Source organism: Variovorax sp. 10N432 (assembly GCF_056394465.1).
The window spans coordinates 1-55,637 of sequence record NZ_JBFTHX010000007.1; the positions used below are offsets into that span (position 1 = coordinate 1).

Sequence of the window (55,637 nt, forward strand, 5' to 3'; positions counted from 1 at the left end):
CGCAGGCACCGCGGCTGCCGTGCGCCTTGCCGCGGCCGCGGCTTCGGCGGCGGGCGTGCGCCGCGGCCGCGGCGGCACATCCTCGGCCGCGACCGGAGCCCGTGGCGGCGGCGGGCTGCTGCGACGCGGGGCGGGCGGCGGGCTGATGCCCTCCGGCCCGGACACGCCGCCATCGCCGGCGGTGCTGCGGGGCACAGCCCGCGCCACGGGCCGCGGCAGCGGCGCGGACTCGGGGAACTGGCGCATCGGCGCCGCCGCCACCGCAGGCAAGGCGGCATCGACCGGCACATCGGCCAGCAGCACGTAGTTGCGCGTGGACTTCAGATCGCAGCCGGCACGCACGTTCAGCGTCACCACCGGCTCCTCGATCGGCACGGTGGAGCGCACGCGCATGCGGGTGCCCCCGGCGCCTTGCTCGAACGATACTGTCACTCGCCGGTCGGGCATCGGGCTGTCGCCCTGCAGCACTTCGGCCTCGAGGCAGAGCGACCCGCCCGCCTCGGCGCCATCGAGTGACAGCGGGATCGCCACGTCCATCGGCTTGCCGATCCAGACAGCCCCTTGGGGCCGACCGATCGTCAAGGCGTAAGAATCAAGGGCAAAGCCGACAATGAGCAGGCTCGCCGCGAGGCGTGGGAATTGCAAAATGGGCAGCAAATAGCAATCGAAAGTTGACACATTCTGACACGAGGGTCAGGACCGATGAACCAGAGAGAGACAATTATCAAATGACCGTGAACTTTTCCAACGTCGGCGTCATCGGCGCCGGCGCCATGGGCCGAGGCATCGCCCAGATCGCGGCGCAAGCCGGAAGCCAGGTGCTTCTGCTCGACAGTTTCGACGGCGCGGCGGCGCGCGGCCGGGAGGCCCTCCTCGCCCAGTGGCAGAAGCTACACGAAAAAGGCAAGCTCGACGCGGCCGAGCGCGACGCCCTGGGCGCCCGCGTGCAGGCGGTCGATTCGGTCCAGGCGCTGGCGGGCTGCGACCTGGTGATCGAAGCCATCGTCGAGGACCTGGAAGTCAAGCGCCAGCTGTTCCGCGAACTCGAGGCGGCGGTCTCCGCATCGGCGACGCTCGCCACCAATACCTCGTCGCTGTCGGTGACCGCGATCGCCACCGTGCTGAAGCAGCCGGGACGGATGGCCGGCTTCCACTTCTTCAACCCGGTCCCGCTGATGAAGGTGGTCGAAGTCGTGGCCGGCTTCAAGACCGAGCCCGAGGTCTGCACCCGGTTGGCCGGCTATGCGGCGCAGATGGGCCACAGCGCGGTCCAGGCCAATGACACGCCCGGCTTCATCGTCAACCATGCCGGTCGCGGCTACGGCACCGAGGCGCTGCGCATCGCCAGCGAGGGCGTGGCCGACTTCGCGACCATCGACCGCATCCTCAAGGACCAGGCCGGCTTCAGGCTCGGCCCCTTCGAACTGCTCGACCTGACCGGGCTCGACGTCTCGCACCCGGTGATGGAATCGATCTACCGCCAGTACTACGAGGAGCCGCGCTACCGGCCGAGCCCGATCGCCGCGCAGCGGGTGGCTGCAGGCGCCCTGGGACGCAAGACGGGCGCCGGCTTCTACCGCTATCCGGAAGGCAACCAGGAGCCGGTGCCAGAGCCGCCGTCGCCGAAGGTCGACGCCCTGCCGCCGGTCTGGGTGTCGCCGCGCGCGGCCCGCCGTCCCGAACTGCTGCGCCTGGTGCATGCGTTGGGCGCGCAGCTCGAGAGCGGCGCCGCACCCTCCGCCGCGGCGCTGATCCTGGTCGCGCCGCTCGGCTTCGACGTCACCACGGTGGCCGCGGTCGAACGGCTCGACGCCACCCGCACCATCGGCATCGACCTCATGGTGGACGATGCCGCCACCAAGCGCCGCGTGCTGGCGACGAACCCGGCGACCCGGCGCGACATGCGCGACGCCGCCCATGCGCTGTTCGCGAGCGACGGCAAGGCCGTCAGCGTGATCCGCGACAGCGGCGGCTTCGTCACCCAGCGCGTGGTGGCGACCATCGTCAACATCGCCTCCGACATGTGCCAGCAGGGCGTCTGCTCGCCGGCCGATCTCGACCTGGCGGTGCGCCTCGGCCTCGGCTATCCGCAGGGCCCGCTGGCGATGGGCGACCTGTACGGCCCGACCAACATGCTCGAAGTCCTGTTCAACCTGCAGACCGTCTACGGCGATCCGCGCTACCGCCCGAGCCCCTGGCTGCGCCGCCGCGGCGCCCTCGGCCTGAGCCTCACCCATCCCGAAGAGTAAACACACCGCCATGACCGCAGAACTGAAGAGCACCAGCGAAGGGGGCACCATGGTGCTGACCCTCTCCAACCCCTCGATGCGCAACGCACTGGGCCCCGAGATGTACGCCGCCGGCGTCGAGGCGCTGAACGGCGCCGAAAGCAGCCAGGAGATCAAGAGCGTCGTGATCGTCGGCGAAGGCAAGTGGTTCTGCGCCGGCGGCTCGCTGCAGCGTCTGTCGGCCAACCGCGAGCGCGAGCCCTCGGTGCAGGCCGAGAGCATCGAGGCCCTGCATGCCTGGATCGACACGATCCGCACCTTCCCGAAGCCGGTCATCGCGGCGGTCGAGGGCGCGGCGGCCGGCGCCGGCTTTTCGTTGGCAATGGCCTGCGACTTCGTGGTGTCGGCGCGCGATGCGGTGTTCGCCGCGTCGTACAGCAACGTCGGCCTGTCACCGGACGGCGGCCTGAGCTGGCACCTGGCCCGGGCGCTGCCGCGCCAGCTGGCGAGCGAATGGCTGATGCAGGGCGAGCGGCTGGAACCGGCGCGCCTGCATGAACTCGGGCTGGTCAACCAGCTGACCGAGAACGGCCAGGCGCTCGCTGCCGCGTTGGCGCTGGCCGCCAAGCTCAATGCGCGGGCGCCGAACGTGCTCGCCAGCATCAAGGAACTGCTCAGCGACGCGCGCGGCGCGACCTTGGTGTCGCAGCTGGCCCAGGAACGCGATCACTTCGTGCGCAACCTGCACCATGCCAACGCCGGCATCGGCATCGCCGCCTTCCTCGCCAAGGAAACGCCGCGCTACCAATGAGCGCCGGTCGCTCGCGCGACAACCCCTTGCCTTTCAGTCACCGACAGGACAGTCCATGGACGACCCCATTCTTACCATCGAAGAACGCGAGGCGATCAACAGTGGTCGCTGGTTCTCATCCCTCTCACCTTCTCTTCGCCACGACATCCTCCGATGTGCTTTCGTCAAACGCTACAAGGACGGCGAGCTGATCGCCGCTCGCGGCGATCCGCCCGAACAGTGGATCGCCTGCGCGAAGGGCGCGGTGCGCGTGAGCTCGACGGCGGTGTCCGGCAAACAGGTCACGCTGACCTATGTCGAGCCGGGCATCTGGTTCGGCGACGTGGCGATCTTCGACGGCGACCGGCGCACCCACGATGCCTATGCGCACGGCGACTCGACCATCCTGTGCGTGGCGCGAGCCGACTTCCAGAAGATCCTGTCGAACCACGTCGAACTCTACGAAGCGCTGATGCGGCTGCAGGCGAGGCGCATCCGGCAGCTGTTCGGACTGGTCGAGGATCTCAACACCCTGCCCCTGCGGGCGCGGCTGGCCAAGCAGCTGATTCACCTGGTGCGCAGCTACGGGGTGCCCAACCTGGCGGACGGCAGCCAGATGCGCATCGGCCTGCACCTGGCACAGGAAGAACTCGCCCAGCTGCTCGGCGCCTCGCGCCAGCGCGTCAACCAGGAACTGAAGGCGATGGAGCGCGAGGAAGCGATCCGCATCGAATCGGGCGGCCTGGTGGTGCTCGACCGCGCCGCACTCATGCGGATCTCCGAAGCCGACGACCAGTGAACAAAGAAGAGACATGACCCAGGACTTCGACAATTTCGTCGGCACGCGTGCCGTCTCGCAACAGCATCAGGTCGACATCGGCGCCCTGACCGCCTGGCTCGAAAAGAACCTCGACGGCTTCAAGGGCCCGCTGACGGTCGAAATGTTCAAGGGCGGGCAATCGAACCCGACCTACAAGCTGGTCACGCCGGCGCAAAGCTACGTGATGCGCGCCAAGCCCGGCCCGGTGGCGAAGCTGCTGCCTTCGGCCCACGCGGTCGAGCGCGAGTTCAAGGTCATGAGCGGGCTGGCCGGTACCGACGTGCCGGTGCCGCGGATGTACTGCCTGTGCGAGGACGAGTCCATCATCGGGCGCGCCTTCTACGTGATGGAGTTCATGGCCGGCCGGGTGCTCTGGGACCAGTCGCTGCCCGGCATGGACAACGCGACCCGTTCTGCCATCTACGACGAAATGAACCGGGTCATCGCGGCCCTGCACACGGTCAGGTTCGCCGATCGCGGACTGGCCGACTATGGCAAGCCCGGCAACTATTTCGAGCGCCAGATCGGCCGCTGGAGCAAGCAGTACGTGGCCTCGGTGACGCAGCCGATCCCCGAGATGGACCGCCTGATGGAATGGCTGCCGGCCCACATTCCGGCCAGCGCCCGCGACGAATCGATGACGTCGATCGTGCACGGCGACTTCCGCCTCGACAACCTGATGTTTCATGCCACCGAGCCGCGCGCCATCGCCGTGCTCGACTGGGAACTGTCGACGCTGGGCCATCCGCTCGCCGACTTCAGCTACCACTGCATGGCCTGGCACATCCCGCACGCGATGTCGCGCGGGGTCGGCGGCCTCGACCTGCAAAGCCTCGGCATCCCGACCGAAAGCGAATACATCCGCCGCTACTGCGACCGCACCGGGGTCACGACGCCCGAGGCACTGGCGCCGGACTGGAACTTCTACCTCGCCTACAACATGTTCCGCATCGCCGCGATCCTGCAAGGGATCGCCAAGCGGGTCGAGGCCGGCACCGCATCGAGCGAACAAGCCGTGGCCTCGGGCCGCGGCGCCCGGCCGATGGCCGAGATGGCCTGGCAGTTCGCCAAGAAAGCATGACCGGCGCGGCAGCGGCCGCCTGAACGATTACCCACCTGGAGACGACATGGACTTCGAATACTCGGCCAAGACCAAAGAGCTGCAAGAGCGCGTGAGCGCTTTCATGGATGCGCACATCTATCCCGCCGAGGCCGCGTACTCGGCCGAGTTGGCCGCCAACACCGCGGCCGGCAAGCGCTGGAGCGCGCTCGAAACCGTCGAGAAGGTCAAGGCCAAGGCCAAGGCCCAGGGTCTCTGGAATCTGTTCCTGCCGGTCGACAGCGCCGCTGCCTCGGGCTACTCCGGCGCCGGCCTGACCAACCAGGAATACGCGCCGCTGGCCGAGATCATGGGGCGGGTGCCATGGGCCAGCGAAGCCTTCAACTGCTCGGCACCCGACACCGGCAACATGGAAACCATCGCCCGCTACGGCTCCGAAGAGATCAAGGCGCGCTGGCTCAAGCCGCTGCTCGAGGGCGAGATCCGCTCGGCCTTCGCGATGACCGAACCCGACGTGGCGTCCAGCGACGCCACCAACATCTCGACCCGCATCGAGCGCCAGGGCGACGAGTACGTCATCAACGGCCGCAAGTGGTGGATCTCCGGCGCCGCCGACCCGCGCTGCAAGGTCTTCATCACCATGGGCAAGTCGGAACCCGATGCGCCCAGGCATTCGCAGCAGAGCATGGTGATCGTGCCGGCCGACGCCAAGGGCATCAAGATCATCCGCCCGCTCAACGTGATGGGCTATGACGACGCACCGCACGGCCACGTCGAGATGGTGTTCGAGAACGTSCGCGTGCCGGTCGGCAACATYCTGCTCGGCGARGGCCGCGGCTTCGAGATCGCCCAGGGCCGCCTSGGCCCRGGACGCATCCACCAYTGCATGCGCCTGATCGGCCTGGCCGAGCGCGCGCTCGAGCTGATGTGCAAGCGCGCCACCTCGCGCGTGGCCTTCGGCAAGACCGTCGCCTCGCAGACCGTGACGCAGGAACGAATCGCCGAGGCGCGCTGCAAGATCGACATGGCGCGCCTGCTGACGCTCAAGGCCGCCTGGCTGATGGACGTCGCCGGCAACAAGGTCGCGAAGACCGAGATCGCGATGATCAAGGTGGTGGCGCCGAACATGGCCTGCCAGGTGATCGACTGGGCCATGCAGGTGCACGGCGGCGGCGGCATGTGCGACGACTTCCCGCTGGCCTACGCCTACGCAGGCGCCCGCACCCTGCGCTTCGCCGACGGCCCGGACGAAGTGCACCGCAACGCGATCGCCAAGTGGGAACTGGGCAAGTACGCGCCGGCCAAGCCGGGCGACGATGCGATGCCCGTGACCCGCTTCTGATCGCTTCTAGCCGAATCGAGCCGCCGCGCGCCCTGGGGTGCCGGCGGCTTTTTTACAGTTTCTTCTGGAGGAAGAGCGCGCTCCCGTAGGCGGGATCGAGCTGGTAGCTGCCGAAGCCCTCGCGCTCGTAGGCGCGCAGCGCGCTGCGGTTGCCCGACAGCACCTCGAGCGTGAGCTTGCAGGCGCCGCGCGCCACCGCCTCGGCCTCGACCAGCGCCAGCATGCGCTGCGCCAGCCGTTGGCCGCGATGGCTGGCCAGCACGACCACGTCGTGCACATTGACCAGCGGCCGGCAGGCGAAGGTCGAGAAGCCTTCGATGCAATTGATCAGGCCGACCGGCTGCTCACCGGCCCAGGCGAGCACGCTGAAGGCCTGCGGCCTCGCCGCCAGCGCCGCCGGCAGCCCGGCGAGCACCTCCGCGGCCAGCGGCGTGCCTCCACCCGCGGGATCGCGCGCGTAGGCGTCCAGCAGCGACACGAGTGCCTGCGCATGTGCAGGATCCCGATAGTCGGCCATGGCAACTTCGATCACAGCGGTGGCACTCATGGCACTGCGTCAGGCGAGGCTCAGCGTCTCGGCGATGCTGCGCGCGCAGCGCTCGGCCTGCGCCGCATCGCGCGCTTCGACCATCACGCGCAGCAGCGGCTCGGTGCCGCTGGCACGGATCAGCACCCGCCCGCTGTCGCCGAGCTCCCGCTCGACACGTTCGCTCTCGGCCGCCAGCGCCGCATTCGACTTCCAGTCCTGCCCTTCCGCCAGCCGCACATTGACGAGGGTCTGCGGGAACAAGCTCACGCCGGCCAGCAATTCGCCCACGCTACGGCCGCTGCGCACGCAGGCCTGCAGCACCTGGAGCGCGCTCACGATGCCGTCGCCGGTGGTGTGGCGGTCGAGCGCCAGCAAGTGGCCCGAGCCCTCGCCGCCGAGCAGCCAGCGGCGCTTTTCGAGCTCTTCGAGCACATAGCGGTCGCCGACCTTGGCCCGCACGAATTCGATGCCCTGCCGCTTCAGCGCCACCTCGACCGCCTTGTTGGTCATCAACGTCCCGACCACGCCGGCCGGCTTGTCGCCGCGCGCGATGCGCTCCATGACCATCAGGTAGAGCAGTTCGTCGCCGTTGAAGAGGCGCCCGTCGGCATCCACCAGCTGCAGCCGGTCGGCATCGCCGTCGAGCGCGATGCCGTAGTGCGCGCCCTGCGCCCGAACGGCATCGATCAGGGCCTGCGGATGGGTGGCGCCGAAACCCTTGTTGATGTTGAGGCCGTCGGGCGCGCAGCCAATGCTGATGACGTCCGCACCGAGTTCGTGGAAGACCTGCGGCGCCACCTGGTAGGCGGCCCCGTGCGCGGCATCGACCACCAGCTTCATGCCGCGCAAGGTCAGGTCGTTGGCGAAGGTGCTCTTGCAGAATTCGGTGTAGCGGCCCGGTGCATCGTTGAGGCGGCGCGCCTTGCCGAGCTGGGCCGAATCCGCCCACACCGGCGCTTCTTCGAGCGCCGCTTCGACCGCCAGCTCCCATTCGTCGCTGAGCTTGGTCCCCTGGGCGCTGAAGAACTTGATGCCGTTGTCGGGAAAGGCGTTGTGGCTGGCGCTGATCACCACGCCCAGGCTGGCGCGCTGGGCACGCGTCAGGTAGGCCACGCCGGGCGTCGGCAGCGGGCCGAGCAGGACGACGTCGACACCGGCCGAATTGAAGCCGGATTCGAGCGCGGATTCGAGCATGTAGCCCGAGATGCGGGTGTCCTTGCCGATCAGCACGGTCGGCCGCGACTCGGTCTTCTTGAGCACCCGGCCGACCGCATGGGCGAGCCGCAACACGAAGTCGGGGGTGATCGGGGGCTGGCCGACCGTGCCGCGAATGCCGTCGGTGCCGAAGTATTGTCTTGTCATGGGTTCGTTTCCTGTTCTTGTTCTTGCTCGGCCATCGCCCGCCACACGGCGAGTGCGGCCACGGTCTCGCGCACATCATGCACGCGCACGATCGCCGCGCCGCGATCGACCGCCAGCACGGCCGCGGCCACGCTCGGGACCGTGCGCTCGCCGGCCTCCGCGATGCCGGTGACGCTGCCGATCGAGGACTTGCGCGACCAGCCGGCCAGCAGCGGCCAGCCCGCCGCGAGCAGTTCGCGCTGGCGCGCCAGCAGCGAGAAGTTCTGCGCCACGGTCTTGCCGAAGCCGATGCCCGGGTCGAGCACGATGCGCGACGCCTCGACCCCCAGCCCGGCCAGCGCCCGTGCCTGCCGCTCGAGAAAGCCGCGCACCTCGGGCACCACGTCGCCGTCCATCGGCGCCGCCTGCATCGTCTGGGGATCGCGGTGCATGTGCATCAGGCAAATCCCGCAAGCCGGGTGCGCCGCCACCGCCTGCATCGCCCCAGGCTGTCGCAGCGCCCAGATGTCGTTCACGATGTCGGCGCCCAGGTCCAGCACGGCGCGCATCACCTCGGGCTTGTAGGTGTCGACGGACACCGGCACCTGCAGTTTCACGGCCTCCCGCACCACCGGAAGCACCCGCGCGAGTTCGACCTCCAGCGGCACCGCCGGGCTGCCGGGGCGAGTGGATTCGCCGCCGATGTCCAGGATGTCGGCGCCCTCCTCGATCAGCTGGACGCAATGCCGCAGCGCGGCTTCGCTCGATGCGTGCGCGCCGCCATCGGAAAACGAGTCGGGCGTGACGTTGACGATGCCCATGACCTGGGGACGCGCCAGGTCGATGGCGAAGCGCGTCGTGCGCCAGACCGTCGTCATGCGCGCAAGGACCCAAAGAAAAACGGGGCCCGAGGCCCCGTGATCTGCGAAAGCGTCATGCTCAGGCGGCGGTCGGTGCCGGGTCGGGATTGACCGCCGGGGTGCCGCCGCTGCCGCCGCCGCTGTTCGACGGCGGGATGCGCGGCGTCCAGTCCTTGGGCGGGCGCGGCGCGCGGCCGGCCATGATGTCGTCGAGCTGCTCGGTGTCGATGGTTTCCCATTCGAGCAGGGCCTTGGCCATGGCGTGCATCTTGTCGCTGTTCTCCTCGATCAGGCGGCGCGCCAGGGCGTACTGCTCGTCGATGATGCGGCGCACTTCGGCGTCGACCTTCTGCATGGTCGACTCGCTCATGTTGGTGGTCTTGGTGACCGAACGGCCCAGGAACACCTCGCCCTCGTTCTCGGCGTAGACCATCGGTCCCAGCGATTCGGTCATGCCGTAGCGCATCACCATGTCGCGGGCGATCTGGGTCGCGCGCTCGAAGTCGTTGCTGGCGCCGGTGGTCATCTGGTGCATGAACACTTCTTCGGCGATACGGCCGCCGAACAGCATGCTGATCTGGTTCAGCATGTACTCGCGGTCGTAGCTGTAGCGGTCTTGCGCCGGCAGGCTCATGGTCACGCCGAGCGCGCGGCCGCGCGGAATGATCGTGACCTTGTGGACCGGGTCGCACTTGGGCAGCAGCTTGCCGATCAGCGCGTGGCCGGACTCGTGGTAGGCCGTGTTGCGGCGCTCTTCCTCGGGCATCACCATGCTCTTGCGCTCGGGGCCCATGAAGATCTTGTCCTTGGCCTTCTCGAAGTCCTGCATCTCGACCACGCGCGCATTGCGGCGAGCGGCCATCAATGCGGCCTCGTTGCACAGGTTGGCCAGGTCGGCGCCCGACATGCCGGGCGTACCGCGGGCGATGATGCTCGGGTTGACGTCCTGGCCCAGCGGCACCTTGCGCATGTGGACGTTGAGGATCTGCTCCCGGCCGCGGATGTCCGGCAGCGTGACATAGACCTGGCGGTCGAAACGGCCCGGACGCAGCAAGGCGGCATCGAGGATGTCGGGACGGTTGGTCGCCGCCACCACGATCACGCCGAGGTTGGTCTCGAAGCCGTCCATCTCGACCAGCATCTGGTTCAGGGTCTGTTCGCGCTCGTCGTTGCCGCCACCCAGGCCGGCACCGCGCTGGCGGCCGACGGCGTCGATTTCGTCGATGAAGATGATGCAGGGCGCGTTCTTCTTGGCGTTCTCGAACATGTCGCGCACGCGGGCCGCGCCCACGCCGACGAACATCTCGACGAAGTCGGAACCCGAGATCGAGAAGAACGGAACCTTGGCCTCGCCGGCGATGCTCTTGGCCAGCAGGGTCTTGCCGGTGCCCGGAGGGCCGACCAGCAGCAGGCCGCGCGGAATGCGGCCGCCGAGCTTCTGGAAGCGGGCCGGGTCCTTCAGGAAGTCGACCACTTCCTTGACTTCTTCCTTGGCCTCGTCGCAGCCCGCGACGTCGGCGAATGTGACCTGGTTGGTGTTCTCGTCGAGCATGCGGGCCTTGCTCTTGCCGAAGCTGAAGGCGCCGCCCTTGCCGCCGCCCTGCATCTGTCGCATGAAGTAGACCCAGACGCCGATCAGCAGCAGCATCGGGCCCCAGCTGACCAGCAGGGTCATGAGCAGCGAGCCCTCTTCGCGCGGCTTGACGTCGAACTTGACGTTGTTGGCGATCAGGTCGCCGACCAGGCCGCGGTCGAGGTAGGTGGCGGTGGTGCGGATCTTCCGGTCGTCATTGGTGATGGCGACGATCTCGCTGCCTCCCTGGCCTTCCTGGATGGTGGCGCTCTTGATGCGGTTGCCGCGAACTTCCTCGAGGAAGTCGCTGTAGCCGATGTTGCCTGCGCCGGCTGCGCCGCGGGTGTCGAACTGCTTGAACACAGTGAACAGCACCATCGCGATGACGAGCCAAACGGCAACTTTGGAAAACCACTGATTGTTCAAACGAAACTCCAGTCGGGGGCGCGCAAAAAATTAGGGAACAGAAAAAGCGCACTGTCTGCGGCAATTGGTGCCCATTTTAGGCTTTTCAACCTGCGAAAACCCGTAAATTCCCTAGAGCAGCCATAGGGCACAAGCGGTTTTTGGCACGTATCAATTGGTATCCGGCCGCTTGAGTCCGATGCCGACCATGAAGGTTTCCGAGGATTTGTCCCGCGAAGCCTTGGGTTTCATGGGTTTCACGGTCCGGAAGTTGTCCTTGAACAGGCGGGTCAGCTCGGCGTAGCCGCTGCCGTGGAACAGCTTGGCGACCAGCGCGCCCTCGGGCTTCATGTGCTGGCGGGCGAACTCGATGGCCAGCTCGATCAGGTGGGCGATGCGGGCAGTGTCGGCCGAGGCGATGCCCGACAGGTTGGGCGCCATGTCGGACACCACCACGTCGGCCAGCCGGCCGTCCATGGCGATCGCCAGCCGGGCCAGCACCTCGTCCTCCCGGAAGTCGCCCTGCAGGAAGGTCACGCCCTCGATCGGCTCCATGGGCAGGATGTCGAGCGCGATGATGGTGCCGGCCAGCTCGCCCGAGGCCGCGCCCGCAGGGGACATCCGGCGCCGGACGTACTGGCTCCAGGCGCCCGGCGTCGAGCCCAGATCGACCACCAGCTGGCCGGGCTTGATCAGGCCCAGCGTCTCGTCGATCTCCTTGAGCTTGTACGCGGCGCGGGCCCGGTAGCCCTCCCGGTTGGCCAGTTTCACGTAGGGATCGTTGAGGTGATCGTGCAGCCAGGCCTTGTTCAGCTTCTTCGTTTTCGGTTTGGGATTCATTGACACTCGATAATACGGGGATGCCCGCCATTCAACTTACCCCTGCGCAGCGCAAGGTGCACCGCTCCGAAGCGCACCATCTGGACCCGATCGTCATGATCGGCGGCGACGGGCTCACCCCCGCCGTCCTGAAGGAAGCCGACGCCGCGCTCAAGGCCCATGGCCTGATCAAGGTGCGCGTCTTCTCCGACGACCGCGCGGCGCGCGAAGCCATGCTCCAGACCCTGTCCGACCAGTTGGACGCCGCGCCGATCCAGCACATCGGCAAGCTGCTGGTGCTGTGGCGGCCGATCCCCGAAAAGGAACGCACGATCGACGAAGACCGGATGCCCGGCCCGCGCGACGTCAAGATCATCAAATACAGCAAGCGCGCCGGCCAGCGGCCCGAGATCAAGACCCTGCGGGTGCTCGGCAACCAGCGCCTGACCCCCGGCGGCACGATCAAGCGCGCCAAGGCCAAGCGGCCGCTGTCGGCCAAGAAGCGGAACCAGGCAGACTGAGGATGCCGAGCGAGACTGCGGGCAAGCCCCCGCGCCAACGGCACGTCCTGTGCATGAAATGGGGCACCAAGTACGGGCCCGACTACGTCAACCGCCTGTATGCGATGGTGCGGCGCCACCTGACGGGCGACTTCAGCTTCGTCTGCCTGACCGACGATGCCAAGGGCATCCGCAGCGAGGTGCAGTGCTTTCCGATCCCGCCGCTCGACCTCGAACTGGCACCGGGCCAGCCCGACCGGGCCTGGAAGAAGCTGACCACCTTCGAGGCCGACCTGTACGGGCTGCGCGGCACCGCCCTGTTCGTCGACCTCGACGTCGTCGTGGTCGGCAGCCTGGATGCCTTCTTCGAGCAGCCGGGCGAGTTCCTGATCATCCACGACTACGAGCGCCCCTGGCGGCGCCGGCGCATCACCGGGAACTCCTCAGTGTACCGCTTCGAGCTGGGTGCACATCCCGACGTGCTGGCGAACTTCCGCCAGAACATGGATGCGGTGCAGACCGAATATCGCAACGAGCAGGCCTACCTGTCGGACTTCATGCACCGCCAAGGCAAGCTCGCCTACTGGCCCGAAGCGTGGTGCCCGAGCTTCAAGTACCACGGGATCCCGACCTGGCCGACCAACTACTGGCGCGAACCCTTCGTGCCCGAAGGCGCCCGGATCATGGTGTTTCACGGCGAATGCAATCCGCCCGACGCGCTGGCCGGACGGCGCAACCGGCGCTTCCGGTTCATCCGGCCGGCGCGCTGGATCACCAGCTTCTGGAAGGCCTGATCAGGCCGCCCTGCGCCCCATGCGCCAGAGCACGACAGCTGCGCAGAGCCATTGACCCAGGTACATGGCGCTGCCCAGCGCGTGCCAGAGTTTGAGGTTCTCGCGCGCCAGGATCCGCGGGGCGACCGCGTACTGCTGCAGCAAGGCCAGCAGCAAGCCGGTGATCACCCAGCCGGTGATGGTCCGCGCGGCGGCATCCATCCGTTCGCCGGCCTGGGCCCGGAAATGCACCAGCAGCACCAGGCCGCAGGCCAGGGCGACCCAGGTCTGGGCCGCGAACAGCTGGCCCGCCATGTTGCCGGCCACGGCCGGACTGCCGAGGCGGGCGAACAGCATCGGCACCACCAGGAAGCCGATCGTCGACAGGCTGCCCCACCAGAAGGCGGCGACCAGCAGGGCGATGCGGTCTTTCATGCGCGGGCGGCCGACGCCGCTCAGAGGTAGCTGACGGCGACGATCTCGTAGCGCTTGATGCCGCCAGGGRCCTGCACCTCGGCGGTGTCGCCCTCTTCCTTGCCGATCAGCGCCCGCGCGATCGGGCTGGAGACGTTGATCAGCCCGAGCTTGAGGTCGGCCTCGTCCTCGCCGACGATCTGGTACTTGAGCGCCTCGCCGGTCTTCTCGTCCTCGAGTTCGACCGTCGAGCCGAAGACCACCTTGCCGCCAGCATCGAGCGCGGTCGGATCGATGACCTGGGCCGCCGACAGCTTGCCCTCGATGTCCTGGATCCGGCCCTCGATGAAGCCCTGGCGGTCCTTGGCGGCCTCGTATTCGGCGTTTTCGCTCAGGTCGCCCTGGGCCCGGGCCTCGGCGATCGAGTTGATGACCCACGGACGGTCGACCGTCTTGAGCCGTTGCAGTTCTTCGCGCAGCTTCTCGGCGCCGCGTTTCGTGATCGGGATGGTGGCCATTTCGTTGCTCCAGAAAGCGAAACCGCCGAACGCTGCCGTTCGGCGGTCGATGGGAGAAAAAAGTTCAGACGAGCGTGCGTCCGGTCAGCCGGCTCAGGATCGCGAGCGGGCTGGAATCAGGATTGTATTGCCTTGCGGCGGGCAGATGCAGGGTCTGCTCGAGCATGTACTGGCCCGACATCACGGCATGCGAGGTCTGGTCCGAAAAACAGACCCACACCGATCCGGCCGGAAACGGCACGGTCTGCTGCTCGCACTTTTCCTGGTAGTCCAGGTCGGACTTCATGCCGTCGTGCAGCTGCAGCATCAGGTGGTCGTACTCGCTGCGCAGCGACTTGGTCACGCGCAGCGCGCGCAGCAGCTTTGCCTGCCAGCGCGAATAGGGCTTGGCACGCGGCAGGAAGCGCGCGGCGACCGCCTCGAACGGCTCGCCGACTCGCCAGACCCGCGGCGCCCCCTGCGGATTGACGTTGGTGAAGACACGCAGGATGCGCTCGCCGTAGTTGGGGCGCGACGGAAACGAATCCACGTGCAGGCGGCGATCGTCGGCGCGCCACGACTGCACGCGCGTCTCGACCTGCGCCGGCCGGTAGCTGGTCGGCGCCAGGCGCAGGGCCGGCACGTAGTGCGGCAGCAGGCCGTGGATCAAGGCCTGCGCCTGGGTCCGGAAGCGCCCGACCATGGCGGCCACCGCCTGTTGCCGCGCCTCGTCGCCGGCCACGCCCTTGATCCGGCCGTTGGCGTCCAGGCTGATGTTGCGCACGTCGGGCGACAGCACGGCGGGCGACAGCAGCGCCTGCTCTTCGGGTTGCAACCGGAAACCGAGCTGCGGAAAGTACAGCACCTTGCCGGCCTCGAGCGCCGCGATCCACGCCTCGTTCGGCGTGGCCGCGTTCCAGTCGCTCAGCGCGAGCTCGACGAGTTGGTTCTCCATGCAAAAGTCTCCTTCGACCTTATTCTGCGGCCATCCCGCCGGCAAGACCTTGCGCTCGATCAGGCCAGCTGCGCGTGCATTTCCTGGATCGAAATGACGCCCAGCTCGTCCATGTGCTGCATCCCTTCGACCGCCGCTTCGGCGCCGAAGATCGTGGTGAAGGTGGTCACGCGGGCCAGCAGCGCCGAGGTGCGGATCTGGCGCGAATCGGCGATCGCGTTGCGGCGCTCTTCGACCGTGTTGATGACCAGCGCAATCTCGTTGTTCTTGATCATGTCGACGATGTGGGGGCGGCCTTCGGTCACCTTGTTGACCACCGCGCAGGCGATGCCCGCGGCGTTGATCGCCGCCGCCGTGCCCTTGGTCGCGATCAGCTCGAAGCCCAGCTTGGCCAGGCCGCGTGCGACCTCGACGGCACGTGCCTTGTCGTTGTTCTTGACCGACACGAACACCTTGCCCGACTTGGGCAGGATGGTGCCGGCGCCGATCTGCGACTTCACGAAGGCCTCGCCGAAGGTCTTGCCCACGCCCATCACTTCGCCGGTGGACTTCATCTCGGGGCCGAGGATGGTGTCGACGCCCGGGAACTTGACGAACGGGAACACGGCCTCCTTGACGCTGAAGTACGGCGGCGTGACTTCCTTGGTGACACCCTGCGACTTCAGCGACTGGCCGGCCATGCAGCGCGCCGCGACCTTGGCCAGCTGGATGCCGGTCGCCTTGCTCACGTAGGGCACGGTGCGCGAAGCGCGCGGATTGACCTCGAGGACGTAGATCACGTCCTGGCCGTCCTTTTCCTGGATCGCGAACTGGACGTTCATGAGCCCGACCACGTTCAGCGCCTTGGCCATCGCGGCGCTCTGGCGCTTGAGCTCGGCCACGGTCTCGGCCTTCAGGCTGTAGGGCGGCAGCGAACAGGCGGAATCGCCCGAGTGGACGCCGGCCTGCTCGATGTGCTCCATCACGCCGCCAATCAGGGTCGTGCCTTCGGCATCGCGCAGGCAGTCGACGTCGCATTCGACCGCGTCGTTGAGGAAGCGGTCGAGCAGCACCGGCGAATCGTTGCTGACCTTGACCGCCTCGCGCATGTAGCGCTCGAGGTCGCGCTGCTCGTGGACGATCTCCATCGCGCGGCCGCCGAGCACGTAGCTCGGGCGCACCACCAGCGGATAGCCCAGCGCCGCGGCCTTCTCGAGCGCTTCCGGTTCGGTGCGCGCGGTGGCGTTCGGCGGCTGGCGCAGGCCGAGCTCGTGCAGCAGCTTCTGGAAGCGCTCGCGGTCTTCGGCGGCGTCGATCATGTCGGGGCTGGTGCCGATGATCGGCACGCCGTTGGCTTCCAGGTCGAGCGCGAGCTTGAGCGGGGTCTGGCCGCCGTACTGCACGATCACGCCGGTCGGCTTTTCCTTGTCGACGATCTCCAGCACGTCCTCGAGCGTCAGCGGCTCGAAGTAGAGCCGGTCGCTGGTGTCGTAGTCGGTCGAGACAGTCTCGGGGTTGCAGTTGACCATGATGGTCTCGTAGCCGTCCTCGCGCATCGCCAGCGCCGCATGCACGCAGCAGTAGTCGAACTCGATGCCCTGGCCGATGCGGTTCGGGCCGCCGCCGAGCACCATGATCTTCTTCTTGTCGGTGGGCGCGGCCTCGCACTCGTCCTCGTAGGTCGAGTACATGTAGGCGGTGTTGGTCGCGAACTCGGCCGCGCAGGTGTCGACCCGCTTGTAGACCGGGCGCACGCCGAGCGCGCGGCGTTTCTCGCGGACCGCGGTGTCGGTGGTCTTCAGCTGGCGCGCCAGGCGGCGGTCGGAGAAGCCCTTCTTCTTGAGCGCGAGCAGGGTCGCCTTGTCGATGTCGGCCAGCGACTTGGTTTCGAGTTCGAGCTCGATCTTCACGATCTCCTCGATCTGCACCAGGAACCAGGGGTCGATCTTGGTGAGCGCGAACACCTCGTCGACGCTCAGGCCCATCGCGAAGGCGTCGCCGACGTACCAGATGCGGTCGGGGCCGGGCTCGCCGAGTTCCTTCTCGAGCACTTCGCGGTCTTGCGTCTTCTCGTTCAGGCCGTCGACGCCGACTTCGAGTCCGCGCAGGGCCTTCTGGAAGGATTCCTGGAAGGTGCGGCCCATCGCCATCACCTCGCCGACCGACTTCATCTGGGTCGTCAGGCGCGAATCGGCCTGCGGGAATTTCTCGAAGGCGAAGCGCGGGATCTTGGTGACGACGTAATCGATGCTGGGCTCGAAGCTGGCCGGCGTGGCGCCGCCCGTGATTTCGTTGCGCAGCTCGTCGAGCGTGTAGCCGACGGCCAGCTTGGCCGCGACCTTGGCGATCGGGAAGCCGGTCGCCTTGGAGGCCAGCGCGGACGAACGCGAGACGCGGGGGTTCATCTCGATGACGACCATCCGGCCGTCCTTCGGGTTGATCGAGAACTGCACGTTCGAGCCGCCGGTGTCGACGCCGATCTCTCGCAGGACCGCCAGCGAGGCGTTGCGGAGAATCTGGTATTCCTTGTCGGACAGAGTCTGGGCCGGCGCCACGGTGATCGAGTCGCCGGTGTGCACGCCCATCGGGTCGAGGTTCTCGATCGAGCAGACGATGATGCAGTTGTCGGCCTTGTCGCGCACGACCTCCATCTCGTACTCTTTCCAGCCGAGCAGCGACTCTTCGATCAGCAGCTCATTGGTGGGCGAGGCTTCGAGGCCGCGCTTGCAGATGATCTCGAACTCTTCGGGGTTGTAGGCGATGCCGCCGCCGGTGCCGCCGAGCGTGAAGCTGGGGCGGATCACGGTCGGGAAGCCAACGCTCTTCTGGACGGCCCAGGCCTCGTCCATCGAGTGCGCGATGCCCGAACGGGCCGAACCGAGACCGATCTTGGTCATCGCGTCCTTGAACTTCAGCCGGTCCTCGGCCTTGTCGATGGCCTCGGGCGTGGCGCCGATCAGCTCGACCTTGTACTTGTCGAGCACGCCGTTGCGCCACAGGTCGAGCGCGCAGTTGAGCGCGGTCTGGCCGCCCATGGTCGGCAGGATCGCGTCGGGACGCTCCTTGGCGATGATCTTCTCGACCGTCTGCCAGCTGATCGGCTCGATGTAGATGACGTCGGCCGTGGCCGGGTCGGTCATGATCGTCGCCGGGTTGCTGTTGATCAGGATGACCTTGTAGCCCTCCTCGCGCAGCGCCTTGCAGGCTTGCACGCCGGAGTAGTCGAATTCGCAGGCCTGGCCGATGATGATCGGGCCGGCGCCGATGATGAGGATGCTCTTCAGGTCTGTGCGCTTAGGCATTCTTCTGTCCTTCTTTGTGACTTTGCATGAGTGCCGTGAAGCGGTCGAACAGGTAGCCGATGTCATGCGGGCCGGGCGAGGCCTCGGGGTGGCCCTGGAAGCAGAAGGCCGGGCGGTCGGTGCGCGCCAGGCCCTGCAGCGTGTTGTCGAACAGGCTGATGTGGGTCGGACGCAGGTTGGACGGCAGGGTCTTCTCGTCGACCGCGAAGCCGTGGTTCTGGCTGGTGATGCTGACGCGGCCGTTGTCCAGGTCCTTCACGGGATGGTTGGCGCCATGGTGGCCGAACTTCATCTTGAAGGTCTTGGCACCCGAGGCCAGCGCCATGATCTGGTGGCCCAGGCAGATGCCGAAGGTCGGGATGCCGGTCTCGATAAGTTCCTTGACCGCCGAGATCGCGTAGTCGCAGGGCTCCGGGTCGCCCGGGCCGTTGGCCAGGAAGATGCCGTCGGGGCGCAGCTTGAGCACGTCGGCCGCGGGGGTCTGGGCCGGCACCACGGTGATGCGCGCGCCGCGCTGCGCGATCATGCGCAGGATGTTCTTCTTGACGCCGTAGTCGAAGGCCACGACGTGGAACTTGGGCGTGATCTGCACGCCGTAGCCCGAGCCCAGCTTCCACTCGGTCTGAGTCCACTCGTAGGTTTCCTTGACCGACACCACTTTGGCGAGGTCGAGGCCGGCCATGCTCGGCGCGGCCTTGGCGGCGGCCACGGCCTTGTCGATCAAGGCCTGCGTGACCTGCTCGCCTTCGGCCAGCCCCAGGATGCAGCCGTTCTGGGCCCCGTTCGTGCGCAGGTGGCGGGTCAGCTTGCGGGTGTCGATGTCAGCGATGGCGACCGTCTTGCCGCGCACCAGGTAGTCGCTCAGCGTCGCGGTCTTGCGGAAGTTGGACGCGACCAGCGGCAGGTCCTTGATGATCAGGCCGGCGGCATGGATCTTGTCGGACTCGATGTCTTCCTCGTTGACGCCGTAGTTGCCGATGTGCGGATACGTGAGGGTCACGATCTGCTGGCAATAGCTCGGGTCGGTCAGGATTTCCTGGTAACCGGTCATGGCGGTGTTGAACACCACTTCGCCGGTCGTGGCGCCGGTGGCGCCGATCGAGTTGCCGAGAAAGACCGTGCCGTCTGCAAGCGCCAGGATGGCGGGCGGGAATTTTCCCTTGAGAGACAAAAGCACTGGGATCTCCGGATGGATGACGCCCAAAGCGAACCCAAGAAAGACTTTGGGCTGCGACCTTCGTCGAGGAGTTGGCTTGCGTGCGCTGTGGGCGGGGTGTGAGCGGGAAAGCCCTTGATTATAGCCGGCCCGCGGCCCTGGAATCTGCTCCGGCAGCACTTGCATACAAGCAGATCGCCGCCGCAGCGGCGACGTTGAGCGACTCTTCGCCACCCGGCTGGGCGATGCGGACATGGCGCGCCGCCCTCGCCTCCAGGGCAGCCGACACGCCCTGCCCTTCATGCCCCATCAGCCAGGCGCAGGGAAATGGCAGTTCGGCCCGGTGCAGCCAGTCGCCGCGGTGCGAGCTGGTGGCGACCATCGGCACTTCGAGCGCATCGAGAACCTCGGCCTCGACCCCTTCGATCAGCCGCAGGCCGAAGTGCGCCCCCATGCCGGCGCGCAGCACCTTGGGCGCCCACAGCGCCGCCGTGCCCTTGAGCGCGATGACCTGCGCAAAGCCGAAGGCGGCGGCGCTGCGCAGGATCGAGCCCACGTTGCCGGCATCCTGCAACCGATCGAGCACCACGGTGGGCGACCTCGGCGCGACCGCGGGCCGGGCCGGCAGGTCGAGCACGAAACCCATCGGCGCCGGCGATTCGAGCCCGCTGACGCCCGCCAGCAAGGCATCGGCCAGCACCACCGTCTTCGGCGCGGCGCCGGCCCATTCGTGGCGCGCCGCGGGCCAGAGCGATTCGGCAAACACGGCCACCGCCGGCCGCACGCCGCGCTCGCGGGCCGCCCGGCACAGGTGGTCGCCTTCGAGCCAGATCCGGCCGGCCTTGCGGTAGGCGCCGGGGTCGTGCGCCAGCTTGCGCAATTCCTTGAGCAGCGGGTTGTCCTTCGACGTGACGTGGCTGACCTCGTCGACGCTCATCGAAGTTCTTCACCGAAATTGGCCATATCTTCGGCCGGCGCGGAGACCCGCGCCAGCGCCGCGGCGACCGGGCTGAACGACTTGCGGTGGTGGACGCAGGCGCCATGGCGCAGCAGCGCCTCGAGGTGCTCGGGCGTGCCGTAGCCCTTGTGGCCGGCAAAGCCGTAGTGCGGAAATTCGGCGTGCAGGTCCTCGCACAGCCGGTCGCGGTGCACCTTGGCCAGGATCGAGGCGGCCGAGATCGCCTTGACCCGGGCGTCGCCCTTCACGATGGCTTCGGCCAGCACGTTGAGCGTCGGCAGCCGGTTGCCGTCGACCAGCACCTTGACCGGCTTCAGCCGCAGCCCCTCGACCGCGCGCCGCATCGCCAGCATCGTCGCCTGCAGGATGTTGTGGGTGTCGATCTCCTCGACGCTGGCCTGGGCGACCGAGCAGCACAGCGCCTTGGCCAGAATCTGGTCGTGCAGGCGCTCGCGCTGCCGGGCGGTCAGCGTCTTGGAATCGGCCAGGCCACGGATCGGGCGCAGGTCGTCGAGGATGACGGCCGCCGCCACCACCGGCCCGGCCAGCGGCCCTCGGCCGGCCTCGTCGACCCCGGCCATGAGGCCGGGACCGTCCCAGACCAGCGTCGCCTGCTCAGCCTGCAAGAACTTTCTGGATCGCATCGGCGCACAGTGTCGGCGTATCGCGCAGCAATTCGGCATGCATCGCGCAAAAACGTTGTTGCAAGGCGTGAACCTTGTCCGGTGAAGCCAGCCAGTCCAGCGTCGCCTCGGCCAGCGCCTCGGGCGTGGCGGCGTCCTGGAGAATCTCGGGCACCACGAACTCGCCGCTGAGGATGTTGGGCAGGCCGACCCACGGCTGCAGCTGCTTGCGCTGCATCACCAGCCGCCAGGTCAGCGAGTTCACGCGGTAGGAGATCACCATGGGGCGCTTGAACAGCGCCGCCTCGAGGGTCGCCGTGCCGCTGGCGATCAGCGTGGCGTCGCAAGCCGCCAGCGCGGCATGGGACTGGCGGTCGAGCAGGGCCACGCGGCCGGCCAGTTCGCTGGCGGCCAGGATCTGCTCCATCTCCGGGCGCAGGTTCGGCAACACCGGGCAGATGAAGCGCAGCCCGGGCCGCGCTTTCAGCATGAGGGCGGCGGCGGCGAAGAACATGGGCGCCAGCTGGCGCACTTCCGAGCGCCGGCTCCCGGGCAGGATGGCGACCACCTCGGCGTCCGGGTCGAGCCCGAGCGCCTTGCGCGCGGCCTCGCGATCGGGCGTCATCGGGATCACCTTGGCCAGCGGATGGCCCACGTAGGTGGCGGCAATCCCGTGCTGCTCGAGCAAGGCCGGCTCGAACGGGAAGATGCACAGCACGTGGTCGGCGGCCGCGCGCAGCTTGACGACCCGCTCCGGCCGCCAGGCCCAGATCGAAGGACAGACGAAATGCGCGGTCTTGATGCCGCGCTCGCGCAGGCCGGCTTCGAGATCGAGGTTGAAATCGGGCGCGTCGACACCGATGAAGATCTCGGGCCGCTCGCGCAGCAGCCGGCCCCGCAACTGGCGCCGGATGCCGGCGATCTCGGCGTAGTGCCGCAGCACTTCGACGTAGCCGCTGACGGCGAGCTTCTCCTGCGGCCACCAGCTTTCGAAACCGCGCGAGAGCATCTGGGGTCCGCCGATGCCGACGGCCTTCATCGCGGGCCAGCGCGCCTGCAGGCCATCGAGCATCAGGCCCGCCAGCAGGTCGCCCGAAGCCTCGCCGGCGACCAGCGAAAACTGCCGCTGCGTTTCAGGCATGCGACGGCTCAGCGCGCGATGCCGCGCGTGGCGCCGGCGAGAAATTCGCTCATCACCGCGACGTCGGGCGCCGCTTCGGGCGTTTCGGCAGCCAGCGCCTCGATCGCGGCGCGCGCCTCGTCGAGCGTCTTGCCCTGCCGGTACAACAGGCGGTGCATCTGCTTGACCGCCGCGATCCGGGCCGGCGAGAACTCCCGGCGGCGCAAGCCGACCACGTTGAACCCGCGCACGGCGAGCGGATTGCCGTCCACCAGCATGAAGGGCGGAACGTCCTGCGTGACCGCGCTGGCAAAACCGAGCATGGCATGGGCACCGACCGACACGAACTGGTGGATGCCGGTCAGCCCGCCCACCGTCACCCAGTCGGCCAGGTGCACGTGGCCGGCCAGGGTCGTGTTGTTGGCGAGCGTGGTGTGGTCATCGACACGGCAGTCATGCGCGATGTGCGTGTAGGCCATGATCCAGTTGTCGTTGCCCACCCGCGTGACGCCGCCTGCCCCCGGCACGCCGATGTTGAAGGTGCAGAACTCGCGGATCACGTTGCGATCGCCGATGACCAGTCGCGTGGGTTCGCCGGCGTATTTCTTGTCTTGCGGCACCGCGCCCAGCGATGCGAACTGGAAGATCCGGTTGTCGCGGCCGATGGTGGTCCTGCCCTCGATCACGCAGTGCGCGCCGATCGTGGTGCCGGCGTCGACCCGAACGTGCGGGCCGATCACGGCGTAGGGACCGACACTGACCGTCGGGTCGAGTTCGGCCTGCGGGTCGACGATCGCCGTCGAATGAATCAGGGTCATGCCGGCAGGATCAGTTGATCTGGCGCATCGCGCACATCAGTGTCGCTTCGCAGGCCAGTTCGGCACCGACCAGCGCGCGCCCCTTGAACTTGGAGATGCCGGCCTTCATGCGCTCGATCTCGACCTCCAGCGTGAGCTGGTCGCCGGGCTCGACCGGCCGCTTGAAACGGGCGCCGTCGATGGCGGCGAAGTAGTAGACCGTGTTGTCGTCGGGCACGATGTCCAGCGAATGGAAGGACAGCAGCGCCGCCGCCTGTGCCATGGCCTCGAGCATCAGCACCCCCGGCATCACCGGGCGATGCGGGAAGTGGCCGTTGAAGAAGGGCTCGTTCATGGTCACGTTCTTGAGTGCCGTGATGCGCTTGCCCTTTTCCATCTCGAGCACGCGGTCCACCAGGAGGAACGGGTATCGGTGAGGCAGCAGCTTGAGGATTTGATGGATATCGAGCGTCGTCATGATTTCTTGTCCTGCATCGTCATTTTTTCCAGCGCCTTGAGGCGCTCCCGCAGACTGTGCAGTTGCTTGAGCGTGGCAGCGTTTTTCTCCCAGGTCGCATTGTCGTCGATGGGAAACACGCCGGTGTAGTGGCCGGGCTTGTGGATGGAGCGCGTCACCAGCGAGTTCGACGAGATGTTCACGTGGTCGGCGATCGTCAGGTGCCCGAGCACGCCGGCCCGGCCGCCGAAGGTGCAGTGGGCGCCGATGGTGGCGCTGCCCGCCACCGCGGCGCAGCCGGCCATCGCGGTGTGCTTGCCGATGCGCACGTTGTGGCCGATCTGGATCAGGTTGTCGAGCTTGACGCCGTCCTCGATCACGGTGTCCCCGAGGGCGCCGCGATCGATGCAGGTGTTGGCGCCGATCTCGACGTCGTCGCCGATGCGCACTGCGCCCAGTTGCTCGATCTTGACCCAGGCCCCTTCATGGGGCGCGAGTCCGAAGCCGTCGGCGCCGATCACCACGCCCGGATGCAGCAGGCAGCGGGCGCCGATGACGCAGTCCTCGCTCACGGTGACACCGGACTTGAGCACCGTATCGGCCCCGATGCGGGCCCCGCGCTCGACCACGCACAGCGCGCCGACCCGGGCGCTGGGGTCGATGACGGCTTCGGGGTCGATCACCGCACTGGGGTGGATGCGCTGGGCCTCGGGCCGGGCATGGGCCTTCTTCCAGAGCTGGGTCAGGCGGGCGAAATAGAGATAGGGATCGGGCGTCTCGATGAATGCGCCGCGCGCGGCGGCGGCTTCGCGCATCGCCGGGGCCACGATCACGCAGGCGGCCCGGGAGGCTGCGAGTTCCTTCTGGTACTTGGGATGGCTCAGGAAGGCGATCGCATCGCCCTCGGCCGTCGCCAGCGGCGACAGCCGCTCGATCGGCAGCCCGGGATCGCCCTGGAGATCGCCTCCGAGGGCCTCGACGATTGCGCCTAGCCGCAGTGCCACGCCGTTATCGCGGCGCTACTTGCCGCCGGCCGGGGTCGACCCATTGGCCGACGTGTTGGTGGGCGTGTTGCTCGAGGCGTTGAGCGCCTTGATCACCTTTTCGGTGATGTCGTGCTTGGGGTTGATGTAGATCGCCTCCTGGAGGATGGCGTCGTACTTCTCGGCCTCGGCGACCTGCTTGACCACACGGTTGGCGCGCTCGTAGACCTGCTGCAGCTCTTCGTTCTTGCGTGCGTTCAGATCTTCCTGGAATTCGCGACGGCGACGCTGGAAGTCGCGGTCCTGGTCGACCAGCTGCCGCTGGCGGGTCACGCGCTGGCTCTCGGACAAGGTCGAAGCCTCGCGCTCGAACTGCTCGGAGGCCGCCTTCAATGCCGCACCCTGCGCCGTCAGATCCTTTTCGCGCTTGAGAAACTCGGCCTCGAGCTTGGCCTGGGCGGCTTTCGCCGGCTGCGCCTCGCGCAGCACCCGGTCAGGATTGACGAATCCGATGCGGAAGGTTTCCTGCGCATGGGCAGCCGGCAGCCCCGCCGCCATGAAGACAGGAACAAGCAGCGCACCGGCGGCACGAAGCAGTGGAGTCATTAGAAAGTCGTTCCGATCTGGAATTGCAGGCGTTGAATTCTATCCTCCGGGATCTGCTGGGCGACATCCCCCTTCTCGTAGACGACCGGGAAGGCATAGGCGATGCGCAGCGGCCCGAGCGGCGAAATCCAGCTGATGCCCAGACCCACCGAGGCCCGGATCTTGTTGATCGAATCCCATTGGGCGTTGGTCGACCAGGGGGTGCGGTCGCCGAACACGTTGCCGGCATCCATGAAGCCGTACAGGCGCAGGGTGCGGTCGTTGCCGGCGCCCGGGAACGGCGTGCTCAGTTCGGCATTGAAGATCGCCTTCTTGATGCCGCCCAGCGCCGCGCCCACGGTCTGGCCGTACAGCGGAATGTCGCGCGGGCCGAGCGAGTTCTGCTCGAAGCCGCGCACCGAACCCAGGCCACCGGCGTAGTAGTTCTTGAAGATCGGGAACTGCTGGCCGCTGAAGGCGCCGGCGTAGCCGAAGTCGCCGTTGATCGCGAAGGTGTACTGCTTGTTCAGCGGGAAGTACTGCTGGTACTTGTAGCCGGCCTTGTAGTACTTCATGTCGGACCCGACGCCGACCTCGAGGTTGGCGCTCTGCAGCACACCGGTGGTCGGGACCAGCGCGCTGTCGCGATTGTCGCGGGCCCAGCCGATCGACAACGGGACCCCCGAGACCGTCGGGTTGCCGCAATACAGCACGCCCAGCTGGCCGTTCGGCGCGATGCAGCCGAAGTACTGCTGGTACGAAAAGGGCACGTAGCCGGCGAACGAGGTGCCCGGGTCGAAGCGGTAGCGCTCCACGCCGGCGCCGAAGAACACCGTGTCGCGTTCGCTGAACGGCACGCCGAAGCGGATGTTCCCGCCCTCGGTGGTCAGCCTGTAGTTGCCGTCGATGTTGCCGTAGTAAGGCTGCGTGGTCGCGGTGTAGAGACTGATGGTGCGCGAGATCCCTTCCTTGGTGAAGTAGGGATCGGTCGTCACCAGGGATAGCGTGCGGTTGTACTTGCTGGTGTTGATCTGCACACCGAGATAGTTGCCCGAGCCGAACACGTTTTCCTGCGAAATGCCGAAGGTCAGGCTGATCTTGTCGGCACTCGAGAAACCGGCGCCCAGCTGCAGCGAGCCGGTCGGCTTCTCGGTCACGTTGACCGTCAGGTCGACCTGGTCGGGCACGCCCGGAACTTCCTGGGTGTCGACCGTGACTTCGGTGAAGTAGCCGAGCCGGTCGACCCGGTCGCGCGACAGCTTGATCTTGTCGCCGTCGTACCAGGAGGCCTCGTATTGGCGGAACTCGCGCCGGATCACTTCGTCGCGGGTGCGGTTGTTGCCGCCCACGGCCACGCGGCGCACGTAGACCCGGCGCTCGGGCTCGGCCTTGAGCGTCAGGGCCACCCGGTTGGTGGTGCGGTCGATCTCGGGCGTGGCCTGCACGCGGGCGAAGGCATAGCCGAAAGAGCCGAAGTAGTCGGAGAAGGCCTTCGTGGTCTGGGCGACCTGCTCGGCGTTGTACGGCTCGCCGGGCTTGATCGCGACCAGGGTCTTGAACTCTTCCTCGCGGCCGAGGTAGTTGCCGTCGAGCTTCACGCCGGAGACCACGAACTTCTCGCCTTCGCTGATGTTGACCGTGACCGAGAGGTCTTGCCGGTCGGGCGAGATCGCGACCTGCGTCGAGTCGATGCGGAACTCGAGGTAGCCGCGCGACAGGTAGTACGAACGCAGCGTCTCGAGGTCGGCATTGAGCTTGGCGCGCGAATACTGGTTCGACTTGGTGTACCAGCTGAGCCAGCCGCCGCTGTCCTGGTCGAACAGGCTCAGCAGGGTCGATTCGCTGAAGTCCTTGTTGCCGGCGATGTGCACTTCGCGGATTCGCGCGGGCTCGCCTTCGGTCACGGTGAAGGTCAGGTTGACGCGGTTGCGCTCGATCGGCGTGACCGTGGTCACGACCTGGGCGTTGTAGAGGCTGCGGCTCACGTACTGGCGCTTGAGTTCCTGCTCGGCCCGGTCGGCCAGCGCCTTGTCGTAGGGACGGCCGTCGGCCAGGCCGACTTCGCGCAGGGCCTTCTGCAGGTTCGCCTTGTCGAATTCCTTGGTGCCGACGAAGTCGACGTCGGCGATGGTCGGCCGCTCCTCGACGATCACCACCAGCACGTTGCCGTTGATGTCGATGCGCACATCCTTGAACAGCCCGAGGTCGAACAGCGCCCGGATCGCGGCCGAGCCGCGGTCGTCGTTGTAGGTATCGCCCACGCGCAAGGGCATCGAGGCGAAGATGGTTCCCGGCTCGACGCGCTGCAGGCCTTCGACCCGAATGTCGCGCACGGTGAAAGGCTCGACCGCCCAGGCTGCCGTGGCCGCCAGGGCGCTGGCCACCACCGCGGCAACGCTGCGCAGGCGAAAGCGACTGATTGTTGTGTTCATCTGTGAATTGCGCCAGGGCCGGAAAGGGCTGGCAGAAAAGTTAACCAAAGAGCCGCGTGACGTCGTTGAAGAGTGCGATCGACATCATGACCAGCAGCAGCGCGACACCGCCGCGCTGAAACCTTTCCATCCAGGCGTCGGAGACGCTCTTGCCGGTCAGGCCCTCCCAAAGATAATACATCAGGTGTCCACCATCGAGGACCGGCAGCGGCATGAGGTTCAGCACCCCCAGGCTCACGCTGATCAGGGCCAGGAACACCATGTACTGCGTCAAGCCGAGGCTGGCGGACTTGCCGGCGTAGTCGGCGATCGTGAGCGGTCCGCTGAGATTCCTGAGCGAGGCCTCGCCGATGACCATCTTGCCCATCATGCGCACGGTCAGCGCCGACACCTCCCAGGTGCGGACCACGCCGCGCCAGACGCCGTCGACCACGCCCTGGCGCACCAGCACCATCGCGGGCGGCGCGCCGACATAGGCACCGATGCGGCCGATCTTGCCGCTGGGTTCGTCGCGCAGCTCGGGCGTGACATCGATGCGCAGCGACTGCCCGCCGCGCTCGACCTGCCAGGTCTGCATGCGGGGCTGGCCGCCATCGACCGAGGTCCGAATGATCTCGCGCAGCTGCTGGCCATCGACGATCGGCGTCGTGCCGACCAGGCGCACCAGGTCGCCGTTGCGCAGTCCCGCGCGCTCGGCGGCGCTGCCGGGCATCACCTCGCCGATCTCGGGGCGTGTCATCGGCGTGAGGAGGCCGATCTTGCGGAACATCTGGGCGTCCGCATCCTTGGCCTCGATGCGGCTCAGAGGCAGCACCAGTTCGCGCGCCGGGCGCCCGCCCTCGCCCGCGATCTCGAGCGTCAGGTCGCGGCCATCGAGGGCGCCGCGAGTCATGCGCCAGCGCAGGTCTTCGAAGGACTGGACGGCGTCGAGCTCGCCGTCGAAGCCCGCCCGCGCGATGTGTTCGCCGCCTTTCAGCCCGGCCTGTTCGGCCAGCGATGCGGCGACCGGCCGGGCCAGGGTCGCGGCCGGTTCCTGAACGCCGATCCAGTTGACCAGCGTGTAGAGCACGACCGCCAGCAGCAGGTTGGCGATCGGTCCGGCCGCCACGATGGCGGCCCGCGAGCGCAATGGCTGGGTGTTGAAGGCGCGGTGGCGCTCCTCGGCCGGCACCGGGCCCTCGCGTTCGTCGAGCATCTTCACGTAGCCGCCCAGGGGGAAGGCGCCGATGACGAACTCGGTGGTCTGGCCCGGATGCTGGCGCTTGGGCTGCCAGCGATAAAGCGTCTTGCCGAACCCGACCGAGAAGCGCAGCACCTTGACGCCGCAGGCCACCGCGACCCGATAGTGGCCGTACTCGTGCACGGCGATGAGCAGGCCGAGGGCGACGATGAAGGCAACGACTGTGAGCATCGGGTTCCCCGGGTTGGTGGGTCAGGTCGCGAAACGAAGCGCCGTGGCACGGGCTGCGTCCCGGGCACTGGCGTCGAGGGCCAGCAGATCCCCGAGCGACGAGAGCTTGGAGGGCCGCACGCGCTCCAAAGTTTCCAGGTTGACCGCATGAATCCGGTCGAAGCGCAGCCGGCGCTCGAGAAAGGCCTCGACCGCGATTTCATTGGCGGCGTTCAGCACCGCCGTGGTGCCCGGGGCGGCGCGAAGTGCATGCCATGCCAGGTGCAGCCCGGGAAAGCGCGCCTCGTCGGCGGCTTCGAAGGTCAGGGCCGCAAGCGACGCGAAGTCCAGCTTGCCGGCACCGCTCTCGATGCGCTCCGGCCAGGCCAGGCCGCAGGCGATCGGGACCCGCATGTCGGGCGTGCCGAGTTGCGCGATCACCGACGAATCCTGGAACTGCACCATCGAGTGGATGATCTGCTGCGGGTGGATGACCACCTTGACCTGCTCGGGCGTCAGGTCGAACAGCCAGCGGGCCTCGATCACCTCGAGCGCCTTGTTCATCATGGTGGCCGAGTCGACCGAGATCTTGCGACCCATCGAGAAATTCGGATGCGCGCAGGCCTGCTCGGGCGTGATCTCGGCCAGCGTGCGCGGATCGCGCTGCCGGAACGGTCCGCCCGATGCGGTCAGCAGCACGTGGTCGACCCGTTCGGCCCAGGTGGCGCGGTCCTCGGGCAGGCACTGGAAGATCGCCGAATGCTCGCTGTCGATCGGCAGCAGCGTGGCGCCGCCCTCGTGCACCGTGCGCATGAACAGCTCGCCGCCGACCACCAGCGCCTCCTTGTTGGCGAGCAGCAGCCGCTTGCCGGCCCGCGCGGCCGCCAGGCAGGGCCCGAGGCCCGCGGCGCCGACGATGGCGGCCATGACGGCATCGGTCTGCGGGTGCGCGGCGATCTCCTCGATCGCGGCCGCGCCGCTCAGCACCCGGGTCGGCAAGCCGCTGTGGCGGATCTTCTCGGCCAGCAGCGCGGCGTGCGGCGCGCTCGCCATCACCGCGAACTGCGGCGAGAAGCGCACGCACTGGGCCAGCAGTTCGTCCACCTTGGTGGCCGCCGACAAGGCGAAGACCTCGAAGCGCCCGGGATGGCGCGCGATCACGTCGAGCGTGCTGACGCCGACGGAGCCGGTCGAACCGAGCACCGTGACGCGTTGTTTGACTGAATTCATAGGAAGGCCAACATCATGGCGATCGGCAGCGTCGGCAACAACGCGTCGATCCGGTCGAGGACGCCGCCGTGGCCGGGCAGCAAGGCGCTGCTGTCCTTGGCGCCCGCGCTGCGCTTGATCAGCGACTCGACCAGGTCGCCGACCACGCTCATGGCCGCCATGAAGACGGCCCCGATCAGCAGCAGCCACCAGCCGCGCTCGGCCAGCCTGGTGTAGAGGCTGGCGACGCCGGCCTGGGCGGCGGAGTCGCTCCAGGCCCAGGCCAGCGCGAGCACGACCACGCCGGCCATGCCGCCCCAGACACCCTCCCAGCTCTTGCCTGGACTGATGGTCGGGGCCAGCTTGCTGCGGGTGAACTTGAGTCCGAAGGCGCGGCCGGTGAAATAGGCGAAGACGTCGGCGACCCAGACCAGCACCAGGATCGAGAGCAGGAAGTTGATGCCGACCATGCGGGCCTGCACCGCGGCCAGCCAGGCGACCCAGAGCGCCAGCAATCCGCCGACCAGGCGCAAGCCCCGGGGCACCCGCGGCCATCCCGGCACCGCCACGCGCAGCAGCGCGGCGCCGCCGAGCACCCAGGCCGCGCTGGCGACGATCCAGACGCCGAGGAGCGAGCCCTGCAGCAGGCCCAGCCACCAGGACAGCCCGCACAGCAGCACCATCTCGGCACCGAGGAACAGCGACATGCGCGGGCCGTAGTCGTTGAGGCGGCCCCACTCCCAGGCGGCGGCGCCGATCAGCACCAGCATCACGCAGGCGAAGGGCACGTACGAGGGGTAGAAGAGCGCGGGCAGCAGGATCGCCAGCAGGACGATCGCCGTGATGATGCGTTGTTTGAGCATGCGCTCAGGCGGCCTGCTGGTCGCGCGAGCCGGCCGCGCCGAGCTGCTCGGAGGTCTGTCCGTAGCGGCGCTCCCGGCGCTGGAAGGCGGCGATGGCGTCGTCCAGCGCCGCCTCGTCGAACTCGGGCCACAGCTTGTCGCTGAAGTACAGCTCGGCGTAGGCGCTCTGCCAGAGCAGGAAGTTCGACAGCCGCTGCTCGCCGCCAGTGCGGATGAACAGGTCGGGGTCGGGCACGTGGGCGAGCGCCATGGCGGCGTCGAGGTTGGCCTCGGTCAGAGGCTCGCCGCGGGCCGCCAACTGGGCCGCGGCGCGGGCGATATCCCAGCGGCCGCCATAGTTGAAGCAGACGTTGAGCACCAGCCGGGTGTTGTGTGCGGTCGCCGTCTCGGCCTGGACCAGGCCCGCGATCATCTTGTCGGACAGCCCGCCGCGCTCGCCGATGAAGTGCAGCCGCACCCCGTCCTGGCTCAGCTTCGGCACCTCGCGGCCCAGGGCGCCGACCATGAGGTCCATCAGGCCCGACACCTCCTCGACCGGCCGGTTCCAGTTCTCGGACGAGAAGGCGAACACGGTCAGCACCCGGACGTCGCGTGCCACGCAGGCCTTGACGCAGCGCCGCAGGGACTCGACACCCTGCTTGTGCCCCGCCACCCGGGGCAGGAAGCGGCGCGTCGCCCAGCGGCCATTGCCATCCATGACGATGGCGATGTGATGGGGAACCGCTGGTGCGACTTGCTTCATGTCAGACGGCCATGATCTCGGCTTCTTTGGCCGTTACCAGGCGGTCGATTTCCGCGATGTGGCGGTCGGTGACCTTCTGGATCTCGGTCTCGGCGCGCTTCTGGTCGTCTTCCGAGGCCAGCTTGTCCTTGACCAGCTTCTTGATCGCGTCGTTGGCGTCGCGGCGCAGATTGCGGGTCGCGATCTTGGCGCCCTCGCCTTCGTTGCGAACCAGCTTGGTCATTTCCTTGCGGCGCTCTTCGCTCATCGGCGGCAGCGGGACGCGGATCAGATCGCCCATCGACGCCGGGTTCAGGCCCAGGTCGCTTTCGCGGATGGCCTTCTCGATCTTGGCGCCCATGCCCTTCTCCCAGGGCTGGACGCTGATCGTGCGGGAATCGAGCAGCGACACGTTCGCCACCTGCGACAGCGGCACGGCGGAGCCGTAGTAGTCGACATGGATCGAGTCCAGTAGCGCCGGGTTGGCACGGCCGGTGCGGATCTTGGTCAGGTTGTTCTGGAAGGCGGCGAGCGACTGGTTCATCTTGGCGTCGGTCGCGCTGCGGATTTCTGCAATGGTGGTGGTCATGGATTCATTTTCCTCAAGCGTGCACGAGGGTACCTTCGTCCTCGCCCATCACGACGCGCTTGAGGGCGCCGTTCTTGAAGATCGAGAACACCTTGATCGGCAGGTTCTGGTCGCGGCACAGCGCGAAAGCCGTAGCGTCCATGATGCCGAGGTTTTGTGCGATGGCTTCGTCGAAGCTCAGGTTGGTGTAGCGCGTCGCTTCCGGGTCCTTCTTGGGGTCGGCGGTGTAGACGCCGTCGACCTTGGTCGCCTTCAGCACCAGCTCGGCGCTGATCTCGGCGCCGCGCAGCGCAGCGGCGGTGTCGGTCGTGAAGAAGGGGTTGCCGGTGCCGGCCGCGAAGATCACGACCTTGCCCTCCTCGAGGTACTGCAAGGCCTTGGGACGCACGTAGGGCTCGACCACCTGCTCGATCGCGATGGCCGACATCACGCGGGCGATCAGGCCCTGCTTGTTCATGGCGTCGGCCAGCGCCAGCGCGTTCATGACCGTGGCCAGCATGCCCATGTAGTCGGCCGTGGCGCGGTCCATGCCCACGGAGCCGCCGGCGACGCCGCGGAAGATGTTGCCACCGCCGATCACGACCGCCACCTCGACGCCCATGTTCACGACCTCGGCCACCTCGCCCACCATGCGCACGATGGTCGCGCGGTTGATGCCGAAGGCGTCGTCACCCATCAGCGCCTCGCCCGACAGCTTCAACAAGATTCGCTTGTGGGCCGGGCGAGCTTCTGACATGGATGGATCCTTTGGAGTTGGCGGGGGCGAGTGTAAGACGTGACTGTGAAAATGCGGCAGCGCGTCACGTGCGCTGCCGCCCTGCGGCGTGACTCAGGCCGCAGCCTTGGCGGCCGCGACCTGCGCAGCCACTTCGGCCGCGAAGTCGTCGACCTTCTTCTCGATGCCTTCGCCGACGACGTAGAGCGTGAAGCCCTTGATCGAGGTGCTGGCGGCCTTGAGCATCTGCTCGACGGTCTGCTTGTCGTTCTTGACGAAAGGCTGGTTGTGCAGCGAGACCTCCTTGAGGTACTTCTGCACGCCGCCTTCGATGCGCTTGGCGACGATGTCGGCCGGCTGCGGCTGCTTGCCGGCGGCTTCGGCGACCTTGCGGTCTTCCTCGGCCTTGCCGGCGGCAACCGCGCGTTCCTTTTCGATCAGGTCGGCGGGCACGTCCGAGGCCGAGATCGCGACCGGCTTCATGGCGGCGATGTGCATCGCGACGTCCTTGGCCGAGGTGTCGTCGCCTTCGAACTCGACCATCACGCCGATGCGCGTGCCGTGCAGGTAAGACGCGAGCTTGCCGTTGCCGGCGAAGCGCTTGAAGCGGCGGAAGCTCATGTTCTCGCCGATCTTGCCGATCAGGCCCTTGCGCACGTCTTCGAGCGTGGGGCCGAAGCCGTCCTGCTCGTAGGCCAGGGCGCCCAGCGCGGCCAGGTCGGCCGGGTTGTTCTTGGCGACCAGCATGGCGGCGGCGTTGGCCATCGCGAGGAAGCTGTCGTTCTTGGTGACGAAGTCGGTCTCGCAGTTGATCTCGATCATCGCGCCGGCATCGCCGTCGACGAAGGCCGTGACCACGCCTTCGGCCGTGATGCGGCCCGAGGCCTTGCCAGCCTTGTTGCCGAGCTTGATGCGCAGCAGCTCTTCGGCCTTGTCCATGTTGCCGTCGGCCTCGGTCAGGGCCTTCTTGCACTCCATCATCGGGGCGTCGGTTTTTGCGCGCAGTTCGCCAACCATGCTTGCGGTGATCGTTGCCATGAGTGTTCTCCGTTCGGTTTGTCAGTGGCGGGCGCCCTGGGGCGGCCGCGAAAATCAGATTAAAAAAAAGGGGCGACAAGCCCCTTCTTCAGGCTCGAGCGAGCTCGAATCAGGCCGAAGCGCCCTCTTCGACTTCGACGAATTCGTCGCCGCTGCCTTCAGCCACGGCCTTGACCACGTCGTTCACGCCGCTGTTGCGGCCTTCGATGATGGCGTCGGCGATGCCGCGGGCGTACAGCGTGACGGCCTTCGACGAGTCGTCGTTGCCCGGAATCACGTAGTCGATGCCTTCAGGCGAGTGGTTCGAGTCGACCACGCCGATCAGCGGGATACCGAGCTTCTTGGCTTCGGCGACGGCGATCTTGTGGAAGCCCACGTCGATCACGAAGATGGCGTCGGGCAGCGCGGTCATGTCCTGGATGCCGCCGATGTCCTTTTCGAGCTTGGCGATCTCGCGCGAGAAGGTCAGCTGCTCTTTCTTGCTCAGGCTGTCGAGGCCGGCTTCCTGCTGGGCCTTCATGTCCTTCAGGCGCTTGATCGAGGTCTTGACGGTCTTGAAGTTGGTCAGCATGCCGCCGAGCCAGCGGGTGTCGACGAAGGGCACGCCGGCGCGACGGGCTTCGGCAGCCACGATTTCGCGGGCCTGGCGCTTGGTGCCGACCATCAGGATGGTGCCGCGGTTGGCGGTGAGCTGCTTGGCGTACTTCATCGCATCCTGGAACATCGGAAGCGACTTTTCCAGGTTGATGATGTGGATCTTGTTGCGATGGCCGAAGATGTACGGGGCCATCTTGGGGTTCCAGAAGCGGGTCTGGTGACCGAAATGGACACCGGCTTCCAGCATTTCGCGCATGGTGGTCGACATAGGAATAACTCCAAAGGTTGGGTCTAAAATCCAGCCCGTTTTGCGCGTCCTTCCACTCGGGAAAGCCTCACAACACCTTGATTGGGCTGGTTTGCGGATACGTCTCGCTTGGGCAAGCCTTGGCAAACCTTAGCGGCCAGTGGGCGAAACCCAAGGAGTATAGCACGCCGCGCCCCTCGCACCCCCTCTTCCAACCCCTGCCCGCCCTCTCTCCATGCGCCCAGACCTGCACGCCACCCGCCTCGCCCTGCTGACGAACTCTTCGGACGCACGCACCGAAATGGCGCACAGCCTGGCCGCCGCCGCCGCTCCGGCCTGCGCTCATGCCTTCACGCGCCTCCTGTCGGAGGAAGCCGCCCGGGAAGCCGTGGCGGCCCGTCCGAGCCAACCGCTCGCCGGGCTGGCTTTCTCGGTCAAGGACCTGTTCGACGTTGCCGGGCAGCCCACGCCGGCCGGGTCGGTGGTGCTGGCCCATTCGCCGGCCGCCCGCGCCGACGCGGTCGCCGTGGCGCGCCTGCGGGCCGCCGGCGGCGCCCTGCTGGGCCGCACCAACATGACCGAGTTCGCCTTCTCGGGCGTCGGCATCAACCCGCACCACGGCACGCCAGCCAACGTCTGCGATCCCGCCACGGCGCGGATCCCGGGTGGCTCCTCGTCCGGCGCCGCAATCTCGGTGGCCAGCGGCGCGGCCTTCGTCGGACTCGGTTCCGATACCGGGGGCTCGATCCGGATCCCGGCGGCGCTCAACGGCATCGTCGGCTTCAAGAGCACCGCCCGGCTGGTGCCGACGCAGGGCGCCCTGCCCCTGTCGACCACGCTCGACACCGTCTGCGCCATGACGCGCTCGGTGCGGGATGCGGTCACGGCGCACGAAATCCTCGCAGCACGCCGCGTGACGCCGGGCGCCGCGCCGCTGGCCGCCTACCGCCTGGCCGTGTCACGTTCCCTGTTCCAGGACGGCCTCGACCCCGTGGTCGCCAAGGCCTTCGAACGAAGCCTGGGCCGCCTCGCCACGGCCGGCGCCCGAATCGAGGAGATCGACCTGCCGGCGCTGGCCGACCTGCCGGCGATCAATGCCACCGGCGGCTTCTCGCCCGCCGAGGCCTACGCCTGGCACCGCCTGCTGCTGGAGCGCAGCGGCGCCGGCTACGACCCGCGCGTGGCGCGGCGGATCCTGCAGGGCGCGACGATGAAGGCCTACGAGTACCTCGACCTGGTCCGGGCCCGGCACGAATGGATCGGCCGCATGGAGCGCGCGCTCTCGCCTTTTGACGCCGTGCTGTCGCCCACCGTGCCGGTCACGGCGCCGCCGATCGCCGAGGTCGCGCCCGGCGAGGCGCGCGACGACGCGTTCTTCCGCCTGAACGCCTTGCTGCTGCGCAACCCCTCGGTGGTCAACATGCTCGACGGCTGCGCCATTTCGCTGCCTTGCCAGGCCGCGGACGAGTTGCCGGTGGGCCTGATGCTGTGGCATGCGGCCCTGCACGACGACGCCGTGCTCGCCGTCGCCCGGCAGGTCGAGCGGGCGCTATAAAGTCGGCAGGGTCGGCGTGGCTTCTGGAGGAAGCGCCGACCCACAATTTCACCGCCAAAGAAACGAATGAAAATCGCGATCGTGGGAGCCGGGATCATCGGCGTCACCACAGCATGGGAGCTGGCCTCGGACGGCCACGAGGTGGCCGTCTTCGAGCGCCGCGGCGCCGCCGCCGAGGAATCGAGCTTCGCCAACGCGGGCGTGGTGGCGCCCGGCTATGTCACCCCCTGGGCCGGCCCGGGCATGCGCGGCAAGGTGCTGCGCTCGCTGCTGTCCACGCATGGCGCGATCAAGCTGCGCTGGCCCCTGTCGTCCCGGGACCTCGGCTTCATGGCGCGCTGGCAGCGCGCCTGCAAGCTCGAGACCTACCTGGCCAACCGCTCGCGGATGCAGCGCCTGGCCTTCTACAGCCGCAATCGCCTGCACGCGATCACCGAGGCCTGCGAACTCGAGTACGAGCGCAGCGACGGCTACATGGTGCTGCTGCGTTCCAAGCGCGAGAAGAAACTGGTGCAGGCCGGGCTCGACGTGCTGCGGGCCGCGGGCGCCAGCTTCCGCGAGCTCGATGCCGACGAGGCCCGCAAGATCGAGCCGGCGCTCAGCACGGACACGGCGCTGGCCGGCGCGATCCACCTGCCGGACGACGAAGTCGCCAACTGCCGGCAGTTCGCCCTGCTGCTCAAGTGGGAGGCCGAGGCGCTCGGCGCCCAGTTCCATTTCAATTGCGACCTGGCACCGATGAACCGCTCGGCCCCGACCTCGCTGTCGCTGGCGGCGGGTTCCGAGGCGCATCGCTTCGACGCCGTGGTGGTCTGCGCCGGGGTCGACTCGGCCGCGCTGCTGAAGCCGCTGGGCTTGCGCATCCCGCTGGCGCCGGTGTACGGCCATTCGGTCAGTGCCCAGATCCGCGAGCCGCTCAACGCGCCGCGCAGCGCCGTGATGGACGAGCGCTACAAGGTGGCGATCTCGCGGCTCGGACTGCGGGTGCGGGTGGCCGGGAGCGCCGAGCTCGGCGGTTCCGGGACCAAGCTGAATCCGGCCTCGCTCCAGACGCTCTACAAGGTACTGCAGGACTGGTTCCCGGGCGCGGTGACGCTGCGCTCCGGCGTCCAGCAGTGGAAAGGCGCACGCCCGATGCTGCCGGACGGCCCGCCGATCCTCGGCGCCAGCGGCGTGCCCGGCGTCTGGCTCAACCTCGGCCATGGCTCGAGCGGCTGGGCGCTGTCCTGCGGCAGTGCGCGGGTGCTGGCCGACCTCATCGCCGGCCAGGATCCCGGCATCGACCTCGAAGGGCTCGGCATCGAGCGCCTGCTGCAACACTAAGGCGCCCCATGCACCGCATCACCTCCGCCAGCGCCGGCTACCTGTTCGACATCGCGGCCACGCGGCGGATCGAGCAGGCGGCGGCCGCCCTGCCGCCCCACACGCTGATGCAGCGCGCCGGCCTGGCGGTGGCGCGCCTCGCCATGGCCATCGCGCCGCAGGCACGCACGATCTGGATCGCCTGCGGCCCCGGCAACAACGGCGGCGACGGCTTCGAGGCCGCGGCGCAACTGCGCGCGCGCGGTTTCGCACCGGTCGTCAGCTGCATCGGCGACGACGCGCGGCGGCCGGCCGATGCCCGCGCGTCGCTGCAGCGCGCGCGCAACGCCGGTGTCGTCTTCGCCGAAACGCCGCCGCCGCACTGCGAGCTGGCGATCGACGCCCTGCTGGGCATCGGCGCCGCCCGGGCGCCCGAAGGCCGGATGCTCGAATGGCTGCAGCGCATGCACGCCGGCCCCGTGCCGGTGCTGTGCGTGGACACGCCCTCGGGCCTGGACACCGACTCCGGCGTCCTGTCGTTCGAATTTCCGCCCCCGGCGCCAGCGTCGATGTCACCTCGTCGACTCTGCCTGAGCCTGTTGACCTTGAAGCCCGGCCTCTTCACCGCGCAAGGGCGCGATGCCGCTGGCGAGGTCTGGTTCGACGACCTGGGGCTGCCCCCGGGTGCCGAAGCGCCGGTGGCGCGGCTGCCCGGGGCGACGCAGGCCACCGTCCGGCGGCAGTCCTCTCACAAGGGCAGCTACGGCGATGTCGCGATCGTCGGCGGTGCGCCCGGCATGGCCGGCGCCGCCCTGCTGGCGGCCACGGCCGCGCTCTCGGCCGGCGCCGGGCGGGTCTTCGTCGCCGCCCTGGACGGCAGCATCGCGCCGATCGACCCGCTGCGGCCCGAGCTGATGTTCCGCCGCCCCGAAGCGCTGGACCTGGGTCCGATGACGGTGGTCTGCGGCTGCGGCGGCGGCAGCCCGGTCGCCGCCGTGCTGCCGCGCGTGCTCGCCGAGGCGGGCACGCTGGTGCTCGATGCGGACGCCCTCAACGCCGTGGCCGGCGACGCCGGCCTGCAGGCGCAGCTGCTGGCCCGGCAACAGGCCGGCCGGGCGACGGTCATGACCCCGCATCCGCTCGAGGCGGCGCGCCTGCTCGGCACGAGCACCGCGAAGGTCCAGGCCGACCGCCTCGGCGCGGCCTCGCAGCTGACGGCGCGCTTCGGCGCGGTGGTGGTACTGAAAGGCTCCGGCACGGTCGTCGCCGCAGCCGGCGAACTGCCGGTGATCAATCACAGCGGCAACGCGCGGCTCGCCACGGCCGGCACCGGCGACGTGCTGGCGGGCATGGTCGGCGCCCGGCTGGCGGCCGGCCGGCCGGCGCAGGCCGCGGCCTGCGAAGCCGTCTGGACGCACGGCGATCTGGCCGACCGCTGGCCCGCCGGCATCCCGCTCACCGCCGGGGCGCTGGCGGCCGGTGGCCTGCCCTCGCGCTAGCCTCGCCCGACGAAAGGCATCTTGGTCGCCATGATGGTGTGGAACAACACGTTGGCTTCCAGCGGCAGGTTGGCCATGTAGAGCACCGATTGCCCGACGATGGCGACATCGATCACGGGCTCGATCGCGATCTCGCCGCTGGCTTGCGGCACGCCCTTGGTCATCCGGGCGGCCAGTTCGGTCATCGCGTTGCCGACGTCGACCTGGCCGACCGCGATGTCGTACTTGCGACCGTCCAGCGAAGCGGTCTTGGTCAGCCCCTTCACGGCGTGCTTGGTCGCCGTGTAGGCGATCGAGTTGGGCCGCGGCGTGGTGGCCGAGATCGAGCCGTTGTTGATGATGCGGCCGCCGCGCGGCGTCTGCGCCTTCATGGTGCGGAAGGCCTGCTGGATGCAGAAGAACATGCCTGTCAGGTTGATGTCGACCACGCCCTGCCACTGCTCGGGCGTCCAGTCCTCGAACGGCCCCGGCGGATTGCCGACGCCGGCGTTGTTGAACAGCAGGTCGACGCGCCCGAAGCGTTCGACGGCCGCGTCGAACAGCGCCTTGACCGAAGCCGCATCGGCGACGTCGGTGGGCACCGCCAGCGCCCTGGCGGCAGCGCCCGATTCCTTGGCGACCTGCTCCAGCGGCTCCGGCCGGCGGCCGGCCAGCACCACGCTCCAGCCATCGGCCAGCAGGGCCAGCGCGGCCGCCCGCCCGATGCCGCTGCCGGCGCCCGTGACGACCGCGATGCGGCTTGTCTTGTCTCCACTCATTCGTGTGCTCCTTGTTTCAGCGGCGCGGCTTGCGCCCCTTCATCTTGTTGGCCGCCTTCTTGACGGCGGTTCTGAATGCCTGCATCGCGGATTGTGGCGCCGCCGCAGCGACGTGCTCCACCCGCTCGGACCGATCGCCGCGCTCCGCGCGTTCACCCCGCTCGGAGGGTGCCTCGGCCTTGCTGCGCGAGCGCTTGGTCGAGGCCTTGGCCGGCACGCCGCCGGTGGATGCGCCCTTGTCCTTCATGGCGCGCGCGGTCAGCTCCTCGCCTTCGCGCATCAGGCGGAAATCGATCTTGCGGCCATCGAGGTCGACCCGGCTCACCTGCACCCGCACCCGGGTGCCGATCGCATAGCGGATGCCGGTGCGCTCGCCGCGCAGTTCCTGGCGGTGCTCGTCGAACTTGAAGTATTCGCCGCCGAGCTCGGTGATGTGCACCAGGCCTTCGACATACATGGCGTCGAGCGTGACGAAGATGCCGAAGGTGGTCGCGGCCGTGACCACGCCGCCGTACTCCTCGCCCAGGTGCTCGCGCATGTACTTGCACTTGAGCCAGGCCTCGACGTCGCGGCTGGCTTCGTCGGCGCGCCGTTCGTTGGCGCTGCAATGCAGGCCCGCGGCCTCCCAGGCCAGCGTCTCCTTGGTCGGTGCGACGGTCGCCTTCTGCGGCTTGCTGGTGGGCGCCTTCACGCGCGAGGCCAGCCGCTTCGCCAGCTTGGCATGCGCCTCGCCCGGCGTCGGCAGCATCGGCAGCTGGTACTTGGTCTTGCCGAGGATCGCCTTGATCACGCGATGCACCAGCAGGTCGGGATAGCGGCGGATCGGGCTCGTGAAGTGGGTGTAGGCCTCGTAGGCCAGGCCGAAGTGGCCGCTGTTGATCGGCGTGTAGATGGCCTGCTGCATCGAGCGCAGCAGCATCGTGTGGATCTGCTGCGAGTCGGGCCGGTCCTTGGTCGCCTCGGCGATCGCCTGGAACTCGCCCGGCTTCGGGTCGTCGGTGATCGACAGGCCCACGCCCATGGCCTTCAGGTAGCCGCGCAGGATTTCCTTCTTCTCGGGCGTCGGGCCCTCGTGCACGCGGTAGAGGCCCGGATGCTTGCCCTCGGCGATGAAGTCGGCGCTGCAGACGTTGGCAGCCAGCATGGCTTCCTCGATCAGCCGGTGCGCCTCGTTGCGCGTGCGCGGCACGATCTTCTCGATGCGGCCGGCGTCGTCGCAGATGATCTGCGTCTCGGTGGTCTCGAAGTCGACCGCGCCACGCTTGCCGCGCTGCTTCAGCAGCGCGCGATAGACGTCGTGCAGGTTCAGCAGGTCCTTGACGCGCTCCTTGCGCTTCAGGGCCTCCGGCCCGCGCGTGTTGCCGAGGATTGCCGCCACCTCGGTGTAGGTGAAGCGCGCATGGCTCCACATCACGGCCGGGTAGAACTGGTAGGCATAGATCTCGCCGTCGGCCGCCACGAGCATGTCGCACACCATGCAAAGACGCTCGACTTCGGGGTTGAGCGAGCACAGGCCGTTCGACAGCTTCTCGGGCAGCATCGGAATCACGCGGCGCGGGAAGTAGACGCTGGTCGCGCGGTCGTAGGCATCGATGTCGATCGCCGATCCGGTCTGCACATAGGCGCTGACGTCGGCGATCGCGACCAGCAGGCGCCAGCCCTTGCCGCGGCCGACCTTGGCCGGCTCGCAATACACGGCATCGTCGAAGTCGCGCGCGTCCTCGCCGTCGATGGTGACCAGCGGCACGTCGGTGAGGTCGATGCGGCCGTGCTTGTCGGCCGGGCGCACCTTGTCGGGAATCGCCTTCGCTTCGGCCAGGCAGGCCTCGGAGAACTCATGCGGCACGCCGTACTTGCGCACCGCGATCTCGATCTCCATGCCCGGGTCGTCGATCTCGCCGAGCACTTCCTTGACTCTGCCGACCGGCTGGCCGAACAGCGCGGGCGGCTCGGTGAGCTGCACCACGACCACTTGACCGACCTTCGCGGTGCCGGTCGCGCCCTTCGGAATCAGGACGTCCTGACCGTAGCGCTTGTCTTCTGGCGCGACCAGCCAGACGCCGCCTTCATGCAACAGGCGCCCGATGATCGGCTGCTCGGGCCGTTCGATGATTTCGACCACGCGCCCCTCGGGACGGCCGCGCCGGTCCTGACGCACGATCCGCGCCTTGACGCGGTCCTTGTGCAGCACCGCGCGCATTTCGTTGGGGGGCAGATAGATGTCGGCATCGCCGTCATCGCGTTGTACGAAACCGTGCCCGTCGCGATGTCCTTGGACGGTTCCTTCAATTTCATCCAGCAAGGCGCCGGAATGGCCAATATTTTTGATATGATCTCCTTCGTTCCTGAAATTCAAAACCTGCTGCAAGGATTCATTCCAAGCAGCATGTGGGCCCAGATGGCGGAATTGGTAGACGCACTAGTTTCAGGTACTAGCGAGTAACATCGTGGAGGTTCGAGTCCTCTTCTGGGCACCATAGCGATAGCACAAGAACCCCGGCCAGTCTTCGACTTGCCGGGGTTTTTTGTTTCCAGCGCGCGCACGGCCAAAAAACGGCCCTCTTCGCCCGCAGCACCACATCCGACGACGCCTTTCGAAACCCGCAGCCCTTCGCTCCACGCCATGGTTCGCGCGCCGCACGGGGTGGCGGTGGCCAAGGACACGGATTCAGGCAAGTGGAACGGGCTTCGTCTCATGAAGTGATGCAAGGCGCCTCCCGCGAGCAAGAGGCATTCCGACATTCTGACGCACGATATCAATGAATGGATCGCGCGCAGCCTGAACATCCGGGTTCGCGCAACGGTGAACCTGGCGCTCGGCCTGATGCGCGCGGCGTTCAACCATGCGGTCAAGGATCGGAAGTGGATGGAAGTGGGCCCCGGCCGTAAGGCCCGAAGCGCGGGCGGGCTCGCAAGAGGCCCGCTGCGTACGACTCAAGAGACGCGCGGTTTGCGCATCTCCACCGGCCGTGACGCCGACCTGCACCTTAACACGTCGATTGCCCGGGCAGTCGCGCGCCCATGGCCGACTCAAAAGAGCGACGACTGTGGCGGCGGCTCCGGAGCCGCTCGCGCCGGCCTTGGCTTCGCCTGCGCCGGCGACAGTGCATCGGCGACCATCGCCAGTCGTTCGGCCGGGAACTGGTTCATGAAATCCATCGAGCGCTGCGCCGGTGCGTTCAGCCAGGCCTCGTACTGGGCTTCCGGCAGGATCACCACCATGCGCTTGTCCTGCGCGTGCAGCGGCCGCGCCGGATCGGGCCGGTGCATCTCCTTGAACATCGGGTGCGTGTCGGCATTGATCGTCAGCATCGTGAAGCTGTCGGCCCACTTTCCCGTGGCCGGGTCCTTCCATGGCGCCCAGAGGCCGGCGACGCCCAGGGTTTCGTCGTTGGCGGCCGTGAAACGGGTCGGGACATGGGTCCCAGTGCGCCAGTCGGGCTCGTAGATCGCCTCGCAGGGCACGATGCAATGCCTCGCCTGGGCCCAGGCGTGCTTGAAGCTGGCGAGCTGGTCGACGGTCTCGACGCGGGCGTTGTAGGTTCGCACGCCGTATTTCACGTCTTTCGCGAAGCCCGGGAGCAAGCCGAAATGGCCTTCGACGATCTCCATCGCCGGCACCGCGTCGTCGCCCGAATCGCGCTCGCGGGGCCGCCGGATGAAGGGCGCCAGCTGGGTCGGGTAAATGTGCAGGCCGCCGGGCGGCGGCTCCCAACTCGGCGGCAGTCGGATGCCGAAGTGCTTCTCGATCTGCTTGCGGCGCTTTTCTGCTTGGTAGTGGCTGCACATGTCCGCAATGTACTGCCCGACGCCCGCGGTCCGGCGCTACCAGAGCCGCCACCAGGGCCGCGCCCGCGAGCACGGCACGGCGTCCAGCCCGGCCGCCACGGTGGACGGCGCGCCGAAGCGCCGCTGGAGTTCCTTTTCCATCCGGTGCGCGACCGCGCCGGCGCGCGGCTCGCCCTGCAGCGACCGCCGCCGCCACGCGAAGGCCAACGCAGCCAGTTGATCGTCACTGAGCTTGTCCATGAGGAATTCTCCCATCGGGCTCAGCGCTCGCCCATACGCCGTTCGGCGACCTCGGGCCGGCGCGGCGGGTGCGCGACAGGCGCGAGCCACGCCACGGCGGCCTCCGCTGGCGCCATGGCGCGCAGGCGCGGGTCGCGCCACAGATCGGCCGCCACCTCGTCGAGCTGATCGGGGTCCACGGTGCGCCATTGGCGCTGCAGCTGGTGGGCACAGACTGCAATCCAGTCATCTCGTTCCATGCGCCCAGAATAACAAAGTACTGTTTTTTTATCCAGTCTTTGACGCCGCATCGCCTCGGGCAGAATTCCCGGGATGCCCCAACTCAAGATCACCGTCGTCAACCTCACAGGCCAACCCCAGCTGGTGCATGTCTTCGACACGCTCAACGGCGGCACGCGTCCGGTCGAGGGCAACCCGTTCGAACTGGCGAACGGCGAGCGTTCGACGGTCTTCGGCGTCAACTCGGACGCGCGCGGCCGCGGAATCCTGGCTTATCGCAGCCGCAGCGGCATCGTGCGCAGCGGCATCGACGTGACGGACGGCGCCGGCGTCGAGATCCGCTGAGCCATGGCCGCCGCCCCGGGTCGGGTGCAGAATCGGCAGGCTCTTCGTTCAACCCTCTTCTGTCAGGCAGTCCCGCCATGCGCTTGAAAACCGGCCTCCTGGCCATCACGCTCCTCGTTCTGGCCAACGCGTCGTTCGCCCAGGCGGCAGAACCCGCCGACGCCGCCAGCTGCAAGGCCGAGGAAGCCAGCCTCGACCAGGACATCGCGCAGGCGCGCGCCCGCGGACAGATGCTTCGGCGCCGCCAGCTCAGCGACGCCCTGGTCGCCTTGCAGGCTCACTGCGATGCGATGATGGCGGCCAAGGATCCGGCGACGCAGATCAAGCGCCAGGAGCAGGAAGTGCAGCAGCTGCGCCTCGAGCTCGAACGCGCCGAAGCGCAGCTGCGCAAGCTCAAGGCGGCTCAGAAGTCCTGAGCGCCCTCGGCGCACATTCGGTCAGATGGGCAGCGCGATCAGGTCGTGGCCCTCGGCGCCGACGATCCGGGCCCGGGTGAATTCGCCCACCTTGAGCGTCTTGCTGATCTTCTCGGGCGGCAGCAGCCGGACGATGCCGTCGATCTCGGGCGCATCGGCGTAGCTGCGGCCGACGCCGCCCTTGCGCCCCATGGCCGGCGCGGAATCGACAAGCACCTGCATGGTGGCGCCGATGCGCTGGCGCAGCTTGGCGATAGAGACCGCTTCGGCGACCTCCATGAAGCGCGCCCGGCGCGCCTCGCGCTCGGCTTCGGGCAGCATGCCCGGGATCTCGTTGGCGGCCGCACCCTGGACCGGGCTGTAGGCGAAGCAGCCGGCACGGTCGATGCCGGCCTCGCGGATGAAGTCGAGCAGGTGCTCGAATTCGGCCTCGGTCTCGCCGGGGAAGCCGGCGATGAAGGTGCTGCGGATCACAAGCTCGGGGCAGACCTCGCGCCAGCGCGCGATGCGTTCGAGGTTCTTCTCGCCGCTGGCCGGCCGCTTCATGCGCTTGAGCACGTCCGGATGGCTGTGCTGCAGCGGCACGTCGAGGTAGGGCAGCACCTGGCCGCTGGCCATCAGCGGGATGACCTCGTCGACGCTCGGGTAAGGGTAGACGTAGTGCAGGCGCACCCAGGCGCCATAGGGCTCGGCGATCTCGCCCAGCGTGCGAACCAGTTCGAGCATCCGGGTCTTGACCGGCTTGCCGTCCCAGAACCCGGTGCGGTACTTGACGTCGACCCCGTAGGCCGAGGTGTCCTGGCTGATCACCAGCAGTTCGCGCACGCCGCCTTCGAACAGGGCCCTGGCCTCGGACAGGACGTCGCCGACGGGCCGCGACACCAGGTCGCCGCGCATCGACGGGATGATGCAGAAGGTGCAGCGGTGGTTGCAGCCTTCGCTGATCTTCAGGTAGGCATAGTGGCGCGGCGTGAGCTTGAGGCCGGCGATGCCGAAAGCCTGCGGCACCAGGTCGATGAAGGGGTCGTGCGGCTTGGGCAGGTTGGCGTGCACCGCGTCCATCACCTCCTGGGTGGCATGGGGGCCGGTCACGGCCAGCACGCTGGGGTGCATCTGGCGTACCAGGTTGCCGCCCTGCTCCCCGGTCTTGGCGCCCAGGCAGCCGGTGACGATGACGCGGCCGTTCTCGGCCAGCGCCTCGCCGATGGTGTCGAGGCTTTCCTTGACCGCGTCGTCGATGAAGCCGCAGGTGTTGACGATGACGAGGTCGGCGCCCTCGAAGGTCTTGGAGGTCTGATAGCCCTCGGCACTCAGTTGGGTCAGGATCAGCTCGGAATCGGTCAGGGCCTTGGGGCAACCCAGGCTCACGAAGCCGACTTTGGGGGCCGCTGGCGCGGCTGTACGTTCAGGGGAGGCAACTTCGCTCATATCCCCCTATTGTCCCAGCTATCGGGCGCCGCAGCGCGATCAAGGGCGTTTCAGGCCGAAAGCACCCAGCACCTGCTCCGTGTTCTTCTGCATCTGCTCCTGCATCTGGAGGAAGACGCTCTTGGACTGCTCGACGTAATTCCCCATAAGGCCCTGAAGCATCGGGGACTGGACCGCCATGAACTTGGTCCACATCTCCGGGCTCAGGCTTTCCGCCTTCTCGCTCAGCTGCGCCTGGACCTCGGACATCGCCTGGATGTTCTTCTCGAGGTAGGGACCCATGTAGCTCTGCATCGCCTGGCCGTAGAAGCGGATGATGCTGGCCAGCACCTGCTCGGTGAACATCGGCGCCCCGCCGGCCTCTTCCTCGAGGATGACCTGCAACAGGATGCTGCGCGTGAGGTCGTCGCCGCTCTTGGCGTCACGGACCACGAACGAGGCCTTGTTCATGACCAGCTGCTTGACCTCTGCGAGCGTGATGTAGCTGGAGGTTTCTGTGTCGTAGAGCCTTCGGTTCGGATACTTCTTGATCACCCGCTGGGCCGGCTTGGCGCCGGACTTCTTGCTCTGCACTAGGAACTCCTTCTGGTTGGGCGCCACGGCGCGCGAGCCATTCTAGGGAGCGGCTTTGCCGCCTCGCGCCTAGGTTTACCCTGACCGGAAAATCCCGGAGGCCGCCCGGGGGCGCCCGGTTCGGCTAGTCGAGCGTGGTGGCGTATTCGGCGCCGCAGACCTTGCAGCCGCCGGACTCCGGGCGGTCATCGGTGGCCTCGCGGTAGTGCAGCGGGCTCTTGATGCCGTGGAACACCCAGCAGCGTGGGCAGTGCTCCTGCCCGGCCAGCGGAAGGAAGGCACGCGCCCGCTGCTCGGCGCGTTCGCGCGTGACGGGCACACCCTGGCGGACGGTGCGCGCCACGTCTTCGGCGGCCATGGTGCCCGCCCGCCCGTTGGCCCGGTCGTTCAGTCCATACACCACCCGCGCGAATTCGAGCGGCGCCTGGCGCACCAGTGCCGCGATGCGGAGTTCTTCGAGCGTGGAGTCAGTCTCGGCCGCGGGGGTGTTCATCGGTGCCCTGGATCAGATGCTGTAGGAGGTGATGGGAGTCCAAGGTACCACAACTGAAGTCGGCGCTGCCAGTTGCCGAATGCCATAGGCCCCTTCTCCAGACGATGTCCGAGCCAGGACATTTCCCTCTCCGGACAATTCCCTTCGATCTTGAGGGCATATCGCACATACGCCTGCGCGCTTCCTCTCCAGAATCGCCGCTCCCTGACCAAGGCCGAATGGCGCACGAGAATGAAATACAAGACGCTGGAAGAATTCCTGCACTGCGCCCAGGCGCGCAATCCAGACCAGCCCGAATACCTGCAGGCCATCGCCGAAGTGATGAAAAGCCTGTGGCCCTACATCGAGAAGCACCCCGGCTACGCCGAGCACGGCCTGCTCGACCGGCTGGTCGAGCCGGAGCGGATCATCATCTTCCGGGTGTCCTGGGTCGACGACCGCGGCGACGTCCAGGTGCAGCGCGGCTATCGCGTGCAGCACAGCTCGGCGATCGGCCCCTACAAGGGCGGGCTGCGCTTCCATCCCTCGGTCAATCTTTCGATCCTGAAATTCCTGGCCTTCGAGCAGACCCTGAAGAACGCGCTCACCACCTTGCCGATGGGCGGTGGCAAGGGCGGCTCCGACTTCGATCCCAAAGGCAAGAGCCCCGGCGAGATCATGCGTTTCTGCCAAGCCTTCGTGACCGAGCTGTTCCGCCACATCGGGGCCGACCGGGACGTTCCGGCCGGCGACATCGGCGTCGGCGCACGCGAGATCGGCTTCATGGCCGGCATGATGAAGAAGCTCAGCAACGCCGCCGACTGCGTCTTCACCGGCAAGGGCCTGAGCTTTGGCGGATCGCTCATGCGTCCCGAAGCCACGGGCTACGGCACGGTCTACTTCGCCGAGGAAATGCTGCGCCAGAAGGGCCTCGGGCTGGAAGGCCTGCGGGTGGGCGTGTCCGGTTCGGGCAACGTGGCGCAGTTCGCGGTCGAGAAGGCGATGGCGCTGGGCGCCAAGGTGGTCACGGTGTCCGATTCGAGCGGCACCGTCTTCGACGAAGCCGGCTTCACGCCGGCCAAGCTGGCCCAGTTGATGGAGGTGAAGAACCGGCACTACGGACGCGTCGGCGACTATGCCACGCAGGTCGGCGCGCAGTTCCTGCCCGGTCGCAGCCCGTGGCATGTGCCGGTCGATGTCGCGCTGCCCTGCGCGACGCAGAACGAGCTCGATGCCGAAGACGCCGCCATGCTGGTGAAGAACGGCGTGACCTGCGTCGCCGAGGGCGCGAACATGCCCTCCACGATGGAGGCGATCGCGCTGTTCGAGCACCATGGCGTGCTGTTCGCGCCCGGCAAGGCGAGCAACGCCGGCGGCGTGGCGACCTCGGGCCTGGAGATGAGCCAGAACGCCATGCGCATGTCGTGGCCGCGCGAGGAAGTCGATGGCCGGCTGCGCTCGATCATGCGCAGCATCCACGAGGACTGCCTGCGCCACGGCCGCAGGGAAGATGGCACGGTGAGCTATGTCGATGGCGCCAACGTGGCGGGCTTCGTGAAGGTGGCGGATGCCATGCTGGCGCAAGGCGTGATCTAGAAGCCAAAGGCTCGCCCTCGGTCGCTCCCATGCGGCCGATGCGAAACGCATCGATGGAGCCCGACCGGCGTCGAAAGGAAGGAAAAAAATTTCCCCGTAGGCCTGAGAGCTGGTCACTCTCAGAGGGGAAATTTGGTAGGCGCGATTGGACTCGAACCAACGACCCCCACCATGTCAAGGTGGTGCTCTAACCAGCTGAGCTACGCGCCTGAGGTTGTATTCGAGAGGCCGAAGTATAGCAGGCTTCTGAAGGCACTTTTTCAGCGGCGTCGCGCAGAACGCACACCGGGCACCGCGGCGACCACCGCGAGCACCTGCTTGAGCCGCGTGACGTCGGCGATCTCGACCGTGAAGGTCATCCACGCCGTGCCCTTCACCGACTGCGTCTGCACGCCGATGACGTTCATCTTCTCGCGCGCCAGCACGTCCGAGATGTCGCGCAGCAGGCCCTGCCGGTCGGCCGCCTCGACCGCCACGTCGACCGCGTAGACCGAACCCGCATCGCCGCCCTTCTGCGCGCCCCACTCCACATCGATCACACGCTCGCTGTTCTGCCCCGCCATCGTGCGGAAGTTGCTGCAATCGGCACGGTGCACGCTGACGCCATGGCCCTTGGTCACGAAGCCGCGGATCGCATCCGGCGGCGCCGGCTTGCAGCACTTGGCGAGCTGCGTCATCAGCGACGAGACACCGACCACCAGCACGCCGCCGCGCCCCGACTGCTCGCTGCCGCGCGCCTTCTTGATGACGACGCCGTCGTCCGGCCCCGGCGGCGGCTCGGGCGGACGCAGCAGCATCTCGATGTTGCGCAGCGAGAACTCGTCCTTGCCGACGACCTCGAACAGGTTGTCGGCCGACTTGAAGCCCAGCTGCGACGCGAGGTCGTCGAGCTTCAGTGCGGTCTTGCCCTCGCGCTGCAGCAGCTTCTCGACCGCCTCGCGGCCGCGCGCGACGGTCTCGTGCGTGATTTGTGCGTTGAACCAGGCGCGCACCTTGGCGCGCGCCCGATGACTGACGAGGTAGCCGAGGTCGGCATTGAGCCAGTCGCGCGACGGCCCGCCTTCCTTGGCGGCGATGATCTCGACCGTCTGGCCGTTCTGCAGCGGCGTGTTGAGCGGCACCATCGCGCCGTCGACGCGCGCGCCGCGGCAGCGATGGCCGAGGCTGGTGTGCACGGTGTAGGCGAAATCGACCGCGGTCGCGCCCTGCGGCAGCTCGACGATCGCGGCGTCGGGCGTGAGCACGTAGATGCGGTCGTCGAACAGGCCCTGGCCGCGCTGGCCTCCCGAGAGATCGCGCTCCCAGGCCAGCAGCTGCCGCAGCACCGCGATCTTGGCGTCGTATTCGCCGCTGGCCCAGACGCCCGCGTAGCCCTTGTGGCCAGCCTCCTTGTAGGCCCAGTGCGCGGCCACGCCATGCTCGGCATGATCGTGCATCTGCTCGGTGCGGATCTGGATCTCGATCGGCTTGCCCACATGGCCGCCGACGACCTCGCGCACCACGGTGTGCAGCGACTGGTAGCCGTTGGGCTTGGGCCGCGCGATGTAGTCGTCGAACTCTTCGTCGATCGGCTGGAAGTGGGAGTGCACCCAGGCCAGCGCCGCATAGCAGTCCTTGACGTCGGCCACCACCACGCGCAACGCCATGATGTCGAACACCTGCGCGAAGTCGAGCGACTTGCCGCGCATCTTCTTGACGATGCTGTAGATGTTCTTGGGCCGTCCCTGCACCGTGGCCTTGACGCCCTCGGCCGCCAGGTCGCGCTCGAGGCGGGCGCGCAGTTGCTCCACGTAGCCTTCGCGCTCGATACGCTTCTCGTCGAGCAGGCGCGCGATCAGCTTGTAGGTCTCGGGCTCGAGGAAGCGGAACGACAGGTCCTCGATCTCCCACTTGACCTGCCAGATGCCGAGCCGGTTGGCCAGCGGCGCGAACACCTGCAGCGATTCGCGCGCGACGTTCTCGGGCAGCGGCTGCCTGCTGGCCGCCGCATGGCGCAGGGTCTGCAGGCGCGAGGCCAGCCGCAGCATGACGACGCGCAGGTCGCGCGAGAACGCCAGCAGCATCTTGCGCACGTTCTCGGTCTGGGTGCCGGCGGCCTCCGGCTGCGCGTTCGCCGTCGCCGAGCGGGCCTGCTTCTGCACATGCACGAGCTTGGTGGTCTCGACCGCCAGCGCAGCGAAGTTCTCGCCGAACACCTTGGCGATGACCTCCTGAGGCCGGTTCAGGTGCTGGCACGAATAGACCAGGTAGCTGGCCGCCTGCATGGCCTCGGAACCGCCCATGGCACGCACGATCGCAGCCACGGCATCGGCATGCGCCAGCGTGTTCTCGCCGGTGTCCAGCGTCTCGTCGGCGATCAGGGGCTCGGCGAAGGCGCGCGCACGCGCCAGCATGTTGGCCATCACCGGCGTGCGTTCGGCGGTGGCGGCCGACAGCGGGTAGTCGACCACCAGCGATTCCGACGGCGCCGGCACGTGCAGATTGGATTGCTCGCGCTTCACGGGGCGCCCCGCCTGGAAAGCAAGGGCCGCACGAAGGGCCCGCGAGCTTCACGAGACACGTGAGAAATGGCGGGCGCGGTCATGTAGGAAAAGGCTAAATCGCGATGAAGATAATGGGCTCGTTGCATCCTAATTCATTCGGAGATTGTCATCATGCTCAAAGGCAAAACCGCGCTTGTCACGGGGTCCACCAGTGGCATCGGGCTCGGCATCGCGAAAGCCCTGGCCGGCCAAGGCGCGAACATCGTTCTCAACGGATTCGGCGACTCGGAAGGCCCGAAGGCCGAGATCGCCGCGCTGGGCGTGAAGGTCGAACATCACGGCGCCGACATGAGCCGCGCGGGCGACATCGAGGACATGATGAAGTTCGCCGCCAGCCGCTTCGGCCGCGTCGACGTGCTCGTCAACAATGCCGGCATCCAGCATGTCGCGAAGGTCGAGGACTTCCCGGCGGAACGCTGGGACGCGGTGATCGCGATCAACCTCAGCAGCGCCTTCCACACCACCCGGCTCGCGGTGCCGGCGATGCGCGAGGCCAACTGGGGCCGCATCATCAACATCGCCTCGGCGCACGGGCTGGTGGCGTCGGCGCAGAAATCGGCCTATGTGGCGGCCAAGCACGGCATCGTCGGCTTCACCAAGTCGGTGGCGCTCGAGACCGCCACCACCGGCGTCACCTGCAACGCGATCTGCCCCGGCTGGGTGCTGACCGCGCTGGTCCAGAAACAGATCGACGACCGCTCGGCCCGCGAAGGCATTTCACTGGCCCAGGCGCAGAACGATCTGCTGGGCGAGAAGCAGCCCTCGCTGCAATTCACCACGGTCGAACAGCTGGCCGGGCTGGCGGTGTTCATGTGCTCGCCGGCCGCCGACCAGGTGCGCGGCGTCGCCTGGCAGGTGGACGGCGGCTGGACCGCGCAGTAAGGCGGCCTGCTTGCGGCCTACTTGAGCTGCACCGAGCCCGAGACGTTGACCACCACGTTGGCCTTGCCCGCTTCGATCGGGACCGGCGCATCGGAGGCGGCCTTGGCCATCGCCTCCATCGCCATCATGCGCGGCTGCACCGGTCCGCCCAGATGGGCGTTGACCGACACTTCGCGCAGCGTGTAGCCGCTGAAGCCGAAGCCCTTGGCGAGTTCGTCGGCGCGCTGCTTGAAGTTGTCGATCGCCACGGACTGGGCCTCGGTCTCGGTCTTGGCCTGCTGTTCGCGGCTCAGGCCGAAGCCGACGTTGGCGATCGACAGCGTGCTGATGCGGCCGGCGGTCTGGGTGATGCGCGGGAAGTCGCGCCCTTCGAGCACCAGCGACGCGGTGCCCCGCCAGCCGGTCATCTTGCCCTCGCGGCTGTAGCGCGGCGCCAGGTTGAAGTTACCGGTCCGGACGTCGAGCTGGCCGGGCTGGGCGCTCTTGCGCGCCTCGACCAGCGCGGCATCGAGCGCGGTGCGCAACTGCGTCTGGACGGTCGCCGCGTCAGCGGCTTCGCGGGTGGTGCTGAGCGTCATCGACAGCAGGTCCTGCTGGACCTCGACCGTCGAGTTGGCGGACAGCTGGAGCACGTTCTGCGGCGGTGCGATCGACACGGTCTGGGCCGCGGCAACGCCGGCAGCCATCCAGACGGCACAGGCCGCCATCCATTTGAGATTGTTCAAGTCGGCAATTCCTTGGAAAACGAAAAAGGCCCGCGCGGGCCGCGGCTCAGGGCTGCTGGCTGCGCGGAGCGGGCAACGCGCCGGGAGACGGCGCGTCCGGCATCATGCGCCCGCCCGAAGGCGCTCCAGCCGACTGCGCGAGATTCTGCTTCGGCGCCCATTGCTGGCGCACCTGCTGCCTCAACTGGGCGAGCTCGGCGGGCGTCAGACGCCGACCGGCGCCGGCGCCGCGCCCTTCCCCGCCGGTCGCACCGCCCACCGCCAGCACGCCCGGCGGCCCGGCCCAGGCCGGCAAGCCCGACGTGGCAACCAACAACGACAACATGACAAGCGTGGATTTCATGGCGGCAAATTGTGACGACAAGGTCACTGTGCCATCGCCTTGCAAGGCGCAGACGTCTCACGCGCTAGCGGCCGCAAGTTTTGTAACTTAGTGTCAACACCTAGCCTAAAGCGGGCCAATGAGCCCGCAACGGCTTCAGAATTGGCGTTGTTACAAATTCGGCGTTGTGAAAATGAATCAAGCTCCCGCCCGCACAGACAAGATCGTGATCGTCGACGACGACGCACGCATCCGCGACCTGCTCCGCCGCTACCTCACCCAGGAAGGATTCGAGGTCATCGTTGCCGAGGACGGCAAGGCGCTCAACCGCATCCTGCTGCGCGACACGGTCGACCTGATCGTGCTCGACCTCATGATGCCGGGTGAAGACGGCCTCTCGGTGTGCCGCCGCCTGCGCGCGGCCAATGACCGCACCCCGATCATCATGCTGACGGCCAAGGGCGAGGACGTCGACCGCATCGTCGGCCTCGAGGTCGGCGCCGACGACTACCTCGGCAAGCCCTTCAACCCGCGCGAGTTGCTGGCCCGGGTCCATGCGGTGCTGCGTCGGCGGCCCCCGCTGGAGGCGCCCGGCGCGCCGTCGACCGACAACGAGACCGTCAACTTCGGGCCTTTCAGCTTCGACCTCGGCTCGCGCACCCTCAAGAAGGATGGAGAAGAGCTGTCGCTGACCACCGGCGAGTTCGCGATGCTGAAGGCGCTGGTGCGTCATCCGCGGCAGCCGCTGTCGCGCGAAAAACTGGCCCAGCTGGCGCGTGGCCGCGAATTCGAGCCCTTCGACCGCAGCCTGGACGTGCAGATCTCGCGGCTGCGCAAGCTGGTCGAGTCCGACGCGGCGGCGCCGCGCTACATCCAGACCGTCTGGGGCGTCGGCTACGTGTTCGTGCCGGACGGCACGACCTGAAGCGCTGACGGACGTGGCCATCGGGCCTCAGACCACCCAGCCCAGCCCGCTCGAGGACAGCACCCAGGGCACGCTGCCGAGCCCGCTGGGAAGCATCGGCTCGCGCCGCCGCCGGAAACGGCTGCACCTGGGCCTCAGCCTCTTCTGGCGCACTTTCTTCCTGCTGGTGCTGCTGCTGGTCGGCTGCACGGTGGCCTGGCTGCAGACCTTCCGGGCGCTCGAATACGAGCCGCGCGCGATCCAGACGGCGCACCAGATCGCTTCCCTTGTCAATCTGACGCGGGCGGCGCTGGTCTATTCCGATGCCATCACCCGGGTCTCGCTGATCAAGACGCTGGCCGACCAGGAGGGCGTGCGCATCCTCCCGCGCGAGCCGGGCGACCGCTTCCTGCCCTACACCAGCGGCGCGCTCGACCAGCGCGTGACCGAAGAGCTGATCGCGCGGCTGGGCGAGGGCACCACGGTCGCGAGTCGGGTCAACGACGAGCCGGGCCTCTGGGTCGGCTTCACGATCGAGAGCGACACCTACTGGCTGCTGGTCGACCCGACCCGTTTCAGCCGTCTCGACCGGCGCACCTGGATGATCTGGCTGGCCACCACGATGGCGCTGTCGCTGGCCGGCGCGGCACTGATCACGCGGCTGATCAACCGGCCCTTGAAGCAGCTGTCGCAGGCCACGCTGCAGGTGCGCGAAGGCGAGTACGAGGCCCACCGGCTGGACGAACGGGCCCGCACCAACGAGATCCGGGCGGTCAACGTGGGCTTCAACCGGATGGCCGACCAGCTGGCCAAGATCGAGCAGGACCGCGCCGTGATGCTGGCCGGCATCTCGCACGACCTGCGCACGCCGCTGGCGCGCCTGCGCCTCGAAACCGAGATGAGCGTGGCCGACGAGGACGCGCGCGACCACATGGCGGCGGACATCGCCCAGCTCGACGCCATCATCGACAAGTTCCTCGACTACGCCCGGCCCGACCACGTCGACTTCCGCCCGGTGCTGCTGCGCGACGTGATCGACGCCTGCACCTACGCGGTCCAGGACCACGAGGACATCAAGATCACGGTCGACGTGCCGGCCGACCTGCGGGTGATGGCCGACGAGGTCGAACTGCAGCGGGTGATCTCCAACCTGGTGGAGAACGCGCGCCGCTATGGCAAGACGCCCTCCACCGGCGTGGCCGACATCACGATCCAGGCCCAGGCCCACAACGACGCGGTGCTGATCAAGGTGCGCGACCACGGGGCCGGGGTCGCGGCCTCGATGCTGTCGCAGCTCAGCAAGCCCTTCTTCCGCGGCGACGTGGCCCGCACCTCGGCGGCCGGGGCCGGGCTGGGGCTGTCGATCGTGACCAAGAACATCGAGCGCATGGGCGGGACCTTC

General features: G+C 67.8%; 53 protein-coding genes, 2 tRNA genes and 1 pseudogene (1 of these 56 running past the window's edge). 17 read left to right on the forward strand and 39 right to left on the reverse strand.

The window, feature by feature from the left end:
• Window positions 1–582, reverse strand: a pseudogene (locus AC1DF3_RS10340) (hypothetical protein); the annotation flags it as partial.
• A gap of 146 nt (window positions 583–728) precedes the next feature.
• On the opposite strand from AC1DF3_RS10340, the gene AC1DF3_RS10345 reads away from it, so the two are divergent.
• From AC1DF3_RS10345 to AC1DF3_RS10365, 5 genes are read left to right on the forward strand one after another with little or no spacing between them, the layout of a single operon-like run.
• Window positions 729–2,249, forward strand: a complete 1,521-nt coding sequence (locus AC1DF3_RS10345; protein WP_478139589.1) for a 3-hydroxyacyl-CoA dehydrogenase — start codon at window positions 729–731, stop codon at window positions 2,247–2,249.
• A gap of 10 nt (window positions 2,250–2,259) precedes the next feature.
• Window positions 2,260–3,039, forward strand: coding sequence for an oxepin-CoA hydrolase, alternative type (locus AC1DF3_RS10350; protein WP_286531738.1), 780 nt, complete (start codon window positions 2,260–2,262; stop codon window positions 3,037–3,039).
• Window positions 3,040–3,094: 55 nt separating this feature from the next.
• Window positions 3,095–3,817, forward strand: a complete 723-nt coding sequence (locus AC1DF3_RS10355) for a Crp/Fnr family transcriptional regulator (RefSeq protein ID WP_286367633.1) — start codon at window positions 3,095–3,097, stop codon at window positions 3,815–3,817.
• A 13-nt stretch (window positions 3,818–3,830) separates the two neighbouring features.
• The gene (locus tag AC1DF3_RS10360) at window positions 3,831–4,919 is read left to right on the forward strand and encodes a phosphotransferase (protein WP_478139590.1); all 1,089 of its coding nucleotides are present in this window, start codon (window positions 3,831–3,833) and stop codon (window positions 4,917–4,919) included.
• A 46-nt stretch (window positions 4,920–4,965) separates the two neighbouring features.
• Window positions 4,966–6,240, forward strand: a complete 1,275-nt coding sequence (locus AC1DF3_RS10365) for an acyl-CoA dehydrogenase family protein (RefSeq protein ID WP_478139591.1) — start codon at window positions 4,966–4,968, stop codon at window positions 6,238–6,240.
• 52 nt (window positions 6,241–6,292) lie between these two features.
• Here AC1DF3_RS10365 and AC1DF3_RS10370 read toward each other — a convergent pair whose 3' ends face one another.
• The 5 genes from AC1DF3_RS10370 to AC1DF3_RS10390 all read right to left on the reverse strand — a co-directional run bounded on the left by AC1DF3_RS10370 (window position 6,293) and on the right by AC1DF3_RS10390 (window position 11,788).
• On the reverse strand, window positions 6,293–6,787 hold the full coding sequence (locus AC1DF3_RS10370; RefSeq protein WP_286531734.1) for a GNAT family N-acetyltransferase: 495 nt from the start codon (window positions 6,785–6,787) through the stop codon (window positions 6,293–6,295).
• 9 nt (window positions 6,788–6,796) lie between these two features.
• Entirely contained in the window at window positions 6,797–8,131 is a 1,335-nt protein-coding gene (gene glmM / locus AC1DF3_RS10375) for a phosphoglucosamine mutase (RefSeq protein WP_286531733.1), read from the reverse strand.
• On the reverse strand, window positions 8,128–8,988 hold the full coding sequence (folP, locus tag AC1DF3_RS10380) for a dihydropteroate synthase (RefSeq protein ID WP_478139592.1): 861 nt from the start codon (window positions 8,986–8,988) through the stop codon (window positions 8,128–8,130). The genes glmM and folP overlap by 4 nt, the downstream gene beginning before the upstream one ends.
• Before the next feature lie 61 nt (window positions 8,989–9,049).
• Complete coding sequence (gene ftsH / locus AC1DF3_RS10385; protein WP_286522341.1) at window positions 9,050–10,969, reverse strand: ATP-dependent zinc metalloprotease FtsH; 1,920 nt, start codon at window positions 10,967–10,969, stop codon at window positions 9,050–9,052.
• A 150-nt stretch (window positions 10,970–11,119) separates the two neighbouring features.
• On the reverse strand, window positions 11,120–11,788 hold the full coding sequence (locus AC1DF3_RS10390; RefSeq protein ID WP_286522342.1) for an RlmE family RNA methyltransferase: 669 nt from the start codon (window positions 11,786–11,788) through the stop codon (window positions 11,120–11,122).
• 20 nt (window positions 11,789–11,808) lie between these two features.
• Between AC1DF3_RS10390 and AC1DF3_RS10395 the strand changes: the two genes are divergently transcribed.
• Together AC1DF3_RS10395 and AC1DF3_RS10400 are read left to right on the forward strand one after the other, a co-directional pair.
• A complete protein-coding gene (locus AC1DF3_RS10395) occupies window positions 11,809–12,288 on the forward strand; it encodes a YhbY family RNA-binding protein (protein ID WP_286531729.1) in 480 nt (159 codons plus the stop codon).
• 2 nt (window positions 12,289–12,290) lie between these two features.
• Window positions 12,291–13,061 (forward strand): glycosyltransferase, encoded by a 771-nt coding sequence (locus tag AC1DF3_RS10400; protein WP_286531728.1) that lies wholly within the window; start codon window positions 12,291–12,293, stop codon window positions 13,059–13,061.
• On the opposite strand, the gene AC1DF3_RS10405 is transcribed toward AC1DF3_RS10400, so the two are convergent.
• The 21 genes from AC1DF3_RS10405 to rpsB all read right to left on the reverse strand — a co-directional run bounded on the left by AC1DF3_RS10405 (window position 13,062) and on the right by rpsB (window position 34,688).
• Window positions 13,062–13,475: a DUF4149 domain-containing protein gene (locus AC1DF3_RS10405; protein WP_478139593.1), complete on the reverse strand. Its 414-nt coding sequence runs from the start codon at window positions 13,473–13,475 to the stop codon at window positions 13,062–13,064.
• Window positions 13,476–13,495: 20 nt separating this feature from the next.
• A complete protein-coding gene (gene greA, locus AC1DF3_RS10410) occupies window positions 13,496–13,972 on the reverse strand; it encodes a transcription elongation factor GreA (protein ID WP_478139594.1) in 477 nt (158 codons plus the stop codon).
• A gap of 64 nt (window positions 13,973–14,036) precedes the next feature.
• Complete coding sequence (locus AC1DF3_RS10415) at window positions 14,037–14,906, reverse strand: Kdo hydroxylase family protein (RefSeq protein WP_478139595.1); 870 nt, start codon at window positions 14,904–14,906, stop codon at window positions 14,037–14,039.
• Window positions 14,907–14,965: 59 nt separating this feature from the next.
• A complete protein-coding gene (gene carB / locus AC1DF3_RS10420) occupies window positions 14,966–18,187 on the reverse strand; it encodes a carbamoyl-phosphate synthase large subunit (protein ID WP_286531724.1) in 3,222 nt (1,073 codons plus the stop codon).
• Entirely contained in the window at window positions 18,180–19,364 is a 1,185-nt protein-coding gene (carA, locus tag AC1DF3_RS10425; protein ID WP_286531723.1) for a glutamine-hydrolyzing carbamoyl-phosphate synthase small subunit, read from the reverse strand. Before carA ends, carB begins: the two co-directional genes overlap by 8 nt.
• 118 nt (window positions 19,365–19,482) lie before the next feature.
• Window positions 19,483–20,280, reverse strand: coding sequence for a TrmH family RNA methyltransferase (locus tag AC1DF3_RS10430; protein WP_478139596.1), 798 nt, complete (start codon window positions 20,278–20,280; stop codon window positions 19,483–19,485).
• Window positions 20,277–20,945, reverse strand: coding sequence for a ribonuclease HII (rnhB, locus tag AC1DF3_RS10435; RefSeq protein WP_286531721.1), 669 nt, complete (start codon window positions 20,943–20,945; stop codon window positions 20,277–20,279). Before rnhB ends, AC1DF3_RS10430 begins: the two co-directional genes overlap by 4 nt.
• The gene (gene lpxB, locus AC1DF3_RS10440) at window positions 20,917–22,065 is read right to left on the reverse strand and encodes a lipid-A-disaccharide synthase (protein ID WP_286531720.1); all 1,149 of its coding nucleotides are present in this window, start codon (window positions 22,063–22,065) and stop codon (window positions 20,917–20,919) included. Before lpxB ends, rnhB begins: the two co-directional genes overlap by 29 nt.
• 8 nt (window positions 22,066–22,073) lie before the next feature.
• A complete protein-coding gene (lpxA, locus tag AC1DF3_RS10445) occupies window positions 22,074–22,862 on the reverse strand; it encodes an acyl-ACP--UDP-N-acetylglucosamine O-acyltransferase (protein ID WP_286531719.1) in 789 nt (262 codons plus the stop codon).
• 10 nt (window positions 22,863–22,872) lie between these two features.
• On the reverse strand, window positions 22,873–23,319 hold the full coding sequence (fabZ, locus tag AC1DF3_RS10450) for a 3-hydroxyacyl-ACP dehydratase FabZ (protein WP_286522354.1): 447 nt from the start codon (window positions 23,317–23,319) through the stop codon (window positions 22,873–22,875).
• Window positions 23,316–24,302, reverse strand: a complete 987-nt coding sequence (gene lpxD, locus AC1DF3_RS10455; protein ID WP_286531718.1) for a UDP-3-O-(3-hydroxymyristoyl)glucosamine N-acyltransferase — start codon at window positions 24,300–24,302, stop codon at window positions 23,316–23,318. Before lpxD ends, fabZ begins: the two co-directional genes overlap by 4 nt.
• A gap of 15 nt (window positions 24,303–24,317) precedes the next feature.
• Window positions 24,318–24,887, reverse strand: a complete 570-nt coding sequence (locus AC1DF3_RS10460) for an OmpH/Skp family outer membrane protein (protein ID WP_286522356.1) — start codon at window positions 24,885–24,887, stop codon at window positions 24,318–24,320.
• Window positions 24,887–27,298, reverse strand: a complete 2,412-nt coding sequence (gene bamA, locus AC1DF3_RS10465; RefSeq protein ID WP_286531717.1) for an outer membrane protein assembly factor BamA — start codon at window positions 27,296–27,298, stop codon at window positions 24,887–24,889. The genes AC1DF3_RS10460 and bamA overlap by 1 nt, the downstream gene beginning before the upstream one ends.
• Before the next feature lie 40 nt (window positions 27,299–27,338).
• Window positions 27,339–28,709, reverse strand: coding sequence for an RIP metalloprotease RseP (gene rseP / locus AC1DF3_RS10470; protein ID WP_286531716.1), 1,371 nt, complete (start codon window positions 28,707–28,709; stop codon window positions 27,339–27,341).
• Between the two features lie 21 nt (window positions 28,710–28,730).
• A complete protein-coding gene (gene ispC, locus AC1DF3_RS10475; protein ID WP_286531715.1) occupies window positions 28,731–29,918 on the reverse strand; it encodes a 1-deoxy-D-xylulose-5-phosphate reductoisomerase in 1,188 nt (395 codons plus the stop codon).
• The gene (locus tag AC1DF3_RS10480; RefSeq protein ID WP_286522360.1) at window positions 29,915–30,760 is read right to left on the reverse strand and encodes a phosphatidate cytidylyltransferase; all 846 of its coding nucleotides are present in this window, start codon (window positions 30,758–30,760) and stop codon (window positions 29,915–29,917) included. Before AC1DF3_RS10480 ends, ispC begins: the two co-directional genes overlap by 4 nt.
• A 4-nt stretch (window positions 30,761–30,764) precedes the next feature.
• Window positions 30,765–31,502, reverse strand: coding sequence for a polyprenyl diphosphate synthase (uppS, locus tag AC1DF3_RS10485; protein ID WP_478139597.1), 738 nt, complete (start codon window positions 31,500–31,502; stop codon window positions 30,765–30,767).
• 1 nt (window position 31,503) lies between these two features.
• On the reverse strand, window positions 31,504–32,070 hold the full coding sequence (gene frr / locus AC1DF3_RS10490) for a ribosome recycling factor (protein ID WP_286531712.1): 567 nt from the start codon (window positions 32,068–32,070) through the stop codon (window positions 31,504–31,506).
• A gap of 13 nt (window positions 32,071–32,083) precedes the next feature.
• The gene (gene pyrH / locus AC1DF3_RS10495) at window positions 32,084–32,806 is read right to left on the reverse strand and encodes a UMP kinase (RefSeq protein WP_478139598.1); all 723 of its coding nucleotides are present in this window, start codon (window positions 32,804–32,806) and stop codon (window positions 32,084–32,086) included.
• 93 nt (window positions 32,807–32,899) lie between these two features.
• Window positions 32,900–33,823, reverse strand: coding sequence for a translation elongation factor Ts (gene tsf / locus AC1DF3_RS10500; protein WP_286522364.1), 924 nt, complete (start codon window positions 33,821–33,823; stop codon window positions 32,900–32,902).
• Window positions 33,824–33,932: 109 nt separating this feature from the next.
• Complete coding sequence (gene rpsB, locus AC1DF3_RS10505) at window positions 33,933–34,688, reverse strand: 30S ribosomal protein S2 (protein ID WP_286522365.1); 756 nt, start codon at window positions 34,686–34,688, stop codon at window positions 33,933–33,935.
• Window positions 34,689–34,902: 214 nt separating this feature from the next.
• Here rpsB and AC1DF3_RS10510 point away from each other — a divergent pair, with 214 nt between their 5' ends.
• The 3 genes from AC1DF3_RS10510 (at window position 34,903) to AC1DF3_RS10520 (ending at window position 39,023) form a co-directional block, all read left to right on the forward strand.
• Complete coding sequence (locus AC1DF3_RS10510; RefSeq protein WP_286531711.1) at window positions 34,903–36,222, forward strand: amidase; 1,320 nt, start codon at window positions 34,903–34,905, stop codon at window positions 36,220–36,222.
• A gap of 66 nt (window positions 36,223–36,288) precedes the next feature.
• Window positions 36,289–37,545, forward strand: coding sequence for a D-amino acid dehydrogenase (locus AC1DF3_RS10515; RefSeq protein ID WP_478139599.1), 1,257 nt, complete (start codon window positions 36,289–36,291; stop codon window positions 37,543–37,545).
• 8 nt (window positions 37,546–37,553) lie between these two features.
• Window positions 37,554–39,023, forward strand: coding sequence for an NAD(P)H-hydrate dehydratase (locus AC1DF3_RS10520; protein ID WP_478139600.1), 1,470 nt, complete (start codon window positions 37,554–37,556; stop codon window positions 39,021–39,023).
• Here AC1DF3_RS10520 and AC1DF3_RS10525 read toward each other — a convergent pair.
• Complete coding sequence (locus tag AC1DF3_RS10525) at window positions 39,020–39,781, reverse strand: SDR family oxidoreductase (protein WP_286522369.1); 762 nt, start codon at window positions 39,779–39,781, stop codon at window positions 39,020–39,022. The two genes, AC1DF3_RS10520 and AC1DF3_RS10525, sit on opposite strands and share 4 nt — an antisense overlap.
• A 16-nt stretch (window positions 39,782–39,797) precedes the next feature.
• Window positions 39,798–42,083: a ribonuclease R gene (gene rnr / locus AC1DF3_RS10530; RefSeq protein WP_286531705.1), complete on the reverse strand. Its 2,286-nt coding sequence runs from the start codon at window positions 42,081–42,083 to the stop codon at window positions 39,798–39,800.
• A gap of 90 nt (window positions 42,084–42,173) precedes the next feature.
• On the opposite strand from rnr, the gene AC1DF3_RS10535 reads away from it, so the two are divergent.
• Window positions 42,174–42,258, forward strand: a tRNA-Leu gene (locus tag AC1DF3_RS10535).
• Window positions 42,259–42,811: 553 nt separating this feature from the next.
• Here AC1DF3_RS10535 and AC1DF3_RS10540 read toward each other — a convergent pair.
• From AC1DF3_RS10540 to AC1DF3_RS10550, 3 genes are read right to left on the reverse strand one after another with little or no spacing between them, the layout of a single operon-like run.
• Complete coding sequence (locus AC1DF3_RS10540) at window positions 42,812–43,570, reverse strand: SOS response-associated peptidase (protein WP_478139601.1); 759 nt, start codon at window positions 43,568–43,570, stop codon at window positions 42,812–42,814.
• A gap of 36 nt (window positions 43,571–43,606) precedes the next feature.
• The gene (locus AC1DF3_RS10545) at window positions 43,607–43,810 is read right to left on the reverse strand and encodes a hypothetical protein (protein ID WP_286531703.1); all 204 of its coding nucleotides are present in this window, start codon (window positions 43,808–43,810) and stop codon (window positions 43,607–43,609) included.
• A 20-nt stretch (window positions 43,811–43,830) separates the two neighbouring features.
• Window positions 43,831–44,049, reverse strand: a complete 219-nt coding sequence (locus tag AC1DF3_RS10550; protein ID WP_286531702.1) for a hypothetical protein — start codon at window positions 44,047–44,049, stop codon at window positions 43,831–43,833.
• A 73-nt stretch (window positions 44,050–44,122) separates the two neighbouring features.
• Between AC1DF3_RS10550 and AC1DF3_RS10555 the strand changes: the two genes are divergently transcribed.
• Window positions 44,123–44,374 carry a hypothetical protein gene (locus AC1DF3_RS10555; protein WP_478139602.1) on the forward strand — a complete coding sequence of 84 codons (252 nt, stop codon included), beginning with the start codon at window positions 44,123–44,125 and terminating at the stop codon, window positions 44,372–44,374.
• 77 nt (window positions 44,375–44,451) lie between these two features.
• Window positions 44,452–44,790 carry a DUF1090 family protein gene (locus AC1DF3_RS10560; RefSeq protein WP_478139603.1) on the forward strand — a complete coding sequence of 113 codons (339 nt, stop codon included), beginning with the start codon at window positions 44,452–44,454 and terminating at the stop codon, window positions 44,788–44,790.
• A gap of 21 nt (window positions 44,791–44,811) precedes the next feature.
• Here AC1DF3_RS10560 and rimO read toward each other — a convergent pair whose 3' ends face one another.
• The 3 genes from rimO to AC1DF3_RS10575 all read right to left on the reverse strand — a co-directional run bounded on the left by rimO (window position 44,812) and on the right by AC1DF3_RS10575 (window position 47,284).
• Window positions 44,812–46,218, reverse strand: a complete 1,407-nt coding sequence (gene rimO, locus AC1DF3_RS10565) for a 30S ribosomal protein S12 methylthiotransferase RimO (protein WP_286531699.1) — start codon at window positions 46,216–46,218, stop codon at window positions 44,812–44,814.
• Window positions 46,219–46,257: 39 nt separating this feature from the next.
• Window positions 46,258–46,791, reverse strand: coding sequence for a polyhydroxyalkanoate synthesis repressor PhaR (phaR, locus tag AC1DF3_RS10570; RefSeq protein ID WP_478139604.1), 534 nt, complete (start codon window positions 46,789–46,791; stop codon window positions 46,258–46,260).
• A gap of 124 nt (window positions 46,792–46,915) precedes the next feature.
• A complete protein-coding gene (locus tag AC1DF3_RS10575; RefSeq protein ID WP_286522379.1) occupies window positions 46,916–47,284 on the reverse strand; it encodes a hypothetical protein in 369 nt (122 codons plus the stop codon).
• A gap of 231 nt (window positions 47,285–47,515) precedes the next feature.
• Between AC1DF3_RS10575 and gdhA the strand changes: the two genes are divergently transcribed.
• Window positions 47,516–48,859 carry an NADP-specific glutamate dehydrogenase gene (gene gdhA, locus AC1DF3_RS10580; protein ID WP_478139605.1) on the forward strand — a complete coding sequence of 448 codons (1,344 nt, stop codon included), beginning with the start codon at window positions 47,516–47,518 and terminating at the stop codon, window positions 48,857–48,859.
• Between the two features lie 133 nt (window positions 48,860–48,992).
• Here the strand turns inward: gdhA and AC1DF3_RS10585 are convergent.
• Window positions 48,993–49,069 (reverse strand) — tRNA-Val (locus AC1DF3_RS10585).
• Window positions 49,070–49,119: 50 nt separating this feature from the next.
• Complete coding sequence (locus tag AC1DF3_RS10590; protein ID WP_286532153.1) at window positions 49,120–51,261, reverse strand: RelA/SpoT family protein; 2,142 nt, start codon at window positions 51,259–51,261, stop codon at window positions 49,120–49,122.
• A gap of 252 nt (window positions 51,262–51,513) precedes the next feature.
• On the opposite strand from AC1DF3_RS10590, the gene AC1DF3_RS10595 reads away from it, so the two are divergent.
• The gene (locus tag AC1DF3_RS10595) at window positions 51,514–52,284 is read left to right on the forward strand and encodes a 3-hydroxybutyrate dehydrogenase (protein WP_286531697.1); all 771 of its coding nucleotides are present in this window, start codon (window positions 51,514–51,516) and stop codon (window positions 52,282–52,284) included.
• 17 nt (window positions 52,285–52,301) lie between these two features.
• Here AC1DF3_RS10595 and AC1DF3_RS10600 read toward each other — a convergent pair whose 3' ends face one another.
• Together AC1DF3_RS10600 and AC1DF3_RS10605 are read right to left on the reverse strand one after the other, a co-directional pair.
• Window positions 52,302–52,991, reverse strand: a complete 690-nt coding sequence (locus tag AC1DF3_RS10600) for an SIMPL domain-containing protein (RefSeq protein WP_478139685.1) — start codon at window positions 52,989–52,991, stop codon at window positions 52,302–52,304.
• Between the two features lie 64 nt (window positions 52,992–53,055).
• Complete coding sequence (locus AC1DF3_RS10605) at window positions 53,056–53,352, reverse strand: hypothetical protein (protein WP_478139606.1); 297 nt, start codon at window positions 53,350–53,352, stop codon at window positions 53,056–53,058.
• Between the two features lie 172 nt (window positions 53,353–53,524).
• Here AC1DF3_RS10605 and ompR point away from each other — a divergent pair, with 172 nt between their 5' ends.
• Both ompR and AC1DF3_RS10615 read left to right on the forward strand, forming a co-directional pair.
• A complete protein-coding gene (gene ompR, locus AC1DF3_RS10610) occupies window positions 53,525–54,256 on the forward strand; it encodes an osmolarity response regulator transcription factor OmpR (RefSeq protein WP_028250078.1) in 732 nt (243 codons plus the stop codon).
• 13 nt (window positions 54,257–54,269) lie between these two features.
• Window positions 54,270–55,637: the 5' portion of a sensor histidine kinase gene (locus AC1DF3_RS10615; protein WP_436411608.1), read on the forward strand. The gene runs 132 nt beyond the window's last position; the window shows 1,368 of its 1,500 coding nt (coding positions 1–1,368); its start codon is at window positions 54,270–54,272; its stop codon lies off the right edge, out of view.

Bases quoted from the DNA above. Each gene is read 5' to 3' on its own strand.
- AC1DF3_RS10400 (WP_286531728.1), top strand. From the start codon at position 12,291: ATGCCGAGCGAGACTGCGGGCAAGCCCCCGCGCCAACGGCACGTCCTG.
- lpxB (WP_286531720.1), bottom strand. From the start codon at position 22,065: ATGCCTGAAACGCAGCGGCAGTTTTCGCTGGTCGCCGGCGAGGCTTCG.
- AC1DF3_RS10390 (WP_286522342.1), bottom strand. From the start codon at position 11,788: ATGAATCCCAAACCGAAAACGAAGAAGCTGAACAAGGCCTGGCTGCAC.
- rpsB (WP_286522365.1), bottom strand. From the start codon at position 34,688: ATGTCGACCACCATGCGCGAAATGCTGGAAGCCGGTGTCCATTTCGGT.
- rnhB (WP_286531721.1), bottom strand. From the start codon at position 20,945: ATGCGATCCAGAAAGTTCTTGCAGGCTGAGCAGGCGACGCTGGTCTGG.
- AC1DF3_RS10395 (WP_286531729.1), top strand. From the start codon at position 11,809: ATGCCCGCCATTCAACTTACCCCTGCGCAGCGCAAGGTGCACCGCTCC.
- ompR (WP_028250078.1), top strand. From the start codon at position 53,525: ATGAATCAAGCTCCCGCCCGCACAGACAAGATCGTGATCGTCGACGAC.
- pyrH (WP_478139598.1), bottom strand. From the start codon at position 32,806: ATGTCAGAAGCTCGCCCGGCCCACAAGCGAATCTTGTTGAAGCTGTCG.
- lpxA (WP_286531719.1), bottom strand. From the start codon at position 22,862: ATGACCCTGATTCATTCGACGGCGATCGTCGACCCGCAGGCCGAACTC.
- ispC (WP_286531715.1), bottom strand. From the start codon at position 29,918: ATGAATTCAGTCAAACAACGCGTCACGGTGCTCGGTTCGACCGGCTCC.
- AC1DF3_RS10595 (WP_286531697.1), top strand. From the start codon at position 51,514: ATGCTCAAAGGCAAAACCGCGCTTGTCACGGGGTCCACCAGTGGCATC.
- AC1DF3_RS10360 (WP_478139590.1), top strand. From the start codon at position 3,831: ATGACCCAGGACTTCGACAATTTCGTCGGCACGCGTGCCGTCTCGCAA.
- AC1DF3_RS10540 (WP_478139601.1), bottom strand. From the start codon at position 43,570: ATGTGCAGCCACTACCAAGCAGAAAAGCGCCGCAAGCAGATCGAGAAG.
- AC1DF3_RS10590 (WP_286532153.1), bottom strand. From the start codon at position 51,261: ATGGCCAACATGCTGGCGCGTGCGCGCGCCTTCGCCGAGCCCCTGATC.
- AC1DF3_RS10350 (WP_286531738.1), top strand. From the start codon at position 2,260: ATGACCGCAGAACTGAAGAGCACCAGCGAAGGGGGCACCATGGTGCTG.
- uppS (WP_478139597.1), bottom strand. From the start codon at position 31,502: ATGAAGCAAGTCGCACCAGCGGTTCCCCATCACATCGCCATCGTCATG.
- AC1DF3_RS10600 (WP_478139685.1), bottom strand. From the start codon at position 52,991: ATGGCGGCCTGTGCCGTCTGGATGGCTGCCGGCGTTGCCGCGGCCCAG.
- AC1DF3_RS10555 (WP_478139602.1), top strand. From the start codon at position 44,123: ATGCCCCAACTCAAGATCACCGTCGTCAACCTCACAGGCCAACCCCAG.
- AC1DF3_RS10515 (WP_478139599.1), top strand. From the start codon at position 36,289: ATGAAAATCGCGATCGTGGGAGCCGGGATCATCGGCGTCACCACAGCA.
- AC1DF3_RS10550 (WP_286531702.1), bottom strand. From the start codon at position 44,049: ATGGAACGAGATGACTGGATTGCAGTCTGTGCCCACCAGCTGCAGCGC.
- AC1DF3_RS10345 (WP_478139589.1), top strand. From the start codon at position 729: ATGACCGTGAACTTTTCCAACGTCGGCGTCATCGGCGCCGGCGCCATG.
- AC1DF3_RS10355 (WP_286367633.1), top strand. From the start codon at position 3,095: ATGGACGACCCCATTCTTACCATCGAAGAACGCGAGGCGATCAACAGT.
- AC1DF3_RS10560 (WP_478139603.1), top strand. From the start codon at position 44,452: ATGCGCTTGAAAACCGGCCTCCTGGCCATCACGCTCCTCGTTCTGGCC.
- tsf (WP_286522364.1), bottom strand. From the start codon at position 33,823: ATGGCAACGATCACCGCAAGCATGGTTGGCGAACTGCGCGCAAAAACC.
- frr (WP_286531712.1), bottom strand. From the start codon at position 32,070: ATGACCACCACCATTGCAGAAATCCGCAGCGCGACCGACGCCAAGATG.
- rimO (WP_286531699.1), bottom strand. From the start codon at position 46,218: ATGAGCGAAGTTGCCTCCCCTGAACGTACAGCCGCGCCAGCGGCCCCC.
- bamA (WP_286531717.1), bottom strand. From the start codon at position 27,298: ATGAACACAACAATCAGTCGCTTTCGCCTGCGCAGCGTTGCCGCGGTG.
- glmM (WP_286531733.1), bottom strand. From the start codon at position 8,131: ATGACAAGACAATACTTCGGCACCGACGGCATTCGCGGCACGGTCGGC.
- AC1DF3_RS10480 (WP_286522360.1), bottom strand. From the start codon at position 30,760: ATGCTCAAACAACGCATCATCACGGCGATCGTCCTGCTGGCGATCCTG.
- AC1DF3_RS10415 (WP_478139595.1), bottom strand. From the start codon at position 14,906: ATGGAGAACCAACTCGTCGAGCTCGCGCTGAGCGACTGGAACGCGGCC.
- rseP (WP_286531716.1), bottom strand. From the start codon at position 28,709: ATGCTCACAGTCGTTGCCTTCATCGTCGCCCTCGGCCTGCTCATCGCC.
- AC1DF3_RS10525 (WP_286522369.1), bottom strand. From the start codon at position 39,781: ATGAGTGGAGACAAGACAAGCCGCATCGCGGTCGTCACGGGCGCCGGC.
- AC1DF3_RS10405 (WP_478139593.1), bottom strand. From the start codon at position 13,475: ATGAAAGACCGCATCGCCCTGCTGGTCGCCGCCTTCTGGTGGGGCAGC.
- fabZ (WP_286522354.1), bottom strand. From the start codon at position 23,319: ATGACGACGCTCGATATCCATCAAATCCTCAAGCTGCTGCCTCACCGA.
- gdhA (WP_478139605.1), top strand. From the start codon at position 47,516: ATGAAATACAAGACGCTGGAAGAATTCCTGCACTGCGCCCAGGCGCGC.
- AC1DF3_RS10460 (WP_286522356.1), bottom strand. From the start codon at position 24,887: ATGACTCCACTGCTTCGTGCCGCCGGTGCGCTGCTTGTTCCTGTCTTC.
- carB (WP_286531724.1), bottom strand. From the start codon at position 18,187: ATGCCTAAGCGCACAGACCTGAAGAGCATCCTCATCATCGGCGCCGGC.
- AC1DF3_RS10545 (WP_286531703.1), bottom strand. From the start codon at position 43,810: ATGGACAAGCTCAGTGACGATCAACTGGCTGCGTTGGCCTTCGCGTGG.
- AC1DF3_RS10520 (WP_478139600.1), top strand. From the start codon at position 37,554: ATGCACCGCATCACCTCCGCCAGCGCCGGCTACCTGTTCGACATCGCG.
- AC1DF3_RS10605 (WP_478139606.1), bottom strand. From the start codon at position 53,352: ATGAAATCCACGCTTGTCATGTTGTCGTTGTTGGTTGCCACGTCGGGC.
- AC1DF3_RS10370 (WP_286531734.1), bottom strand. From the start codon at position 6,787: ATGAGTGCCACCGCTGTGATCGAAGTTGCCATGGCCGACTATCGGGAT.
- AC1DF3_RS10430 (WP_478139596.1), bottom strand. From the start codon at position 20,280: ATGAGCGTCGACGAGGTCAGCCACGTCACGTCGAAGGACAACCCGCTG.
- AC1DF3_RS10575 (WP_286522379.1), bottom strand. From the start codon at position 47,284: ATGAACACCCCCGCGGCCGAGACTGACTCCACGCTCGAAGAACTCCGC.
- AC1DF3_RS10510 (WP_286531711.1), top strand. From the start codon at position 34,903: ATGCGCCCAGACCTGCACGCCACCCGCCTCGCCCTGCTGACGAACTCT.
- folP (WP_478139592.1), bottom strand. From the start codon at position 8,988: ATGACGACGGTCTGGCGCACGACGCGCTTCGCCATCGACCTGGCGCGT.